Source organism: Adhaeribacter terrigena (genome assembly GCF_016623615.1).
GTDB classification, from domain to species: domain Bacteria; phylum Bacteroidota; class Bacteroidia; order Cytophagales; family Hymenobacteraceae; genus Adhaeribacter_A; species Adhaeribacter_A terrigena.
On sequence record NZ_JAEHFX010000004.1, the window covers coordinates 115,343 to 171,567 of the forward strand.

Genomic DNA, 56,225 nt, shown 5'->3' on the forward strand with positions numbered 1-56,225 from the left:
AAATAGTTAAACTCAGGCTGTTCTCCATTCTTGTATTCCTTTTTTACATATTCTTTCCAACTTTCTTCCATTCCTGGAATACTTTTGACCAGAATTTCAAAAGCCTTTCTACTATCAATTGGAGTCATATCCTAATTCAATTCATAATTTCAATTACTCCCAACTACTGTATATCCGTAATAACTCCGTTTATCCCACCACCGTCAGGTGGATAAACGGAACTGGATTAACGAATATACTATATTTAATTAGGTTAATATATAAATTCTTCTTGTAATAACAATTTCCTGAAAGGAAGTATTAAAGTTGCAAACGTTATCCGTTCCGGCTAAAAACTAACGGAAATGATCGTGTTCTTCTGCTTTGGAAGCAGCGCAGTTGGCAATTCCGGAAAGGGAGGGTTTGAGTAGTGAAAATGCAATTCCCAGTTCCGTGCACTGAGTAGTTTTACTTCAGGATGTTGAATTTGAAGCGCAATTCTTTCTTTTCGAGCAACAAACGCCAGTCGGCAAAGAGCAGGAAGGCTACCAGCAGTAAACCCAGCACGGTATAGAAAATAAATTGCGGGCTGAACAGGCTTTGGAGGGCGGCTTTCGGGTCCTGGGCTACGTAATCGCTGGCTTCCAGAATGAGCCAGTCGCTGATGAGTTTGCCGGCAAAAAAGGCAGGCAGCGCTTTGGCGGCACTTACGCGGGCCATGCCAATGGCGGTAAACAAAGCTGTGGTAGAAAGCGGCGTGAGTGTGTAAAGGAAAATAAATAAGCGCGATTTCCAGCCGTGGGCTTCCAGTTTGTGGCCGATAAAAGCGAGGTCCTGCGTTTTTTCTTCTTCCAGAAAACGCCCTGAAACCCGGAAAATAAATCGGCTCATGAGGTAGCGGCCCAGCGTGGAAGCAATTACGCCCAGCACCAAAACCGGCCAGATCTGCAACTTAAAAACCACCAGGCAGAAAACCATCACCGTCCAGGCGGGCGGACCGGCAAACGGAATAAGATCTACCAGAAAGGCAAGCAGAAAAACTAAAAAATAACCCCAGGAATCCATGCGCAGGCGAAAGCACAAATTTAACGCTTTACCCGTTAGTTGTACCTGAAATCTGCGGGCGCCGGAATGAAGGCCGGACTGATTGATAGTTTTTGCAGCTGAAACCCTACCGTTTTTTAAGTGTCAACCGGAAAAGGTCAGGCCGGAAGTTACATCAGGAATTGCTGGTATTCCGGGTGCACCTGCAGAAACTTCGCTACCACGTCGCAGCCGGGAATTACTTTTAAGTTGTTTTTCTGCGCGTAGGCAAAGCCGGCTTTTATCAGTTTTTCGGCCAGCCCCTGGTTGCGGTGATTTTCCGGTACAAAGGTGTGGGTAAAAGAAATTACGTCTTCGGCAGGTTTGGAATAAGCCAGTTCGGCTTCGTCGCCGTCGGGTAAAGCGATCGTGAATTGCTGGTATTTTTCGTCGTGGGTAATCTGCATCCGGAGGAAGTTTGGTGGCTTTCTGGTACGCAATTACGCAGCGCTGGTTTTCCGGGCAATAAAGATCAGGTGGGTGGAAGTTGTGCCGTCGGCTTTTGGTAGTTTTTTGCGGAAAAACCGTACCGTTTCGAAATTGTTTTGTTGCAGTTGCGCTTCCAAAAAACTTTCCTGGTAATAATAAACGTACATTTTATGGCCGGCGCTGTTGGCTTCGTAACCCGATTGCTCGTAGTTTCCTTCTATCACGCTGCCGTAAAAAATGCCCCCGGCAGGCAGTAAAGCGGCGCAATCTTTTACCAGTTTCGCGCAGTCGGGTTGGGAAAGGTAGGGCATGGCAAAACCGCACACCACCCCGTCGAACGTTCCGGAAATGGTATCGATTTCCCGGCAATCCAGCTGCTTGAAAATCGCGGCCGGGTTGTTGGTTCGGGCCAGTTCCAGCATGTTCGGGGCTACGTCAATGGCTTCGATCCGGAAATCGGGTCTTTGGGCTAACAGGTATTTCGTAATATTTCCCGGTCCGCAGCCAATTTCGAAAATGCGGGCCCTGGGCTGTTGGATGAGTTCGCAGAAAGCATCGTAGGTATCGTTGTACAGATCAAGCTCCATGAACTTTTCCTGGTAAGCCAACGCTACTTTGTTCCAGGTTTCGAAAGTGGTTTGGTAGGGGTTCATGAAACGTATTTATAGATAGCTTCTGATCAGATCTCCGTTTCTGTTTGAATTACTTCAGAAACAGAAGCGGTTTCTAAGTTGAGTTTATGAGTTAACGCTGTTAGCAGGGTTTCTTCCAGCGGAATTAAACCTTTCATTATATATTCCTGCAGCACCTGGTTCCCTTTGGCGATGAATTCCTGGCCTTTTTTGGCATTAGTAGTAATAAAAAGCTCGTAAGCAGCTTTTACGCGGTATCCACTAACGGAATGGTCGGTTTCAAGCCTTGAGCTAATCTTAGAATACAATTCCTGCGCTTTTTCCGGGTTGGTCTGTAAAAAGCAATAAGCAAATAAAACTTCGGCCTGTATCTCTTTTAACTGGGCTTTAGGAAAAGAATCGAGATATTTTTCCGCTTCCTGAATACTGGACAGCGCTTTCGGGAAATCCTTGATATCGAGGTAATGAAAATAATCATAGACCAGAAAATGCACTTTGGTAGCCGGGTCGGAGGTTTGGTTATGCAGTTCCAGATGCGTTTTCGGAAGCTCAGCCGGACGCACGCCACTCATAAGGAGTGCATTTACGTAGAATAAATGGAGGTTATCCTGGTGGGCAGCATTGTTTTTAAGTGCATTAAAGCAATGCAATCCATCAGTTTTCAGGTTACCTTTATTAGTAAAAGGCCAGGCATTGGTAATAAAAAAGAATAACCCGAAAAAAGCCGTAGCCGCAATAAATGGTCCGTTCAGAACGCCTCCTAAAATAAGGGCCGTACAAATTAAAAATGAAAGGAAATTAAAGAGCAAACCACCGGCAAAATACAGCATAAAACTGCTTTTAGGCATTTTCTGACGGGTGGGTATCATGATGCATAGCCCCAGGTAGCCGGCATTTTTGAAGAGCTTTAGTTTAAGTTTGTTATTCTCGTTTTGAATGGCTACATAACTTACCCGGAAAGAATACAGCTTAAATTTTGCCAGCAAACCAAAAACCAGATGACCGCTTTCGTGTATGATGATCTGTACGTAAAAAGCCAGCATTAAATACGCTACCACCGCCAAAGGATGAAGGCTTTTTACATCAATAATACCATTCTTGGTTAAAGCGCCAATAGAAACTCCAAGTAAACCTCCAAAAGCCAGCATGGCCAGGAAAAACAAAACTTTTTTCATCCTTTTAACCTGTTGTAATTCAGGTTGCTAATGTTATAAATTTAAGCGAAACGGACAATTAAAACACTATCTATCTTCGCTAAAAACCATTGGATTTTCCAAGCGTTAAAAAAACGCTATCCTTTTCCTCCTGAAAACTATAGATGTTCCTGATTTTCCGGTTCAAGAAGTTCACGGGTTTTCTATAATAAGCTTCCGGTTATTTCTTCAGGATGCCCTTTTCAACGCTCTCGTTAATTAGTTTTTCGGCGTAATTCCAGATGGTAGCAGAACCTTCTTTCATGATGCTTTTCTTGGCGTACACTTTACTGTAATCTACCCCGAATTCGTTCCAGGTGCCGCCGTTGTTGGAGGTGTTTTGCAGCAGCGGTTCCAGGCGGTCCATGGTGCGGGCAAATTTGGCTTCGGAGGTTTCGCCGGCTTCAAATTCTTCCCAGATGGCAATGAGTTCGCGGGCTTGTTCTTCGGGTAATAAACCAAAAATGCGGTTAGCCGCTAAGCGTTCTTCATCGGCGTTGGAATGGCTTTTCTGGGTGTCGTAAATAAAGGTGTCGCCGGCGTCTATTTCTACAATGTCGTGGATCAGCACCATTTTCACAACCTTCAGAATATCGATCGGTTCGTTGGCGTGTTCGGCTAGCACGATGGCCATCATGGCCAGGTGCCAGCTATGTTCGGCATCGTTTTCGTGCCGGTCGCTGTTCAATAACCGGGTTTTCCGCTGAATGTATTTGAGCTTGTCTATTTCTTTGATGAAGGCAATTTGTTGGAGGAGGCTTTCCGGAAGCATGATTGAATATTGAGATTTGATTATAACGGATTTGGCTAGGGCACGTTTTAATGTGCTATAGGTGTTGTTGTACGCAGTCTTTTATTGTAATTTCTTCGTAATGAATGTTTTTGACTTTAAATATATTCAATATTGATTTAAGGTCATCGTTCACGACAATCCATGGCCTAGCATACCTAATTACTCTATTCCCAACATTAGCCTTGTTAGAAAGCCCTGTACATTCCCAAGTTTTATAAATTGCGGAATTGGGCAAATTTGTAAAGTCTTTAGTGTCATAGTGTAAATCTAAAGGTATTATTGTTGTTGGTACTCTAAGCTCTAAATTTCCTATAATTGCATCGTTGAAGTAACCATTTCGTAGGCAAGCTGAGCATTGGCGTTCTAGGGTAAATCCAGTTGAACATTCATTAGCTTTAGGAAGAGTAAAGGCGGAGTAAAAATGGTAAAAATCTAGTGGCTTGTTCTTTTTATCGACTACTTGGGATAAATTAAAATCTATTATATCTTTTCTAATTCGGTTATAAAGGTTTTTGCTTATCAACCAATCACCATCAAGAGTTTCAAAGAACTCTTTTTTTGTTTTTGCAACTCCTTTAACCTTTAAATTATTTAATGGTTCTGCCCCCGTTCCACAAACTTCGCAAGCATTCACAAAACTATACTCGGTTCCACATGATTCTCCACTTTCACCTGGCGTGCCGCCGCTATAGGAGATAATATAGTATTTCATTCTTAATTAAGGTTGTGTACAACTCCTGTATATACCGAATTTATTCGGCTTATCTCTCCACCGTTAGGCGGATAAGCCGATGTTTCTCAAATGTAACAACAATTATCTAAAACCAGAACGCTATCCTTTTCGGCCTGAAAACTAATGGAAATGATCGTGGTCTTCCGGCTCGGGAAGTTCCTGGGCGGCTTTCGGAAGCAGCGCCGTGGGTACTTTGGGATACGTGTGGTGCAAATGGTGAAACGCGAAGGAAGAAAGGATGGGCGTCCAGAAGCGGGCCGATTTTACGCCCAGCATGCGCGTCGGATTCCGGCTGGCCATTTTGTGCGGAATGTATGAAGCCCAGAGCGGCATTAGCGCACTCAGCACGAACGCCACGGCCCAGTAAACCAAACCAATTACCGAGCCCCAAACGAAGTAAAACGCTATGAAAATGACGAGCAAAAGTGCCGTAGCCGCCGTTTCTGCAAGCTGCATGTTCCGGGTGTTGGGCGCAATGCGCAGCGAAGCAAACCGCAGCGTAAAAATGTGGTAAGGACCATTCAGGAAAACCTGTTTCAGCGTCCATTTGGCCGGTTCGCCTTCGGGGTCGTCGTCGGAAAGGCATTGGCCGTGGTGGCGCAGGTGCGTAACTTTCAGAGCGTGGCCGCTTTTTAGTAAGAGCAAAGCGCTTAAACTCAGCAGCCGGTCGTGGCCTTTTTTGGAAAGCCCCAGCGAATTATGAATGGAATCATGAAGCTGCACAAAAGCGGCCAGGCAGGTGGCAAAAGCTGCCGCAATGGCCAGCCACCAAAGTCCGTAAAATGCAAACGCTATATAAAATGCCAGCAAAACCCAGGGCCGCGTAATTTCTACCATTTGCTGCGCTTTGGTTAAGGTGAAGTTGCCGGGTCTGGTGCTTTTTGCTTTCATGTCTTTCGATAAACCGGTTAAATAAGGGAAAGTTCCGGGTTATTCGCGGTTTTCTTCGCGCAGCGGTTTGGCGTAGGCCGGAATTTCTTCGGGCTTTACATGTTTGAATTCCGCTTTGAAATAACCGTTATAGCCAAAAATATCGCCGAAGGTTTGGTTGCTCACTTTTACGCTGATCCGGAAAAGATCTTCGGCTTCGTCGTAAGCTTCATTCACCTCCGCATTGCCCGAAAACATGTCCGGAAACCTGAACGCCACCGGCCCTTCGTAGAAACGCTGGTTTCCCGATCGGATGGTAACGCTGCCATCCGGGTTTACTTTCATGTCGATGTCTACGGCCAGGTGTTGTTTGTTGCCGAGGTAATCTATAATGCGGTTTTCCTGTTCGCTGAAGATCATGGTTGCATCGAAATGGCGCTTCTTTCTGGCAAAATGAAATTGGCGGATCCAGGTTACGGTTTCCCGGCCGAAACGGTCTTTATACGCGTAATTTTCGATGGTAAACGGAATGTCCTGCCCGGTTTCCGGAAACATGATGTTGCGCCGCGTACCGAAATGCAGGAAAGGCAACACGTGTAACCCGGCGTTCCAGATGCGCTCCATTTTGCCCCGCCCGATCATGGCCAGCCCGTTTTCAGTACTCATGCTGAAACGCTGCTGCATTTTCGGGTGCAGTTGGTCAAAGTCGCTGCCCAGGTATTTTTTATAGATCGACATGGTTGCTTTCAATTGCAATTAATTATTGCGGGTTTCTAATTATTGCGGCATCTCTTTCTGGTCATTCTGAGCTTGTCGAAGAAACTTATGCGTACTCCTATGGAATTTTGAGCGACTGAGCGATAAATTCCTAGCGCTCCCGTTCGCGATATATATTTGCGGGTTCGGTACGCGATAGTTCCCTCCCAAGGTCGGGATGACGCAAAAACGTCAATCAAATAACGTGAAAATCCTCCCCAAACCCCTCCAGAGAGAGACTTTCTTCAATAGTTTAATTCCGATCCGGTTTGCGTTTACAATTGGCGGCGCTGGGCGTAAATTTCAGCAAACTCAGCACAATTACCGATAAGCCAATTACGCCGAAACTGGTAGTGGCCGGGTTGAAAGGCGCCAGGTAAACTTCGTGTTTCGCAACCAGCGCAATGCCACCCAGAATCAGCAAGGAAAAAATATTCAGGTAATGCAAAAGCCGCCACCGGCCAAAAAATAAAAAAGCTATTCCGAAAAAGATTTCGGCAATTCCCGCCGCGTAAACGCCTTCTTTTTCGTAGCCGGTAAACATGCCCGAAGCCGTGAGCATTTCCAGTTCGCCGGTTTCCATATACATGAGTTTAGGCACGATGCCGTGATAAAGCCAGGTTAACGCGATCAGGAAATTGGAAAGGATCAGAACGAAAAGCAGCTTTTTGCTTAAGCGCGGATGCTGCCCGCGTTCGAGCCACATTTTCAGCGCATCGAAGCTCCAGGCCGTAGCCCAGCCAATAAGCGGACGAAACAAAAACTTATCGATGAGGTTGCCGAAAAAGCCGTGGCGGGTCTGGTAATCGTACCAGGTCAGGAATTTAACGCCGTTGTTTTCGGGAATGTATTTCCAGTAGCCGGAGCCGGTTTTGATGAGTGAAATGGGTTCGTCGCTCCAGAATTTAAGGGCCGATGTACTTTCGCCGGTTTCTTTGCTGTGCGTGCCGGTACTTTTCCCTTTCCCCGATACCTTGATGCCAAACCCGATCTGCGTTTCGTAGAGAAAATGCTGCGGCGCGTCTTCGGTTTCCTTCGGTAAATATTCGATCCGGTTAAAGCGCAGGTCCCATTCCTGGTGAATTTCGGGTGTCTGGGTAAACTCCCAAACCCGCTCCAGGCTGGTGTGCATAAAAGTTTCTACGTAGATCGGATCGCGCTTCATAACGGTATCCAAGGTAGGGAAAAAAGTGCTGCGTTACCAATTTGCTGTTACCAGCCGGCGGATATTTTACCACTGAAGCTATCAGGCGCTTCGCAGGATCTTTTCCATTTTTCTGCCTTTCGCCAACTCATCTACCAGTTTATCTAAATATCTCACCTGCTGCGTTAAGGCATTGTCTATTTCTTCTATCCGGTAGCCGCAAATTACCCCGGTTATCAAATGCGCGTTTGGGTTCAGGTTTGCCTGCTGAAAGAAGGTTTCAAAGGTGGCTTTTTCAGCGATCAGTTCTTCCAGTTTTTGATCGTCGAAGCCGGTTAGCCATTCAATTACCTGGTGCAGTTCTGCTTTGGTGCGGTCTTTCTTTTCCACTTTTGCTACGTAATGCGGATAAACCGAAGCAAAGGTCATGCTGGCCATGCGTTCGTTATGTTCGGGGGTTATTTTCATGGGTTTTGTTTCATGTAAATTTCTGGAATTATTTTAGCCGTTCTAATTTAAAATCATAATCCTGTAAAAACAAAAAAGCCCACCGCAAAAACGGTAGGCTTCTGGGTAAAAAAAGTGGATAATTCAAGGTGAATAACTTTGTATTATCCTAAACTGTAAAATTATTCAAGCTTGGCATCAAATCCTCTTATTAAAGCATTTTCCTCTGGTTCGGTTAATTCCCGTGTATAGATATTCTCCCAAAGTTTTGCTGCTTCTTTACTGGAAGAAATTCCTGCTCTATTTACTGCTTGGCCCCACAAGAAAATGGCAAAGTCTTTTTTATTGTATGCTATCCCGTCAAACAGATATAAATTCTTGTTTTCTTTTTCCAATTTTGAATTAAAGTCGAGTCTCCCTCCAATGGTTTCTTTCTTTATGTACTCCATTGGCTCTGATGGACTTTTAGTATTTTGTCCAAATGATACTATTGTCATCAAAATTCCTGCAATAATTAAAATTACAATTTTCATGTCTATTTAAATTAAGATTAGTGTTAAACAGTTTACCAGAATCCGTTGTGGCGTAAATTTCATTTACTGCTGAAACTATAGAATTTTCTGATAGATTGTTAAAGTATGTTGTTTTTTTTAAGTGCCAAAAATTGGTTCACTAACACCAATTAAAATAACCAAAAACAAAAAAGCCCACCGCAAAAACGGTAGGCTTTCCCTATAAAAAACTACTAATAAAACTTATCTTCCTTTTACGCCGAAAAATTTCATTCTGTAATCGGCATCCACATCGCCTTTGGTAATTTTGGTTAAGCGGGCTTTGATCAGGCGTCTTTTCAAGGGGCTTAAATGGTCGGTAAACAGAATGCCTTCCAGGTGATCGTATTCGTGCTGAATTACGCGGGCGGTCATGCCATCGAATTTTTCTTCGTAGGTGTTAAGATCTTCGTCCTGGTAGCGTAGCGTTACAATGGGTTTGCGGTACACATTCTCCCGGATGCCCGGAATACTCAGGCAGCCTTCGTTAAAACCCCATTCCTCGCCTTCTTCGGCAATTATCTGCGGATTAATGAATGCACGTTTCAGGCCCGGTTTTGGGGTGATCTTGTTGCCTTTTTCGTCTTCGTCGTCTTCCATGGGCGCCGAATCGATCACGAACAAACGGATGCCTTTGCCAATCTGCGGCGCCGCCAAACCCACGCCATGCGCGTAATACATGGTGTCGTACATATCGGCTACCAGCTTTTTCAGGTCCGGGTAATCTTTCGGAATTTCGACGGTTTTGGCTTTTAAAATCGGGTCGCCGTAGCCAACAATCGGGTATATCATAATCCTTTGCTTTCTAAATAACTCTGTAAAATAATCGTAGCGCTTACCATATCTACGGTAGCTTTGTTTTGCCGGTCTTTCTTTTTCAGGCCGCCGGCCAGCATGGTCTGAAAGGCAATTTTAGAAGTAAACCGTTCGTCTACCACGTGTATTTGCTGGGCCGGAAATTCGGTTTTCAGTTTGCGCACCAGGCCGGTAACCGCGGCGGTGGTATCGGTGGGCGTATTGTCGAGCCGCTTGGGCATGCCTACCACAATGGCTTCCACGGCTTCTTTCTGAATATAGTTTTTCAGGAAGGTAAGCAGCGTATGCGTGGGCACCGTTTCCAGGCCGTTGGCAATGATCTGCAGCGGATCGGTAACGGCCAGGCCGGTGCGTTTATTGCCGTAATCTATTGCCAGGATGCGCGCCACGTGGTTTTGGGTTAATTGCTTTAAACTGCAAAATTACGGATTTTTCCGGGAGAATGCACGGCAGCAGTTTTTGCCCCGGAAACCATAGCGTTTGCGGCCCGGAAATTCCAGCATAACTTCCCAGGTCTTAGAGATATGTGAAGTTTTGGAACGTGAAAAACGCTATGGTTTCCAGGCAAAAAACTCGAAGCCTTTCATCTGCTATTCCAGGCAGCAACCTTTGGCCTGAAAACCTGCGCAATCCAATGATTTGTAAAATCCGTGATCCCGAAACGCTATGGTTTCAGCCTGAAAAAGTGAATTTTACCGGGTTTTTCAGCACTTTTAAAAGCCGCCGGAGCCAGGGGGAATGAAACCGAAAAAGCCGGAAAGAAGTTAAGGTATAAATGCTGCCGAATCTGGCGTTTTTTGCATAGCTTTGTTAATGTCCGGAAATGCCGGTTTTCTAATAAATAAACAAGCCGCTGCTGTATGGCTGATGAAATAAAAAATTCGAAGTTCCAGGTAAGGTTGCCGTTATTGGTGGCGGCAGCCATGGCATTTGGCATGCTCATCGGGGCGAATTCATTTAAACCTACCGACAGTAAAAATGCAGCTTCCATTTCCAAAGCATACCTCAAGTTCCGCGATATTCTGAGTTACATAGACCGCGATTATGTTGATTCGGTGAACACCGACGACCTTTCTGATTACGCCATCAGCAAAATGCTTGAGAAACTTGATCCGCACACGGCCTACATTCCGGCCGCAGAAATGCAGCTGGCCAATTCTTACCTGGAAGGCGATTTCGACGGTATTGGCGTGGAATTCAACATTTTTCAGGATACCATTTACGTCATTGCCCCGATCAGCGGCGGCCCTTCAGAATCAGCGGGTTTGCAGGCCGGCGACAGGATCCTGAAAGTGAACGGCGAGAACGTGGCCGGCATAAACATTTCTAACCAAGGTGTTTTTGAAAAACTGCGCGGCCCGAAAGGCACCAAAGTTACGCTTACCATTCAGCGCAAAGAAGCCAAAAAACCGCTTACCTATACCATTACCCGCAATAAAATTCCCACTACTTCGGTAGATGTAAGTTACATGATCGATGCGACCACGGGTTACATCAAGATCAACCGTTTTTCTGCTAACACTTTCGATGAATTTAAGTCGGCCTTGGTAGATCTGCGCAAAAAAGGGATGAAACAAATGGTGCTCGATCTGCGCGATAACCCGGGCGGTTACATGGACCGCGCCACCAAAATTGCCGACGAATTCCTGAGCGGAAACAAAAGGATTGTGTATACCGACGGCAAAGGCGATAAATACGATTCGGAAACCTATTCCCAACACCGCGGCGATTTTGAACACGGGGCTTTGGTGGTCATGATCAACGAAGGCAGTGCTTCGGCTTCCGAAATTCTGGCCGGCGCCCTGCAGGATAACGACCGTGCCCTGATCGTGGGGCGGCGTTCGTTTGGCAAAGGGCTGGTGCAAATGCCTATTCCGCTCAACGATGGTTCGGAACTGCGCCTGACCATTTCGCGGTATTTTACGCCGAGTGGCCGCTCCATTCAGAAATCGTATAAAAATGGCCTGGAAGATTACGAATCGGATATTATGAAGCGTGCCCAACACGGTGAAATTTTTAACCCCGACAGCATTCATTTCGACGATTCTTTGAAATACAAAACCCGGCGCGGCCGCATTGTTTACGGCGGCGGTGGCATCATGCCCGACGTTTTTGTAGCCCCTGATACTTCCGAGAATTCTCATTACCTCACCGAGCTTTACAGCAAGAACGTGATCCGCGAATTTGCCCTCAACTACTACCGCGATAACCGCAAAAGCTTTAAGAAAATGCCTTTGGCTGAATTCCAGCGCAGTTTTACGGTAACAGATAAGATGCTGAAAGACTTTGTTAAGGAAGCAGAGCAGGCCAAAATTCCGTACGTAGAGAAAGATTTTAAACGCTCTAAAAACCTGATCGTGAATAATATTAAGGCTTCTATTGCGCGTAGCGTTTACGGGCCGGTTGGTTTCTTCCCGATCTTCCACGAAAAAGACCCGGAATTGCAGGAGGCGCTCAAGCGTTTTCCCGATGCGGAGTTATTGAATAAAGGGCAGGTGCAGGGTTTGGGAGTTAAGCAATAATGCTCTTTTTAAATTTTAGCGAAAATGGTTGCTGGGAGTGGTGGTTTTTAAGGTCTGAAGCATACCGTTTTTATTTTGTCATCCCGACGGCAGGAGGGATATCTTCGGAGTGGCATTGAAGTTTGCTATTGAGTTTTTGGGCTTGAAAGCATAGGGTTTACCTCACCTAAATAGCTAAAAACAGGGGAGGACCTTTCGCTTCTCTTTTTCATAGTGAGCTTTAACTCTGAACTCATAACTTTTAACTTTCAAAAGAGCTTTCTCCCTCAAGCCGGGTGGCTTCGTTTCTGCGTTCGCGTCTTCTATTCAAACTGGCCTTGCGGCCTGCCTAAAGGCACCGTATGAATAGGAGGCCGCGCACGCAGAAACTGGTGTCAGTTTCCTTTGTAGTGGGCTTTCTTTTATTTAGTTTCCCGGATAACGTGATTTTCAGGAAACGCTGCGCTGGCGATATGCGTGGAAACGGATAATGTGAAAGGGCACCCACAAGGGGGGACAAAAATTTGATCCTTTAATCCCCTAATCTGATAAATCCCAATTCAGACAACTTCATGGCCGTCTGCTTTAGCTGACGATACTACTGAAGAAAAAAGCCCCCTTTTCAAGAAGGGGTTGGACGTGGTCTTTTCTTAAAATCCCAATTCAGATAAGCCCCGGTCCTGAACGTGACTTGTTAATTATAAATTCTCTGTCCATGAAACATGACGAATATTTCTGCGTTTTTAACTTTTCGTCATTCCATTTTCCCAAATTTAGCCGTACTTTTAAGGGCAGAAATAGTAGCGTTTTTGGGGGAAGAGTTTTTAACCTGTAAACGCTGCCGTTTTTTACTACTTGCTTAAACCTTTCTGTTATGCCATTTTATCATAAATTAGGAAGCATTCCGCACAAACGGCACACGCAATTCCGGCAGCCGGACGGCACTTTATACGCCGAACAGCTGGTGGGTACGCTGGGCTTCAGCGGGGTTTCTTCGTTGCTTTACCATAAAAATCCGCCAACCAAAATCGAGCGCATCGGCGAGCCGGTACCGTTCAGTTATAAGCTGGCCAAGGAAGCAAAATATGCGCCGAGCCACTTACGTACTTTAGGCGAAAAAACCACCGGGACCGATTACCTGAAAGCGCGCCGCACCATGATGGCGAATAACGACTGCGCGATCAGCATTTGTAATCCGAGCGAAATGGAGATGGCGTATTTCTACAAAAATGCCATTGCCGACGAAGTGGTTTTTGTGCACGAAGGTTCGGGGGAATTGCTTACCCAGATGGGACGGATCGAATTCCGGCCGGGCGATTATCTGGTAATTCCGCGTACCATTATTCATAAATTCCGCTTCAACGAAGGGCAGGTGCGCTTGCTGATAATCGAATCTTTCAGCCCGGTAGAAACACCGCGCCGCTACCGCAACCATTTTGGCCAGTTATTGGAGCATTCGCCGTTTTGCGAGCGCGATATGCGGGCGCCAAGCGAACTGGTGCACGAAGACGAAAAAGGCGAATACCTGGTGCAGATCAAGCGCGAAGGGTTTTTACACCAGTATTACTACGATTTCAGTCCGCTGGATGTGGTTGGCTGGGATGGTTATTTCTTCCCGTATGCCTTCTCTATTCACGATTTTGAACCCATAACCGGCCGCATTCACCAGCCGCCTCCCGTACACCAGACCTTCGAGGCGCATAACTTTGTGATCTGTTCGTTCGTGCCGCGTTTATACGATTATCACCCGCAGTCCATTCCGGCGCCGTATAACCACTCCAACGTAGATTCCGACGAGGTTTTATATTATGTAGCCGGCAATTTTATGAGCCGGAAAGGCATTGATATTGCTTCGTTTACCATACACCCGAGCGGCATTACCCACGGGCCACACCCGGGCACGATAGAGGCCAGTATTGGCAAAGTGGCTACCGAAGAACTGGCCGTGATGATCGATACGTTCAAGCCGCTTTACTTAACGGAAGAGGCAATGCAATACGTAGACGAAAAATACCCGATGAGCTGGCAGGATGGGCATACCGATCCGCCGCGCGCGGCCGATATGATGGATTAAAACAAAACGCGGTAACATTTGTTGAAAAATTTGGAGGCGGAGTTGGATATGTTTATATTTAACTCCGCTTTCTTTATTTTAAACCTTTCATGCTGAATGCCATATGAAAAAGTCGTACTATTTATTATTGATGCTGTTTGTAGCTGTATTTTCGGGCTGTAAGAAAGAAGAAGAAGATCCGGTAGATAAAATTTTCAGCTTCGATATTAAAAATGAGAAGGAATTTGTAGCTACGAAAAATGAAATTAATGCGGCTTATACGGCCTCGTCAAACGGCTTTAATTTTCCGTTGCCGGTAAGCGGTGTGGCCGGCGATACCGAGGCTGATTTCCGCGAAAACAACACCAGTACCAGCCTGGTAACGGATATCCGGGTGCGTGAAGTGTATTTAACCATGCCCGATAACGCAACCGAAGATTTCAGTTTCCTGGAAAAAGTAGATATTTATATTGCCATGGATAAGGATGATCCCAACCCGCTGCTCATGGCTTATAACCGCGCTATTCCAACTAACGTGGGCAAAAAACTGGTGTTTACCCCAACCGATGCCAGCGTAGTGAAATACGTGAAAGCCGGCGAGTATGCCCTGATCCTGAAAGATTATAAAATGCGCCGGCAGGTAACCAGCGATCTGAGTATTACCGCCCGTATTACGTATACCGTTACGGCCAACCCACTCAAATAAATTTGTAAACCCTGCCCGGCAGGTTTTGCGTATGAAAAGTCTTTTCCGGCTCCAGAACTTTCTGGCAGCGGGGAAAGACTTTTTTACGTTAAAACCCTACCATTTTTATGAAAACCATTCTTGTATACCTGGCTCTGCTGCTGGGAATCAGCCTTGCCGCCTGCGATAAAGTAGATAAACTGCTTACTTTTTACATAGAAGATGAACAAACCATCGAAATTCCTTCGCAGTTCAGCAACGGTTTTCCGTTGGGCACGCTTATTCCGCTTTCGCCGGTGGCGGTAAATACCAATTCTGAGAGCGAATTTTCGAATAACGATACCCGCGCCGACCTGGTAAAAGACGTAACCCTGGATAAGCTGAAACTAACCTTAACCGACCCGAACCAGAATTTCGATTTCCTGAAAGATATTGATATCTATATCTCCAACGATGCCAACGAAGAGCTGCGCATTGCTTATTACAACGATATTCCGCTGGGGCAAAACGCCATTGATCTGACTTCTACCGATGCCAAACTGGATAAATACATCAAGGCTTCGAGTTATAAGATCATTACCAAAGCGCGCCTGCGCAAAGCCATTGCCGACGACATTGCCATTAAAGCCAGCATGCGTTTTAAAGTTACCGCCGATCCGTTATAAGTAGCGGGTTTGCCAAAAAGAACGCTATGCTTTTCGGGTTAAAAACTCACGTAGAGCAGAATAAGGGTAATCAGACCGAAAAAGCCTGCAATAATGCCGGCGTTCATACGGGCCTGCCATCTTATCTTTTTATTCAGGCCGACGACTGATGCGGCTATCTGCAAAAGTACTAGGATAAAGAAATTGTGATATACCGAGTCTTTGTTAATACGCTGTTTCTGCCCGTAGTAAGTCAGGTGGGTAAACTGCCGGAAGAAGGGCGTGCGCCAGAGGTCTATGGTTTCGGCAGTAGCTGGGCGTATTTCATCAAAATCGCGGTAATTGATGCGGAAAGTGCGGTATTGGGTGGTAACGTAAACCGGCGATTCGCTGCGCGTATTAAAATGCGGAAACGCTATCTGGGTTATGGTTTCGTTGGCTAAGCGGTGCGCCAGGAATTTGTCGGCTAAAATAAGACAGCTGAGCACGAGCACGATCTGGCATATGCGCCGCAAAATAGGTTCGTATTCCTGATAACTCGGGCGGGTGTAATTCTGGTAATGCTGCCGGAAATGCGGCGGCGGCTGCGGCGGCCGGTATGTTGCCTGCGGCCTTCTTGTCTGGGTTTGCGTCGAGCGGTTGAATGGTTGCGGACCAGTGGTTGTGGCTTTGGGCTGATTTTTATAATTGACCCAGCGGTAATGGTAGATTTCACGTTTCTGCTTATCGCCCAGAATTTCGTAGGCCTCGTTTATTTCCAGGAATTTGTGATGGTGCGCTGCGTTGGGGCTTAGATCAGGATGATATTGTTTGGCTAGTTTGTAATACGCCTTGCGGATATCGGCTTGCGTGGCGTTGCCGGGAACGGCTAAAATCTGGTAATAATCTTTCAAATCAACAGGAAATTAGATCAAACGGTGGCTTTCGCGGCTTGCCAGGGATTGGTTTTGGTAACGGCGCTGCGCCAGGTAACCACCCAGGAGGCCGGCAGCGAATTTGGCCAGCAACACAAGTCCATCGTTCAGATCGAAGTCGGCTTTGGGAGTAGCAAAAATAGCCAGATCTAAAATTACAACTAATATACCGGTCAGCAGGCCGTGCAGCCAGCGCCTGTTTTCGGGTTTCCGGGCTGCCCAGAAAGCCATGCCCAGCGTGGCCAGCGTGCCGGCAACCGGACCAATATAAGCGGCGGCCTGGGTAGCAAAGGTTTCGTAAACGCTTTTGTCGAGGCCCGGCATGAGATAACCGTAAATGGTAATGGCAGCTACCAGCACAATAAGCGGAATAAGTTCGGCAATAAGGGCCGCAATAGCTACGCGCAGCAACCGGATCGGGGATTTTTTTTCTACCATATTGAAAATGCTAAAGCAAAGGCCGTTTTGTCTTTAACGGGTTTTTGAAGCTAAAAAGGTACGGTTTTTTCGTGGTTTTCAGGGAATTGGTTTTCAGAAAAGTGACAAACAGAGCTTAACCTGCGAGTGAATGCCTTGAAATTTAAGGGAATTGCAGAATTGACTTTTAAGCCTTGAAAGGATAGCGTTTTCATAGTCTGCTTTCTACTTTCAACCTATAACTTTTTACTTTCATAGGTAACTTTTCCCCTCCAGCCGGGTGGCTTCGTTTCTGCGTTCGCGGCTGCAAGCCTTCCTGCCCTTGCGGGCTGCCTCGTTCCTCGGCACCGGAAGTCTTGGAGGCCGCTCTCACAGAAACTGGTGTCAGTTTCCCTTCGTAGCTCGCTTCTTTTTAGTTTACTCTCTCAGATAGCGTGATTTTCAGGATACGCTGCGCTGGCGATAGGCGGAAGATCACTTATGCTTAAAAGCTCCCCTCCTTTTTAAGTCGCAGATCCCGGAGAATTTCGGGATAGGGGTTAGGGGCAATGCCGTCAACATAAGAGAATCATAAGAGAATCCATAGAAAATTATTGGGTCATTCTGAGCCTGTCGAAGAAACTTACGCGGAATTACAAGGGAATTCGAGCGAAGCAATGAATTCCTTGCAGGTTCGGTACGAGTTAGTTCCCTCGGCTGCTACGCAGGGTCCTTTCGACTCTCGTCTCAGGAATGCTCGGGATGACCCAATAAATCCTTAAGTTGACGACATTGGAGGTTGGGGTGGTTGTATTACATTCTGAAAATCCCGCAAATTCAGAAAATTCTGATTCAGACACAATCCTTAAATTCTTTAATCCTACAAATCCCAATTGGCTTCGCCGAACTACGTTTCAGACAAAAATCCTGTCCATCCCAGGAATCCTTGAAATCGTGTTCAGACAACCATCCTGTAAATTCTTTAATTAGTTGCACCGGACTTCGTTTCTGAAAATCCGGATCCTGCCCGTTTACAAACAAAAAAAGTCAGCCTTGCGGAATGGCAGAGCTGACTTTTCAGGCCGGAAATGATACCGTTTTTAGCCGTTTATCTTTTTCAGATACTGGGCAAATTCCTTGGCGAAATAGGTGAGAATAATGTCGGCGCCGGCGCGTTTGAAACTTAACAGCACTTCGGCCATGGCTTTTTCGCCGTCTATCCAGCCGTTCTGGGCAGCCGCTTTTACCATGGCAAATTCGCCGCTGATGTTGTAGGCTGCAATGGGTAAATGGGAATTATCGCGCAAAGATTTGATGATGTCCAGATAGGGCAGACCGGGTTTTACCATGAGGTAATCGGCGCCTTCCAGGGTATCGAGTTCGGCTTCCAGCAGGGCTTCGCGGGCGTTGGCCGGGTTCATCTGGTAGGTTTTCTTGTCGCCGAATTTAGGAGCGGAATCTAAAGCTTCGCGGAAGGGACCGTAGAAGGCGCTGGCGTATTTGGCGGTATAGCTCATTAAAGCCACATTCTGGAAACCGTTCTTGTCTAAATATTCGCGGATAAAACCGATGCGGCCGTCCATCATGTCGGATGGGCCGATGATGTCGGCGCCGGCGCGGGCTTGTTCCAGGGCCATTTTTGCCAGAATTTCCAGCGTGGCATCGTTCAGAATTTCGCCATTATCTACAATGCCGTCGTGGCCGTCGGAAGAATAGGGGTCCATGGCTACGTCGGTCATTAAAACCACGTCGGGGAAGTTCTTTTTTACTTCGGCAATGAAGGTAGGGAAAAGGCCTTCTTTGTTAAAGCTTTCGGTAGCGAAACGGTCTTTTTTATCTTCGGAAATTACCGGGAACGGGGCAAAAGCTTTTACGCCCAGGTCTACACAGCTGGCAATTTCGTCGAGCATGCGGTCGGTGCTGAAACGCGAAATGCCCGGCATGGAGGTAATGGGAATAGCCTGATTCTGGCCTTCTACAACAAATATGGGAAAGATAAGGTCGTTTACAGTTACAAAGTTTTCCTGAACCAGATTCCGGATCACTTCGGATTTGCGGTTGCGGCGGGGCCGGCGGATTAAATTCATAAGACTTGGTGTTTAAAATGAATTACTTCCGCAAAGGTACGGCTAATGGGCGGGGAATGAAAATGGATAGCCGGCAGTTTTTGGGCGGAAAACCATAGCATTTTTGTTCCGGGGACTACTGATAGCGCTGGATTTTCTGCCTGATGTACTGCATGGCTTTGTCGTACGTTTCAATGCCGTGGCCAACATTTTCATAAACAACTACATCCTTTAAATTGCTGATTCTGGACTTCGCATTTTTAACCGATTTCTGATAGGGAAATAAAAGGTCCTGGTCGCCTACGAGCAAATACGTGTCTGTTTTTACCTGCCGCAGTTCTTCGCCCATGTCGTATGGTTTCTGGGTTTTATCCTGGTAGCGGGTTATGGCAAACAATTCGTAATCGATGATCAGTTTTTCGGCGGCTTCGGAAAGCTGGTGGTTTGGTTTGCAGAAAACAGCCTGGTCCAGAAATTTGCTGACGTTCTTTTTGCCAGGTGCCAGAATGGGCAGCAGGTTGTAATACAGGTTTTTAAACGATAAAGAAAAGGGCTGTAAACACCCCGGATTGAGCAGAAAAACGGCTTTTATTCTTTCCGGGCTGACAAGTGCCAGTTTCATGCAGATCAGGCCACCGAAGGAAGCGCCGGCCACAAACGGCTTTTCAAGCTTTAGTTGATCCAGCATTTCGGTTGCCCAAACGCCGTAGCCTGAGGATCTAATGTCGGGCGTTTTGCCATCGCTTGGGTTGGGCAGGCCGTTGGTTTCTATTAGAAAGATGCGCAGTTTCTGGCCCAGGTTATCGAGGTTTCTGTCGAAATCCCAGAAAAGCGGCGTGGTGCGGGCGCCCGGGAAAATGACCAGCGTTTCCAGCGTTTCGTCTTCGGTGTGCAAGCCCCAAACGTGCGTTTTACCCAGCGACGTTTGCAAGCTGAACCGTTGGTATTGCCGGTTATTGGCGGTCTGAAGTTGCTGCACCCAGTCTTCAAACCATTGCAAATCCTGCACAGGATCTTTAAAAGCAGATGTTCTCTTTATTTCCACGGCGATGGGGCTTTTAAATTTTCCTGAAATTACGGATTTGCAGGCATGAAGCGGCAATATACGGGGAAGGCTTTTTTCAATAGGGGAAATGCATGCTTAATACGGGAAAAAAAATGATAACAGGAGTTTGGAGTTTTCGTAATGGAAAGTATATTTGTCATTATGGAAAGCAAGGTTGTCAGAAAGAAGCCGGGAAAGCTTGATGAGCAATTTAACCTGATTGGTTACCGGTTCAAGAAAATTGGTTTCATGCTGGTCATTTTATTGATAGTTGGCCTGGTTATATTTCAGGTTTTTCCGGTAGCCATAAAGCCGGAACACGAAGCAGTGGTAAAGCCGGCGTATTTGCGGCTGTTCATTTTAGGGTTGTTGCTGATTGCCTGGTCCAGGGAGAAAGAGGAAGATGAGCGTACGTATCTTCGGAAAGTTAAAAGCCTGGCGCGTTCTTTTATCTGGATCGTGATCATTGTTTTGTTCCGGCCGCTGGGATTTGTTTTGGGGCAGGAAACTTGCACGCCCATGGCCGAAGAAGTGGTGATCATTGGGATGCTGGTTTTTCAGATCGGGATGTTCTATTTTGAAAAGTATAATGAAAATGAAAAAGAGAGATCCGCAGTTTAATCTTATTCCTCACCGGTTTAAGTTTATTGGTTTGGCGCTGGTAATGCTAACGATTCTGTTCGCGGTTGGCGTGAAAGCAAACTGGTTTGAATTTTCGCTGGAACATAAAGAAAGCGTTAAAACCTATATTCTTAATGCTTTAATTCTGGGCTGTTTGTTTATTACTTTGGCAAGAGAAAAGGTTGAGGATGAAATGACGATCATGCAGAAAACCAAAGCCTTTGCATTCGGATTTGTGGGAGCGGTAATTATGGCGATTATCTGGCCGCTAATGAACCTGATATATACCGAACCGCTGCAGGAACTTACCGGTCAGGGATTGGCCTTAATCATGCTTTTTACGCACATTTTTACCTATTACTTGCAAAAATTTACCGGCGAAACAGCATGAAGAATTTGCTGAAAGTAGAGCGGGCCAAACTCAATTTAACGCAGCAGCAACTGGCCGATAAAGTAGGTGTTTCGCGGCAAACTATTAATTCTATAGAAGCCGAGCGTTACGTGCCTTCTACGGTGCTTTCACTTAAAATTTCGGACGTTTTTAATACTACCGTAAACGCTATTTTTACGCTGGAAGCGGATGATTGAGTTTTTGGGCGGAAAAGGATAGCGTTTTAAGCCTGCTTTTTAGCAATGCAATACGTGCTCACGCCAATAGGCAGGTTTATGTATTTCAGGAGTTTGTTTTCGGAATTGATCAGGTTGTAGAATAAGCTGTTGAACTTCATTTCATCTTCAAGGTCGCCGGTCTTGCTTTTTTTGGATGGCAGCAGGCGGCTTAACAAACGCACGGCGTAAATGGGCAGGAATAAAAAGAAATTCCAGTAGCTGGCCTTGCTGATCTTAAAGCCGTTTTGTTTTAGCTTGGTTTCGAGCTCGGTTTTGGTGTACCTTCTGAAGTGCATGTTTTCTACGTCGTGCTCGCTCCAAAGGGCCATTAAGGCCGGTACAAAAACCAACAACGTGCCTTCCGGTTGCAGCAGGCTGTGCCAGTTTTTAAGGGCTTTTTCGTCGTCTTTTAAGTGTTCAAGGCAATCGGAGGCAATCACTACGTCGAATTTCTGCTCCAGGGTAATGTTTTGGGCATCCATTACAAAGGCGTTCTGAATGCCGTTTTCCTTGCAATTCCGGATCGCATTCGCGCTGATGTCTACGCCGTATAAATTGCTCCGGTCGAAACCCATTGCGGCCAGTTCATTCAGTAAAATGCCGGAAGAACTGCCGATGTCCAGAATGCGGCTGTCCTTCGGGAAATCTTTTAAATACTGCAGAATATATTGTCTTCTTGCCTTGAACCAGAAATGCCGGGTTTCGATCTCGTGGTACTTTTTTTCGAAAGATTCTTTCATTTGTAATGCTGCCAGCCGCTGGTGCAGGGTGCGAGGATGTTTTTAGGAGCTACCGCTATAAAAGTAGTTTGAAATAAACACTGCGTGTAACTTCTGCAAAGGTAAGAAATTTTAGATTGGCTGGTGTTTTTTAAGCGGCAGCTCTTGGGTTTAACGCCCCAGTAAAGCTACCATCGAAAAAATAAAACCCGTCAGAAACAAGCCGCCGCCTACCCAGGCTACAATTCCTGCTCCCGAGACTCCGGCAATTACCAAACCCAGCGCAACCAGCAATAAAATGGTGCCCGCCGCCAGAAAAACACCCGAAAGCGCCCGGCTCCGTACTTTCTCAGGTTCGTCGTATCGCTTTTCGGAAACCATTTTTTCAGGCTTTCCCGAAACTTGCAACCTGGCTGAAAATTGGTTTTGCTCACTTGTACTGGAAGCTGCAGAAAAAGCAACCGGTTGGGTGGTATTGGCTGCGTAAAGCACTTTTTCTTCCGGAATTGCTACCGTTTTTGGTTTCAGTTCAGGAGTAGGAGTGGATGTAGCCGGGCTCTTTTCGGAAGTTAATGTGCGGGTTTGCGGTGGGTAGTTCCCGGCGGTTTCAGCGAAAAGGTAAGCCGGTTTACTGGTTTGGCAGCCAGTAAAAAGCAGACCCAGGAAAGTAAAATAGTAAGCGTATTTCAGGAAAGGTAATTTCATGCACAGAGTTTGTTCAAAAATAGAAAAAGCCGGCAACTTCTGGTCAATAATGGCTGAATTTAAAAGGATTTCGGCTTACAGTTTGAAAATGATGGCGGCAGTTTATTCGCAGGAATCGTACTTTTTTAGTTCGTTTCCCTACCGTTTTGAGCGAATGGATGGGTTGGTAAAAGCTATCAGGCTGAAAGTTTTTTGCTGAATGCCGCGAGTTGCCGGGCCATGATTTGGGCAGCGGAAGCGTATTCCTGTTCGTATTTTTGCATGAGTGCTTCGCGGCTGGTTTTTTTACCTTTGGCCTGGCCTTCCCATAAAACCGAAAGCGTGGCGTAGGGCGGCAGCAGCAAACCGATGGCGTTGAAAAAATTGCTGAGGTTGGCAATGATACTTTGCGCCCCGTCGGAATCACCGGTGATCACGATGCCGCCTACTTTGCCTTCTAGTCTGGATCTTTTGCCAGCCATGATCTCATCGTGCAGTTCGTCGAGTCGCTCAATTACCCGCTGCATTTCTGAGGATTGGTTGTTCCACCAGATGGGTGTAGCAAAAATAAGGATGTCGGCGGCTAAAAGTTGCTCCAGAATGTCCGGCCAGGCATCGCCTTTGCCCATGTTGCTGTAAGTGCCCGCCAGAATGTTGTGCTCTACCAGTTTAATAATGGTGCTTTCGATCTGCTGCTCCCGGAGGTGTTTTTCCAGAAATTCGCAGAGGGTTTGGGTGTTGGAAATGCCTTCTTTTTTTAGGGTGGCGAGCAGGATTATGGCTTTCATTTCGGGCTTGTTGAGTTGCTAAGCCTTATAGTTGAAAAGCCGAGGTTTTGTTTTGGAGTGGCTAACGGTCTCATGTAAAAGACGTGCAAGGGCGTCGGTCGTAACATGCCTTTACGCTTTGTTATAGGCTGCTTTTTCTTTCTAATTCAATTACTAAATCTTCTAAATTCTCTTTAAGTTGGCTTCTGCTTTTCAATATCAATAGAGGGATTATAGTCAAGAAGAACAATGAGGAGAATAAAGGTATCAGAATCGCTAATCCATTGGTGCTGATTAGAAGTCCCAATAAGGCAAGAAGTGCGAAAAAGAAGATGATGAAGTAAGTCCCGTAAATGTTACTTTTATAGTACGGGATGATTTCAGCTTGTAATCTTGTTCCTGCTCTGTTCAGTCCGCTGATTAGTTCTATTCTTATTTTTCCGTTTCCTCCGAATGGTTTGAGTGTAGATGGTCGGACATTTATTTCTATTGTGTCTGTGTCAGTAAAATTCACTTCGCTGAAGTCGATGGGAACGCTTGTGAGTTTATCGAGGAAGTTCCTCTTTTTCCCTTTCTGCTGTGAAATATAGCCAACAATTAGGTTTTTCGGCGTATCAAGGTCGAACGTGTAGTGCCTGTGGTATTTTGAGAAAAGCCTCTTCATATTTTAAAGTTACCGCTAACGTTCTTGGCTATGCGGCTGCATTGCTGCCGTATAGGTGTGGTTAGGTATATTTTTTATCTTACCATGAAATTATGAATCTCCTTATATTGGTCGAAATGCTTCCTTATATACCACTCAATATCCCACTTAATTTCCTTTTTTAATTTATCTTCTTCAGTATTAGAGTCCAGTTCATACCATTGTGGCCCCTTATTTCTTATTTGGTCAATTCTTTTCCGAAATTGGTGTAAGCAATGAACAGGCTGGGGAAATTTAGGTAAATCTTTATCTGGGAAAATTTTTAAATATAAATCAGGAAAGAAGATTCCGCACTCAATCGTAAAAGAAACTTTTTCAGAAGTATTCCATTGACTTGATTGTACAACCATCGTCTTCTGGAACCCATCTTCATGTCTTAAAAAGTTGTTTCCACTCTTTACAAATTCTAAAGATTTCATTTGTGGGCTTATTACCTCCTTTATGATTTCTTTGAACAAATTCTGCATTTATGGTTTTGTTTAAATTATACCTAACTACTGGGCTAAAACGTAACTGCCTTTATCCTACCAATATAAGCAGATAACCGTAGTTTTAAGCACAGTTAAACAAAAAAGCAAGCGCTCCGGCTTTACCCGAAACGCTTGCTTCTAAATTGTTTCATCTGGAAATGCTTAGTCCAGTTCTTCCGGAGCTTCTATGGGGCTGGAGAATTGCAGCATGGTTTGCTCAATAATGTCGCAGCACTCGTGCAATTGTTCTTCGGTAATTACCAGTGGCGGCGCAAAACGGATGATGTCGCCGTGGGTAGGTTTGGCTAATAAACCGTTTTCTTTCATGGCTACGCAAACGTCCCAGGCGGTACGGCCGTCGGCGGTTGGTTTAATAATTACGGCGTTCAACAGGCCTTTGCCGCGCACCAGGGTAATTAATTCCGGGTGTATTTTCTGGATGCGGCGCATGCGTTCGCGGAAAATTTCGCCCATGATGCGGGCGTTTTCGGTCAGGTTTTCGTCTTCAATTACCTGCAAAGCAGCCATGGCTACCACGCAGGCCAGCGGGTTACCGCCAAACGTAGAGCCGTGCTCGCCCGGCTTAATGCAAAGCATGATCTCGTCGTTGCAAAGCGCAGCTGAAACCGGCAATACGCCACCCGATAAGGCTTTGCCTAAGATCAGGATATCGGCTTTTACGCCTTCGTAGCAGGTAGCCAGCAGTTGTCCGGTGCGGGCAATGCCGGTCTGAATTTCATCGGCAATAAATAAAACGTTGTGTTTTTCGCAGAGGGCTTTGGCTTTGCTTAAATAGCCTTCGGAAGGTACGTAAACGCCGGCTTCGCCCTGGATCGGTTCCACTAAAAAAGCGCACACGTGCGGGTTTTGCAGGGCTTCTTCCAGGCTTTCCAAATCGTCGTAAGGAATTACTTTGTAGCCGGGCATAAACGGACCAAAACCGCTGGTAGAATCTTTGTCGGTGGAGAAAGAAATAATGCCGGTGGTGCGGCCGTGGAAATTCGATTCTACTACAATGATTTCGGCTTCGTTGGGGGCAATGCCTTTTTGTTTGTAGCCCCATTTGCGCGCCAGCTTAATGGCGGTTTCCACGGCTTCGGCCCCGGAATTCATCATTAAAACCTTGTCGTAACCAAAATATTCGGCAATGTATTTTTCGGCTATGCCCAGCTTGTCGTTGTAAAAAGCGCGGGACGTTAAGGTTAGTTGCTGGGCTTGTTCTACGAGTGCACCGATGATCTTCGGGTGGCAATGGCCCTGGTTTACTGCGCTGTAAGCCGAAAGAAAATCGTAGTAGCGTTTGCCTTCCACGTCCCAGAGGTGCACGCCTTCGCCGCGGGTTAAAACTACGGGCAGCGGGTGGTAGTTGTGGGCGCCGTATTGATCTTCGAGTTCCATGGCCTGCTGGCTGGAGGTAATGGTAGCGGTATGCATCGTTCTATTTTGTTTTGATTCGGTTGGGAATGATTTCGGTTTCAGACTTTTCAGTACGGAAATGATAGCGTTTTTGCTGTGGTTTACGCAAATTGCTTTGGGGTAAAGTTAAGGAATTTGCCTGAAGTCGGGAATTTATTGGTGGGAAGAATGATTTTTGATCGCGGATTTCATGTGGTTTTAGATTTTGTGGAGTTTTTGGGGATGAAAGGATAGCGTTTTGTTTGCGTCAGCCCGACTCTTTTGGTCATCCCGACGATAGGAGGGATCTCGTCGGCAGCAAGCAGTTTTTGAGCTTGAAAGGATACTGTTTTCATAGCAAGTTTTTAACTTTCAACTCATAACATATGACTTTCAATGAAGCTTTTTCCCTCAAGCCGGGTGGCTTCGTTTCTGCGTTCGCGGCTGCAACCCTTCCTGCCCTTGCGGGCTGCCTCCTGCCTCGGCACCGGAAGTCTTGGAGGCCGCTCTCACAGAAACTGGTGTCATGCTTCTTCGTAGTGAGCTTCTTTTTAGTTTAGTTTTGCGCCTAACGTGATTTCAGGATACGCTGCGCTGGCGATAGGCGTGAAAGGAACTAGGAGGAGAAATTCTGATTCAGACAATAATCCTTAAATCCTCTAATCAATAAATCCCAATTCAGACAAATAATCCTGTCCATTCCAGAAATCCCTAAAATTGTGTTCAGACTTCCTTCCCCGTCTGCTTTAGCTGACGGTACGCAGGCAATTATTCGCTTATTTTAAAACACAACAATTCACGCAATAAAAAACAGCATTTCTGCTTAATTCAGAAATGCTGTTTTGGGGTTTGTTGGTTTTGTGGGTACTATGCTATGCCGGGTTTGCTTTTATGTACTTTGTTGAAAATGCTGGCAAATTCAGCGGCGTTGTATTGGGCATAGGTGTCGAGCATAATGCCCAGTACGTGGTCCTGGGTTTCAAGGCCAAAGATTTCGTGGGTATTGGCGGCGTCCGCTTCCGGCCCGTCTATATGGTGCTGTTCTACAATGGTCAGGTCTTCGGGAGCTACTTCTTTCGAGAGTTCGGGGCAATAAATGCCATTGTCCTGAATGGTAAAGGTGTGAATAAAGCCGCGGTTCCGGAGGTCCTGCACAACTTTAAATATTGGATCGTTTGTGTTCATAGCGCATAAAAGTTTGTGGTAAAAATTTAATTAGGTCTTCCTTTTTACGACTTCCGGGTTTTGTAGTTTGCTATATTTCAGTAAGTTAATATGTTTGGTGTTGTTGTTTTCCCAAAAAGAAATAAAAAAATATAAGCTCCCGGAATTAGACTGAAAAACGGCATTAGGTTTGGTTTGGGGCGGAAAACCGGGGCCTCAAAATTCAGATTAAAGAATTGGTTTTAAATAAATTGCAAAGGAGTACCTAAATGCAAGGTTAATTTGCTACTTTTGCAGCCTGAAAGCATTGCAAAGTTTACTGTTTTGAATAAACCGTTGCCACCTTTAGAACCCGGAGATTATTATTTTAATGAACAGGGTTTAATGGTTTTTACGGCTAAGTACCACCTCAAGCGCGGCTATTGTTGCAAGAGTGGCTGTAAACATTGCCCTTATGGTTTCAGGAAAAACCAGGAAAGTAAGCCAAAGCCTTGAAGTAAAAAATGGGGTAGAATGGCTTTAAACAGTGAAACTCAAATAATTTTAGATTTGGGTTTGACTTTTTGTTTCTTTCTTCCGATATTTGCAACCCTTTAGAATAAACTGATAAAACGAAATGGCACGAGTTTGTGATTTAACCGGCAAAAGACCTCAGGTAGGAAATAACGTTTCCCACGCCAACAATAAAACCAAGCGTAAGTTCTACCCGAACTTGCAGAAAAAGCGTTTCTATATCCCGGAAGAGGATGCCTGGATCACGCTGAAAGTTTCTACTACTGCTTTGCGCGCCATCAACAAGAATGGTATTGCTGCGGTATTGAAAAAAGCACACCGCGAAGGTTTTATCAGCTACTAAATAAAGGCGCAAAGCCCGGTTTCCTGTTGCGAAAACAGTAGCGCCGGCGGGCTGAAAAGTAAAAATGGTAAGGTAAGCAATTGCTTACCGGAAACCGGTTTTAATTTTTAAGCGCTTTAGTTGTTATTCCGAAAGGTGAATAGTAAATTTGCAAAGATTTTTAAAAGATAGTTGAGATGGCTAAAAAAGGTAACCGCGTACAAGTAATTATGGAGTGCACCGAGCAAAAGAACTCTGGTGTTCCAGGTACTTCCCGCTACATCACTACCAAGAACAGAAAAAATACTCCTGAGCGTTTAGAAATGAAGAAATTCAACTCTAACCTGAGAAAAGTAACAGTACACAAAGAAATTAAATAACGATGGCTAAGAAAGTAGTTGCAACCCTCAAAACTTCTACCGGTAAAGACTGGGCAAAAGTAATTAAGGCTGTAAAATCCGAAAAAACCGGTGCTTACACCTTCAGAGAAGAAATGGTGCCTGTAGATAAAGTACAGGAGTTTTTAGCCGCTAAATAATTGCGCTGATCTCATTCAGTTAAAAAAGTCCCTCACGCACGTGTCGGGACTTTTTTAGTTTATTCTTTTTCCGGTATTTTTAACCGATTTTTATTTCCACTTACAGCTTCCGCCCCTATGGGATTATTTGACTTCTTCAAAAAAGAACAGAAAGAATCGCTCGACAAAGGACTTGAGAAAACCAAAACCAATTTTTTCGATCAGCTTAGCAAAGCCGTAGTCGGGAAATCGAAGGTTGATGAAGAAGTACTCGACGACCTCGAAGAAATGCTGGTGCATTCTGACGTAGGCGTTGGCACCACCATCAAGATCATTAAACGTATTGAAGACCGCGTAGCCCGCGATAAATACGTGAGTACCAATGAGCTTGATAAGATTTTGCGGGAAGAAGTTGCCGCTTTGCTGGAAGAAAACAATTCCGGGAAGGGCACCGAGATAACAGTTCCGGCCGGTATTAAGCCTTACGTAATTATGGTAGTGGGCGTGAACGGGGTAGGTAAAACGACTACCATTGGCAAGCTGGCAGCACAGTTTCATAAAGCCGGTAAGAAAGTAGTGCTGGGCGCCGCCGATACATTCCGGGCCGCCGCCGTAGATCAGCTCATTATCTGGGGACAGCGGGTAGGCGTGCCGGTAATTTCGCACGGCATGAATACCGACCCGGCTTCGGTAGCGTTTGATGCGGTTAAAAAGGGCGTGGAAATGGATGCCGACGTGGTAATTATTGATACGGCCGGCCGTCTGCACAACAAAGTGGGCCTGATGAACGAGCTTACCAAGATAAAACGCGTAATGCAGAAATTCATTGAAGAAGCGCCGCACGAAGTTTTATTGGTGCTGGATGGTTCTACGGGGCAGAATGCCGTTTTACAGGCCACTGAATTTACCAAAGCTACCGATGTAACGGCGCTGGCCATTACCAAGCTGGATGGCACAGCCAAAGGCGGAGTAGTAATTGGTATTTCCGATGAATTTAAAATCCCGGTAAAATATATTGGCGTGGGTGAAAAGATCGAAGACCTGCAGATCTTTAATAAATACGAATTTGTAGATTCGCTTTTCAGCAGAAAGAAATAAAATAAAGCAGTTTTTCTGCCCTGAACCGTAGCGTTTTCATTCAGTTTTTGATTGGAAAATGCTACGGTTTTTTTATGCCGCCGCTAAGGGTTTTAACCTTTGTAATTGTCTTTCAAATAGTTGCAGGTGTTGAGTTGCTGTAGTGCTTAGAGGTATGTAGCGTTTTTTTCTACAACTTGGCCGCTTTTTTCTGCAAGGTTCAAGCAACGGATCAGCCGAATTTGCCGTCATCTGTAAAGTAAAAAATTGCTATCTTGTACCAGAAATTTGCAATTGATTCGTTGAGGTTTCTGGTGGCATTTTGCCTGTTTCTATGAAAAAACTTTATCTTTTACTTTTAGCCAGCGTTTTAAGTTTTAGTCCGGAACAATTACAGGCGCAAACGGCTCCTCCGAAAACGTTTTCGGTAGCTTATCAGAATGCACCTTTAAAGCAGGCGCTTACGGAACTGGAACAAAAATTTGGGGTGAAAATATTTTACCGCGAAGAATGGCTGACCGGCAAAACTGTAACCCTGAATCTGAAGAATGCCACGTTGCCGGAAGCCTTGCAGGCTACGCTTGCTGGATCCGAATACGTTTTTATGCAATACGACGCGGCTAACGTTGTAGTGATGCCGGCATTGTTGGAAAAAACTTCAGAAGGAAATATTGCAGCGGTTCGCATTAGAAAGGATGATATTGCTCCAAAGGTAGAAATAATCGGTGGCCCTAGAATTGCACCCCGTAACCAGAAACTTACTTTAAAGGGCGTAGTAAAAGATGGCAAGCATAACGAGCCGGCAATTGGTGCTACTGTGCAGGTCGAGAAATTAGGTATTGGCACAGTAACGGATATAAACGGTAATTACGAATTAAAGCTGGTGCCTGGTAAGCATGAGGTATCCATTAGCGCAGTTGGTTTGGAAACGCAAAAAAGGACGATCCAATTAAATGGGAGTGGTACATTGAACGCAGAGTTGTTAGATATAGCGTTTAACCTGAGTGAAGTTCAGATAGAAGCAGAGCGAAAAAACAACAATGTAGCCGGCGTGCAGATGGGAGTTAATAGACTTTCCATAAAAGAAATAAAAAAAATGCCGGCTTTATTGGGCGAAGTGGACGTGGTGAAAACGCTGCAATTGCTGCCAGGGGTGACTTCGGTTGGAGAAGCAGCGGTCGGTTATAATGTCCGCGGCGGTAATGCCGATCAAAACCTGATTTTGCTGGATCAGGTGCCGGTTTTTAACCCCATGCATTTATTCGGCTTCTTTTCGGTGTTTAACCCAGATGTGGTACAGGATTTAACTTTTTACCGGGGCGCTATTCCGGCACAATTCGGCGGCCGGCTTTCTTCTATTCTGGATGTAAAACAAAAAGAAGGAAGTTATGAAAAAGTGCAGGGAAGCGGCGGAATTGGTATTGTATCGGGCAGATTAGCCGTAGAAGGACCGGTGCTTCATAAAAAAGGCTCCTTCTTGCTGGCCGGGCGAAGTAGTTATTCTGATTGGATTTTTAAAAAGCTCCCCAAAGCATCTTTACGAGACGATCAGGCCTCTTTTTACGATGGTACGATCAAATTCAGCGCCTTGCTTTCTGAGCAAACCAAAGTAATGGCTTCGGGTTACCGCAGCCATGATAGTTTCGGGTTCTCTGCAGATACCATTTATTCCAGTTCTACCACCAACGGTAGCGTAAGTATTAATCATATTTTCTCGGATAAGTTTATTCTGAATGCAACGGCATTTACGGGCGATTATGCTATGAATATTGATTTTAATGCTCCCGGTAACGAAGCTCAATATGCGAGTGGCATTAAGCAACAGGGATTCAAAACGGATCTGCTGGTGCGGCAAGGGCGGCAAAAAATAAATGTTGGGGGAGCGGCCACGTATTATAATTTCGAACAGGGCTCTTTAGTGCCACTCAGCGAAGCTTCTAACATTAACGCTGACGTATTGCCACTGGAACGGGCTCTGGAATCTGCTTTATACCTGAACGACGAGATAGAGCTAAATTCAGTTTTTTCTTTTACGGTTGGGTTGCGCTACTCTTTTTACCAGAATTATGGAAATGGCGCTGTGCTTAATTATCAGAGCGGAAAGCCCAAAAATGAATTAACCGTGGTAGATACGGCCTATTACGGTAAAAACGAAGTAGTACAGCGCTACCGGGGTGCTGAACCCCGGTTTGCGTTGAAGTATGCGTTAAATGAAAAAAGTTCTGTTAAAGCCGGTTATTCGCGCACGCGCCAATACATGCACGTAATTTCTAATACGCTTACTATTTCGCCGGTAGATATCTGGAAAACGAGCAACAGCCATATAAAACCTCAGATCGGCGACCAGGTTTCCTTGGGTTATTTCCGGAATCTGAAGCAAAACACCATCGAAACTTCGGCAGAAATTTATTACAAACAGATCAAGGACCAACTCGATTTTAAAGAAGGTGCTGACTTATTCCTGAACCACCAACTCGAAACAGCGCTGATTGCTGCAAACGGCGAAGCATATGGCCTGGAACTGATGGTAAATAAAAAAGGCGGCTTGCTTACCGGCTGGGCGAGTTACGCTTACTCACGGTCGTGGCTGAAAACGAACAGCAGCTTTGCGGAAGAGCAGATTAATGAAGGCCGGAAATATCCAACCAGTTACGACAAGCCGCATAACCTGAATCTGGTGCTGAATTATCAGCTGACCCGCCGCTTAAGTGCTTCGGCAAACTTTACTTATAGCACTGGCCGGCCTTTTACCGCTTCCACAGCTTTTTATGTAATAGAAGGCAATGTGGTGCCGTATTACGCCGATCGGAACCAGTATCGCATTCCCGATTATCACCGGCTGGATCTATCCTTAACCTTTCTGACAAATTTGCGAAAAAATAAGAAGTGGGAAGGAAACTGGAATTTGGCGGTTTATAACGTTTATGCTCGCAATAACGCATATTCAGTATTTTACCGGCATAAGTATGGTTCGCAGCCCCGCGTTTTTCAGTTAGCGGTTATAGGTACAGCTATTCCATCCATCAGTTATAACTTTAAATTCTAAGCCATGCGTTTTAAATACAAGAATCTGTTTTTGGTGTTGGCTTTGAGCTGGCTGAGCAGCTGCATTAAACCTTATGATCTGGAAGTAGAGGAGCAGGAGAAGTTGTTGGTGGTAAACGGCATGATAACCGATGAGCCCGGGCCTTATACGGTAAACCTGACCACTACTTTCAAATACGGCAGCTATTTCAGCGATATTTCTCCAAGCGTGCAGCAAGCTACCGTAACCATTACAGATGAAACCGGGTTTTCAGTAAAACTGGCAGAGAAATACCCGGGCGTTTACCAAACCGATTCGAGCGCGATACGAGGCCGGGTGGGCGGTAGATATACGTTGCGGGTTAATTTGCGCGATGGCAAACAATACGTTTCTGAAACCGAAGAATTGCGGTCCGCACCACCTATAGGCCGCTTATATGCGCGCCTGAAACCGGTTGTGATGGTAAATGAAAGGAATGATCAGGTAACCGTAAATTATGTATCGATCTTGGTAGATACCAAAGATCCTGGCAATGAGCGCAATTTTTACCGATGGACCATGAATAATACGTACGAAGTAACTACGCAGCCCGGAAATTTTATGGGGGTAGACCGCAACGGCCGGCCGGTTCCTGCTCCAAAAGATTGTTGCCACCAGTGTTGGATAAGCGAAAAAAATACGGTCGGCAATGTTCTGAGTGACCTGCAGTTTAACGGAAACGCTTTAATTGCTCGTGAGATCACGAATATTCCGTTTAAGCCGCAGTATTTTCAGAACAAGCATTTTGTAGAAGTTCGGCAGCTGGCTATTTCTGAGGGTGCATACAATTTCTGGAAAACCCTGGATGATCAGATTGCCGGAACCGGCTCAGTGCAGGAACCGGCGCCGGCCAATGCAGTAAGCAATATTAAAAATGAAGCCAATGAGCAGGAGCAGGTTTTAGGTTATTTCAGTGCGGCAGGTGCAAGCAAGAAATCCTTCTTTATTCAACCCTTCGATTTTGGGGTTTATGCCGGTTCATTTGTTTTTCCTGACGATTGCCGGTTAATAAACGGAGCCACCACTAAACGCCCAAGTTTCTGGTAATAATGATGCATAAAAGAATGTTAAGATCCGGAATGGTGCGGGGCATGTTTATAACCTGTGCCTTTTTATTGAGTGCCCTTTTAGCAAATGCTCAATTAACCGGCAGCGGTAACTGGTCTGATAAACTGGTAAGCGATGTAAAGCAATTTACGCAAACCTTTGTTCCGCAGAAAGTGCATTTGCACACCGCCGGCAGTTTTTATGCCCCATCAGATACCGTTTGGTTTAAGGCGTATCTGGTAGATGCAGCCTCTTTTTTTCCTATAAAAGGTTACGAAGTAATAACAATACGCTTAATTTCTGAAGGTAAAGCGCTCGTATTGACCCAACAGGTTTCCGCCTTCAATGGTCTGGCGGCCGGGCAACTGGTATTGCCGGATTCACTTTTGCCAGGCAATTATACGCTGGTGGCTTATACGAACTGGATGCGCAATTTCAGTCCGGAGTTCTTTTTTAGGCAACCCCTTACAATTCTCAAACCGACTGCCGATAAAGGTACTGGTTCAAAAAAACATACGTTGGCGGCTTTGCGTTTTTTTCCGGAAAGCGGAAACCTGGTCTCCGGTTTAAAAAGCAAAGTAGGTTTTAAAGCGCTTGATTCGCAGGGCTTGGGTTTGCCGGTAGAAGGTCAGATTTTAGATGAAGCCGGTAAAGTGCTTGTGAACTTCAAAAGTTTGCAGGCCGGCATGGGAAATTTTACGTTTACCCCGGCTGCCGGTAAAAAATATAGCGCTAGGGTCACGTTCGGGAATAAACAATCGCAGACTTTTGCCTTGCCGCAGGTTCAGAGCAGTGGTTTGGTTTTAACGGTAGCAGAAAACCCGGATAATTCCTCGCTGATAAGTCTGGCAGTTTCACCAGACCGGGCCCGGGAAACCTTTTACGTAGCGGTGCAAAGTCGCGGCTTTATTTTGTTCCTGGAAGAAATGAAGGGCAGAAATGCCGCAAAAAGCCGCCTGAAAATAGACAAAAACGAAATGCGGGATGGTATTGCACAGGTAACGGTATTTAATGAAGCCGGGACGCCCGAAGCCGAACGTTTGTTTTTTGTAAATAATCAGCGCCGCTTCCAGGTGCAGCTTACGCCCGAAAAAGCGGTTTATAACCGCCGCGAACAAGTAAAAGTACACGTAAAAGTAACCGGCGAAAATGGCGAACCGCTGCAAACGGAACTTTCCCTGGCGGTTTCGGATCTGAACCAGACCGGTCCCCTTCATTTGCAGCAAAGTATCTTTTCCAGCTTATTGCTGACTTCAGACTTGGCGGGAAATATCGAAACCCCGGGATCTTATTTTGAAAACAACCAGCCGGAAACCCGCGAAGCGCTCGATAATTTAATGCTGACGCAAGGCTGGCGGCGTTTTACCTGGAACCAGATCGCCGATGCCGGAAAAACCAGGCCGGCCTTTAAGCGGGAACCGGAAATGGTTTTACACGGCACCGTAGAAAATAATAAGTACCCGGTTGCGCAGGCTGTAATTTACCTGCTCGATCATAAAACCGGAGAATCGGAAGTGATCGTGACCGACGCGGACGGTAAATTCAGCATGCATTCCGGAGGAAACAGAGCAACCCAGCAATACGCTTACCAAGTGTGGCAGAATGGCAATTTTTTACGAAACGCAGAAATAAGAACTGCTCCGGAAACCGAAATTGCCTGGCCCGATCTTTTTGCCGCAAATACGGCAGATACATTGTTGCTGCAACGGAATATGATGCGCAGTCAGATAGAAAAAGCGTATGGTTTAAAGCTGAAAAAGTCTGAAGCAACAACCGCACCGGTTAAAAATAAAAATTGGCTGGTAACGCCTCCTGATAAAACCTACGCCCTGGAGAAGTATGAAGCCCTGAAAGATTTTGAGGAAGTTTTGAAAGAAATTGTGCCCGATGTACGGGTTTTAATCGCTACAGCAGAGCCGGAAACGCGCATGGTAAGTAAAGATAAGCGCGACTTTAATCAGCATCCACCCATGTATTTTATAGATGGCCAACCAACCTGGAACGATGAACTGATTCTGCGCCTGAACACTGATCTGATTAAAGAAGTGAGTGTCTATAACTCTTCCAGAACTCTGAAGCAATTCGGTTCTATTGGCAGCCAGGGCGTAATTGCTATTCAAACCAAAGCCGGCAATTTCCATTCGCCGGAACTGGAGGCTAAAAACCGGATCACCGTGCCGGGCGTGATGCCGGCCCGCGAATTTTACGTGCCACCGGTAAATACCCAGGTACGAATGCCCGATCTGCGGCCGGTTCTGTACTGGAACCCAAGCCTGAGAACCGATGCTGAGGGAAACGCGGTAATCAGTTTTCCATCGTCTGATGCGGCTAGTAATTTCCGGATTTATGCAGAAGGAATAACAGGTTCTGGAGCAATTGGAAATGGCAGCGTATATTTTAAAAGTATCGTGGCAACTCAGTAAAACGCTAGGCTTTCCGCTTCCAAAACCCGGAAAAGAAAACCGATCCGGGTTTTCTTTTCCAGCCATTTTTAAAGCCCGAAACCTTACCGTTTTTCATTCCAAGCGCCGCGAAATCCTGAACTCTGTAAAATCCGCGATTAAAAACGCTATGCTTTCCGGCGGAAAAACTGCTTTCCTTTCTTTTTAGCCGAATTATTTTGCCTCCGGGTTTGTTGCAACCCGAAGCGGAGTTGCCATGTGCCTGTAAATTGCGGGTTTATGCGTACCTTTGCAGGATTTTCCGGCAGTAAATAAAAGTAAGAAGTGAAAGTAAGAAGCTTAAAGAAAGACAAATACAACGTAATTACCCTCGGTTGCTCTAAAAACCTGGTAGATTCGGAAGTGTTGATGGGGCAGTTGCGCGGCAACGATTTTGATGTGGCGCACGAATCGGAGAAAGACGATGCCAACATTATTATTGTGAACACCTGCGGGTTTATCGATAATGCCAAGCAGGAATCGATCGATACTATTCTGCAGTACGCCGATGCCAAAGAAGCCGGTCAGATCGATAAATTGTACGTAACAGGTTGCCTTTCACAGCGCTACAAAGATTCTCTGGAAATCGAAATTCCGCAGGTAGATGCCTATTTCGGAACATTGGAATTGCCGCAATTGCTGAAAACCTTAGACGCTGATTACAAACATGAGCTGATTGGCGAACGCCTTTTAACCACGCCAAAACACTACGCTTATTTTAAAATTGCTGAAGGCTGTAACCGCCCTTGTTCGTTCTGCGCCATCCCGCTCATGCGCGGAAAGCACGTGGATCGCAGCATTGAAGACCTGGTAACGGAAGCGAAAAAGCTGGTAGCAACCGGCACTAAAGAACTCGTTTTAATTGCCCAGGATTTAACGTACTACGGCCTGGAAAAATACGGCGAACGCAAGCTGGCTGACCTCGTTAGAAATCTTTCGGACGTGCCGGGAGTGGAATGGATCCGGATGCAATACGCTTACCCAAGCCAGTTCCCGATGGAAGTGCTGGATGTGATGGCTGAGCGGGAGAACGTTTGCAAATATTTAGACATGCCGCTGCAGCACATTTCCGACAATATGCTCAAAACCATGCGCCGCGGCATTTCCAAAAGAAGAACCATCGAGCTGGTAGATCAGATCCGTCAGCGCGTGCCGGAAATTGCTTTGCGCACCACCCTTATCGCCGGTCACCCGGGCGAAACGCAGCAGGATTTTGAAGAACTTTATAAGTTCGTGGAAGAAACAAAATTCGAGCGTCTGGGCATTTTCACCTATTCGCACGAAGACAATACGCACGCTTACACCTTAGAAGACAACGTGCCGGCCGAAGTGAAACAACAACGCGCCGACGATATTATGGAGCTGCAGCAGGGCATTTCCATGGATCTGAACGAAGCGAAAGTGGGCCAGACCTACAAAGTTTTATTCGACCGCAAGGAAAGCGGCTATTTTGTGGGCCGTACGCAATTCGATTCGCCGGAAGTAGACAACGAAGTGCTGGTGCCGGCCACCGATACATACGTGCGCATCGGCGATTTTGCCAACGTAAAAATTACCGACAATACCGATTTTGACCTTTACGGCGAAGTGGTGAAATAATACTTTTTCTGCCCGAAAACCTACCGTTTTGAACCTTGCAGCCAGACACGCGCTGCAAGGTTTTTTTATGCCCGAAATTGGCGTTACTTTGTAAGAAGGAATTTCTGAATGCTGGAATCAGTGAATGATTGAATAAGACAAACTTCAGGCTTCTGTATATATCCCATTCTTACTTTTTGCGCATGAAAATAACTACGCTTCCATATTCTGCTACCAATTCCTTCTCTAAACTCGTTACCGACTACCTGGCTGAAGAATCGCATTTAAAGCCTTTTCTGAACCGTTTTCCAACGCTGGAAAACTTCGGGGAGCAAATTAAAGAACGCGCGAATTTCCCCAAAGAGCAACGGCAAATACTGGTAAAGGCGCTGGAAAAACAATATGAAAATGTGGCGAAAAACCCGGCGGTAGAACTGAATATAGCCTCGTTGCAGCAGGACAAAACGTTTACCGTTACCACCGGCCATCAGCTGAATATTTTTACCGGGCCGCTTTATTTCGTTTACAAAATTGTGAGCGCCATAAAAACCTGCCGGGAACTGAAAAAAGCGTATCCGGAAAACGAGTTTGTGCCAGTTTACTGGATGGCTACCGAAGACCACGATTTTGCCGAGATCAACCATTTTAATTTATTCGGGAAAACATATGAATGGCAAACCGAACAGAGAGGCGCTGTAGGAAGAATGCGTCCGGATGGCCTGGAAAAAGTGCTGGAAGAATTGCCCGAAAAATTCCCGGTTTTTGAAAAAGCGTATCGCGAAAGCCAAACCCTGGCCGAAGCGACCCGCAAAATTGTAAACGAACTTTTCGGCGAATACGGTTTGGTGGTTTTGGATGGCGATGAACCCGAACTTAAAAAAACACTCATTCCCGTTTTGCTCAACGAGTTTTCCGATAATACTTCCTACCGTTTGGTAAACCAGACCAACGAAACGCTGGCCGCTTTTTATAAACCGCAGGTTCTGGCGCGGGAAATAAACCTTTTTTACCTCGAAAAGGATCTGCGCGAACGCATTGTAGAGGAAGGCGATAAATTCAGTGTGCTGAATACCGATCTGGCGTTCAGTAAAGAAGAAATAAAGAAGCTGGCCCAGGTTTATCCCGAAAAGTTCAGCCCAAACGTGATCCTGCGGCCGCTTTACCAGGAAATGCTGCTGCCGGACCTGGCCTATATTGGCGGCGGTGCAGAAGTGGCTTACTGGCTACAGCTGAAAGCGGTTTTTGAGCATTACAGCATACCGTTCCCCATTATCATGCTGCGGAATTCGGCTATGTATGTGAACAAAGCCAACGGTGCCCGAATGCAGAAATTAGGACTGAAAGCGGATGATCTGTTTGAAGATCTGCAGGCCTTAAAAAAACAGGTGAGCGACAAGCTGGAGTTGCCGGTTATTAGTTTGGAAGCCCAAAAGCACAGCGTTTCCGAAGCATTTGCCGAAGTTGAAAACCTGGCCAGAACCATTGAGCCCACGTTAGAAAAAGCGGTAGCCGCCGAAGCCCAGAAAGTGCAGAACGTATTGCAGATGCTGGAAAAGAAAATTGCCAAAGCCCAGGAAACAAAGCACGAAACGGTTTTTAAACAACTCACAGCGCTTAAAGAAAAACTGTTTCCCGGCGATGGTTTGCAGGAACGCAGCGATAATTTCCTTTCGTTCCAGGCAAATAACCCTGGTTTTATTACTGATCTGCTGCAGGCTTTTGAGCCGCTCAATAACCGGTTCGTGATTCTGGAGGAGGAAGTTTAATGGATAAAAAAGCCCTCCGGAAGCTGATGCTGGCCGAACGCTGCCAGTTTGAGGTAGAGGAAGTAGATAACTTAAGCGTTAAGATCTGCGAGCAGTATTTTGCCGGGTTTGCGCCCCAAAAGCAGCCGCAGGTCATTCATGTTTTCCTGCCCATCCGCAAGAACCGCGAGATCAATACCTGGCTTATTATTGAAAAACTCTGGCGCGATTTTCCGGATAGCAAAGTGGTGGTGCCCGTTACTAATTTTCAGGCCCAGGAACTGGAGCATTACCAGATCCTGCCCGGAACGGAAATTATAGAAAACCACTGGGGAATTCCGGAGCCGGTAAACGCGCAGCGGGTTTCTGAAGCGGAGATCGATACCGTTTTAATGCCGCTTTTAGCTTTCGATGCGCATGGTAACCGTATTGGTTACGGCAAAGGCTTCTACGATCAGTTCCTGCAGCATTGCAAACGTTCGGTGCTGAAAATCGGCTTATCGCTGCTGCCGCCGGTGCCGCACCAGATTCCGGCCGATGCCTGGGATGTGCCTTTAGATCATTGCCTGACGCCGGAAAAACGCTATGATTTCGGGCTGAAAAAGTAAGGCCGGCTTCTTCTTGTACCCATAATGCAGTTTGTTTTTTTAAAATTTGAGCATAAAAAAAGCCCCCGAAATGTTTCGGGGGCTTTTGGTTTTAACCGGGTAGGTTAATTATTGTTTCACAATACGGTTGGTTACTGTGAAGTCTTCAGAAGATACCGTGTACAGGTAAACGCCGTTTGCGAAGTTGCTCATGTCAACAGAAACAGTGTTTTTGCCGGTAACTAATTTGCCAGCTTCTACAGTTGCAACTTCCTGACCCATGATGTTGGTAACGCGAACTTTTACGTTAGCAGACTTTTTCAGGTCAACGTTGATCGCAATTTTACCTGAAGTTGGGTTCGGATAAGCTTTGATCTCGTTTACGAAAGCAGTCATGTCTTTCTTCTTCGTGCCTAACAGTTTTTCAACTTCAAAAGCCATGTACATGATGCTGTTTTCTTTTTCCGGATCTAAGTCACGGCCTAAAGTCATACCAGGCTTATCGTCAGACATCCAGGTAGTGTGCAGCAAACCATCTGTACCTACAAAGTGGTGTACTGATGGGAATACGTTCTCCTCCAGCTGCTCAGCAGTACTGGTAGAGTCGCCAAATGGGTTCAGTTTACGGGCAATGTTGGTTACTTTATCCGTTGCAATCCAGGAATTAGAAGATGCTGTGAATTTAGTCAGGTACAGGTCACGGAAAGGCTGACCGGTTGAGTCGGAAGTATGAGAAGTTCCAACCATTACACCTGCGTATACTAAGTAAACGTCACCGGCAGCGTTTACGGCTGCATTTGGCATAGAAAGTAAGCCTACCTGGCCATAAGGGGCAATACCGCCGCCGTTTTTACCAGTTGGGAATACCCATGATACTGGCTTGCGTGGTTCTTCCAGTTCAGCAATAAGCGTAGGGGTTGTAGGTGCGCCTTGTTTGTCAGTCCAGTGCAGGATGCCTGCGCCTGAATTCGGGAACCAGGTGCCGTTGCTTACTGGTCTCAGAGATCCTAAAGTATCTCTAACTGCCACACGGATCTCACCGGCGAAAGCATGCACGTTATTGTTGTTATCAATTACTAATGCATGGCCATTATCGTTGGTGAATGCAGTGTAGAAAGTATCTAATGAACCGGCGTTGTTTGGTGAAATAATAGTGTTACCAACGGTATCGGCTGGTACTACACTAAGCATTACCTTACGGGTGAAGGTATCGCCATTGTTAGTCGATTTCCAAAGTGTCCATGGGTCACCTGCGCTACCAGTAACGATAGCTACGGTTGAACCTTTTACGGCAATTGCATAAGCGTCGCCGCCAATACGGTCATAACCGTTTGCGTAAGTAAGGCCCGGAAGCTGGATGTTTTGTTTATCCCAGGTAACACCACCGTCAGTAGAGCGGCTGTATACTACAAGACCAGATACACCATTAATAACCGGAAGCGGGGTATTGTTGATGGTGTAGATCATGTGGATGTTATTGCCATCTGCTACAACTCTTGGCCAGGTACCGTTGTTACCGGTTACGCCACCAATGTTTTTTGTGAAAGCAAGATCAGTAGTTTGTGACCAGGTAGTGATACCGGTAGCGCCTTTTGCAGGGCGTTGGGTAACGCTGATTCCTTCGGCGTGGGTGAATACCATTTCATTGCCATTAATGGAAATGATCTCTGGCCAGCCTACGCGTTTAGAAGCAATACCGAAATTAGATTGTGAAGCCGGGTAGCCGCAAGTACCCTGGAATTCACCTGCTCTAGTAGTAGGGCCTTCTTTCCAGGTTGTGCCATCGAAGTAGTTATAACCTACACCACGGTTAGGATATGTATCGCCGGTAGGCCCATTACAGGTTTCAGTCCAAACAGCAGAAACAGTACCATCGCTGTGGCGTAACGTACGGTTAGGCACAGAAGAGTTAGAAGGCAGGTCGTACCAGGTTTTACCGATCTTTGTGCCAATGTTTCCTTTAACGTTTGTTTTCTGGTTAGAAGCCGGTCTTTCTTTGGCAACGCTGTTGCCTGAAGTGCCGGTGTTGCCATTACGGTCTGCTTTAATCAAAGCCGCAGGGCCTGCTTTGTCAACAATCTGACGAGCTTTTTGAGCGCTGCTCACCCCTACCGAAGCAGAGAAGGCAAGACCCAGAAAAAGTAATTTTTTCATCATGTATTAATTTGGTTTTGAAGAATGTTTTGTCAATTTCAAATCTATGTAAATAAATTATAAATTACAATAGGATATTAAAAAACTTATCAAACACATTTTGGGTGAACACCCTTGTTTAATTAGTTTTGGTGGCGCGGGTCATTTCGCGTTTGCCGGGCGGGCCGGGCAGTGCTTCTACTTTCAGGCCGGCGGCTTTCAGGCTTCTTTTAAAACTTCCCTTGGCGCAGTAGCTTACCAGAAATCCCCCTGGCTTTAAAGCAGAAGCCATTTTCCGGAAAATTTCATCGGTCCATAAGTGCGGTTGTTTCTCCGGGGCAAAAGCATCGAAATAGATCAGGTGGTAGTGATTTTCCGGTAAGGTTTGCGTTTCCAGATCGGTGTGTGTTTTATGCAGGTTGAAATTGCCGGTTATCGCTACGGTTTCGTTCCAGGGCGCGGCGTGGAGTTTATAAAAGTAGTCCAGCAATTCAGGGTTCAGCATAAAGTTTTCGAAGTGCAGTTCTTTTATCAGGTCTTCCGGCAGCGGATATTTTTCCAGGGTATCGTAGAAAACGCTATGGTTCTGGGTTAAAAAAGTCTGCAGCGTTAAAATAGCGTTCAGGCCCGTGCCGAAACCAATTTCCAGCAACCGGATCGGTTCAGTGGCTTGTTCCAGGGTTGGTTGCAGGCCATGCTTTATAAATACGTGCAGCGCCTCCTGCAGCGCCCCGTGAACTGAATGATAATGTTCGTTCAGTTCGGGCACAAAAAGCGTATTGGAGCCGTCGTTGGTTTGTTTTACTTCCACTTTCATATCCTGCGAAGATACCGTTATTTCATTGACAAGCGAAATGCGCCAAACGTTGCATGGTTAATTGTAGAATAGTTAAATTGTTTAATGGTCGATTGAAAAATAAGCTGGAAATTCGGAGCTAAGTTTTTATGCAGCCTCGAGCTTTCAAACTCGAGCTTTCAAATAATATATAAAAGGCGGAAATCTGTTCGTTTTAGACAATCAGCAACCAACAATTTAACAATTCAACCATTCAACCATTTAACAATATAAATGAGAGTCCAGCTTTCGCTTCCAGAAACCTTTTCATTCCAGACCCGGATTCCGGTGCGCATCACCGATATTAATTATGGCAACCACCTGGGCAACGATGCCATTCTAAGCATGATGCACGAAGCCCGCGTACAATTTTTGCAAAGCCTCGGCTATTCAGAACTGGATCTGGAAGGCGCCGGACTGATCATGAGCGACACGGCTATTATATATAAAGGTGAAGGTTTTTACGGCGATGTGCTTACAGTTAAAGTTACGACCGCCGATCTGAACAAATACGGCTTCGATTTAATGTACTTGTTTGTAAACCAGCAGGGAAAAGAAATTGCGCACGCCAAAACCGGGATGCTCTGCTTTAATTATGCCACCCGCAAACTCATGGCCTTGCCGGAAAAAGCCGCCGCAAAACTCCGGTAAAATGTTCCGTCAGCTAAAGCAGCCGGCAATGAATTTTGTCTGAGCACGATTTTCAGGATTTCAGAGATTTACAGGATTTCCGGGTTCAAAACAAACAAAACGGTATGCTTTAAAGCAGAAAAACTCGAAAGAAAAAGGTTTCATTACCGCTGATTTAGCTGACGGAACATCCGGAAGCCGCTTTCGAAACTAAAGCGCAGTAAATTTTGTATCTTTGCGGTATGGAATTGATTGCTGACATTGAGATCTTAAATAAAAAGGACATCCGGAAACTGAAACTGGATGAACTGAAAGCCTGGATGACTGAGAACGGCGAAAAACCGTTCCGCGCCAAACAGGTGTACGAGTGGCTTTGGAAGAATTCTGCGCAAACGTTTGCGGAGATGAACAACATTGCCCTGCCGCTCCGCGAAAAACTCGATGCGCACTTTTCCATCAATGCCGTGCAGGTTGCCACCAAACAACTCAGCAACGACGGTACCATTAAATCAGCTTTCAAACTCTACGACAGCAATATTGTAGAAGGCGTTTTAATTCCGCACGAACAGCGCATGACGGCCTGCGTTTCTTCTCAGGTTGGTTGCTCGCTTACGTGTAAATTCTGCGCCACCGGCACCATGGACCGCATCCGGAATTTAGATGCTGCCGAAATTTACGACCAGGTAGTTAGAATTAACGAACAATGCCAGGCGCAGTACGGCACGCCGCTTACCAATATTGTGTACATGGGCATGGGCGAACCGATGCTGAACTACGCTAACGTAATGAAATCCATCGAAATGATCACCTCTACTGATGGTTTGAACATGGCCGCGCGCCGCATTACGGTGAGCACTGCCGGTATTGCCAAAATGATCAAGAAAATGGCCGACGATGGCATTAAAGCCAATTTAGCTTTATCGCTCCACGCCGCCAACGATGTAAAGCGCAACGAAATTATGCCGATCAACGAAACCAATTCGCTTTCGGCCATAAAAGAAGCGCTTGCTTATTACCACGAACTTACCGGCCGCAAAGTAACCTACGAATACATTTTACTCAACGGCTTTAACGATACTATTGAAGACGCGAAAGAATTGCTGGCCTTCTCGAAACTGATTCCCTGCAAAGTCAACATTCTGGAATATAACCCGATCGAAAGCGCCAGTTTTGAAAGAGCCGAAGACGAAACGCTGGAGCCTTTCCTGCGCTATTTAGCCGATAGAGGCGTGCAGGTAAACGTGCGCCGCAGCCGCGGAAAAGATATTGATGCCGCTTGCGGACAGTTGGCGATTAAAGAGAAATAAGCACTTTTAAGCTGAAATTATACTGTTCAGAGCTTGAAAAACGCTTAAAATCGGTATAGGTCGCAAACATTTTTTTATTCCGAAACGCTACCGTTTTTACCACAAAAACTCGAAAGCCGTTCTGAAACTACTTCAGAACGGCTTTCGAGTTTTCAACTTAAAAAGCATACCGTTTTTCAATCCTGTTTCCGGAAGCTTCCTTCCGACTTTGGCCGGCCGGCTTTTTTATCAGCAATATTGTTCGGAATTTCCTGAATGGTGTAGCTTACCGCGTAACTTTTGGGCCGGATCTCTTCGCCAAAGCGTTTGGCGTATTCCTGGGTAAATTCGGCACCGTAAAAAACAATGAGCGAAGAATAATAGATCCAGACCAGGATAATGATGATGGAACCCGCCACGCCGTAGGCCGAACCCACATCCGAAACGCTCAGGTACCAGCCGATCAGGAATTTGCCGATCACAAACAACAGGGCTGTGATGGCGCCGCCTGCCCACACGTCTTTCCAGCGGATGATGGCGTCGGGCAGGAATTTATAGATCAGCGCAAAAAGCAGGGTAATTACGCCTACCGAAACTACAAAATCGACTAGCTTGAGCAGGTAAACGGCAATGTCGGGGAAAATCTGTTTCAGGTAATCGGTAAAAATACTGAGCGCTGCACTGATCACAAACGAAACCAGCATAAGTAAGGCAATGCTCAGGATCATGCCGAAGGATAGGAACCGCGCTTTGGCCATTTGGGCAATGCCGTTTTTAGGTTTGGGTTTGATGTTCCAGATGGCGTTGAGGCTTTCCTGCAGGGTTACAAAAAAAGTGGTGGCGGCAAAGAAAAGCGTGGCAAACCCGATCCATTTGGCAATGCCGTGAGTTTCCTGTTTATTCAGGTTCGTGATCATGGTCTGGATCTGGCGGGCCGCATCTTCGCCCAGGGCAGTTCTGCTTTGGTTATACAATTCGCCCGACATGGCGGCTTCGCCGAAAAACGCGCCGGCGGCCATTAATATAATGAACAAAAGTGGCGGCAGCGAAAAAATGGTGTTGTAAGCCAGGGCGGCGGCCAGGCGCAACGAATTATTTTTCATAAATTCGGAGGCGGAGTTTTTAGCCAGGTACCAGACGGCGTTCGGGGTTATGGTGCTCATAGTTTTAAAAAGGGGCGTGGCGTTAAGGAATGCGTTTCAGATACGGCTTTCAGGAAAAATAAGTTAATGCGGGAATTGCACCGGTTTTCGGAAAAATGAAAAAAATGCGTTTTCTTTAAGTTTCGAAGCATACTTTGGGCCGTTTTTTACGACCTGTTAATAAGAAAGAAATTTTACCCCCATACGCTAGCATTAAAAAACCTATGATCCACTCCCAATTGCGCCGGAAACCGGTGCGCATGCTGCAACTTTTAAGCATTTTTAGTTTCCTGTTTTTGGCTGGCTGCAACGGCGGCGGTTCCAAAGAAGTGTATCCGGCGCAACCGGGTTTTAACGAAGAAGGCTCCGATAAAAAAGCCCTTGAAATTGCCGATAAAATGATGGAAGCTTTAGGTGGTTACGACGCCTGGCAAAATACCCGCTACATCGCCTGGACCTTTTTCGGGCAATATAATATCTGGGATAAAAAAGAAAGCCTTTTCCGCCACGAAAAAGGCAACGTAGTTTCTGTTCTGGCCATGAGCAAAGGCGGCGGCCGCGTTTTTGATAAAGGCGTGGAAGAAACCGATACCGTGCAGCTTTACAACAAACTCAGTACCGCCTATACGCACTTCGTTTCAAATACGTATTTCCTGTTCATGCCTTATAAAATGAAAGACCAGGGCGTAACGCTCAAGTACAGGTTCGAAGCAAAAGGCCCGAATGGTAAACCTGCCGACGTGCTGCGCTTAACCTTCGACAGAGTGGGAATAAGCCCGGATAATATGCATGATGTATGGATCGATAAAGAAACGCACTTGCCGGTACTTTGGGCATTTTATGGCTCGAAAGAAGATAAAGAACCGGCCTTTATTCGTAAATGGGCAGATTACAAAGATTTTAACGGCATGAAACTGGCCGTGAACCGCGATTCGCAAATGGATACGTTACGCATCTCGCACCTGAAAGTGGTTAAATCAGTTCCCAAAGCCCTGTTCCTGAGCCCAACCCCGATCGATAAAAGCCAGATCAAATAATTGATCCCGTAGGGACAGGTCGCGACCTGTCCGCACATTATTCCAATAATTTTCTGAACACGATTTTCAGGATTAAAAGATTGACAGGATTTTTTTAACCCGTACATGCCTCCTGAAAAGTTGCTGCACACAAAAAAAAGCCTGCTTCCGGTTTTCAGAAGCAGGCTTTTAGTTTTTTAGCCCCAAAGCATAGCGTTTTACAGCTTGTCGATGTCTACCATAATGTTGCCTTTGGCATTTACTACGGCTTTAATGGCAGTTGGCGTCAGGTAAATATTATCGGGTACCAGATCGGTTACTTTGCCTTTCAGCATCACGCTTTCGTGTACGCGGCCTTGTTCGTTCAGCGCTTTCTGGATCTGCTTTTTGGTGTCTTCCAGCTGGTTTTTGAGCGGGAAACTGATCTGATCCTGGATCATGCTGCGGAACTTGTTTTTAGCCAGCCAGCTCGCCGAAGAAAGCAGTTTGTCGCGGGTTTCGAGGTTGTAATCTACGTCGCGCACTTTAATGGCCCCAGATTCAGCATCGTAATATGGAATGGCCTGTAAAAATACTTTGCCTTTGATTTTCTTGGTGATGAAACCGGCTTTGGTTTTTCCGTCCACGTCCAGCATCAGCATCAGTTTGTCGCCGCTTGGGCTGATAGCCGCATCTTTAATGGTTACTTCGTCCGAGCCTTCGAACTTGAACGTCTGGCCGGCCAGTTGTTCTTTCAGCAGTTTGGTAGCGTAATCGTACGAGATTTCGCCGCTTAAACCAATCTGTACATCGTCCGGAATGCGGCTGTCGGTAATAAGTTTGGGCAGGGTAGGGTTGGTTTTAAAAGCGGGTTTGCCGTTGGTAAACGTTTCGATGTAAGAATTCATGCCAATGCGCATGCTGATCTCGCCGTTGCGGGCTACGAGCGGCGAAACGCGGATGGCGGTTGGCGTAATTTTGAGCCAGGCGTTGTAGGTTTCGTCTATTTTAATGGGTTGCTGCACCTGGTTCCAGGCTTGCTGAATGTATTGCTTGATGTTTACGCGGGCCTGGATTTCCTGGTCCAGCATTTTGGTAAGTTCGCTCATCTGGCTGCGCAAAGCCGGTTCTACAAAACGCGCCAAGCCAATTTTCATGGGGCCAAGTTCCAGTACGGGTTTGGTATCGCCCCAGGCAAAATCGCCCACGGTAGAGGTTTTAACTTTATAATCTTCGGTAAAGGCTAAGGCGCTTTCGCTTTTGGCCACAAAGTCGAACTCGGTAGCTTCCGATTTTTCGAGCGTTGGGCAAACGTCACAGGCTTTCCATTTGTACTGGCCTTTTACCCAGATGCGCAGCGGAATGGTGAAATAAATTTTGTTGTTTTCGGCTTTTACGCCTACATCGCCTTTTTTCCACACTTTCACGGCTACGTTGTCGTCGTTCAGGTTTTCGTCGTTGTAAAGCAGGCCTTTAAATTCCTGGTTCAGCTTGTTTTGCAACGTGGTTACTTTAAAAGAAACCGGAACGTTAATGGTAGAAAGTTTGCGCTCGAATTTTGGCGCCGGGGCGGCTTCGGAAACGGGCGTGGCGGTGTTGAGCGAAGTGGTGCTTTTGCAGGCCGGTAAAACAGAAAATGCGCTGCAAAACAGCGCAACAGAGGCAAGGTGGGTAAATCGTTTCACGTAGGTTATCAGGTTTTTGAAAAACGGCGCAAGTTACGATTTTTTCCGGCCGGTTGTGTTTGCCCGCAAAGGTTTACTGCAATTCGGTCAGCAGCTCTTCCAGTTCTTTTTCGTCGGAAATAAGTTTGCAGGTAGCCAGCACGCTGTTTTTATAAGTGGCAAAGAAGGGCGTACCGGTTAAATGTACTTCCTGGCTCGAAACCGGGTTTTCCGAAGCTTCCATGCGCAGAAAAACAACATCGTTATAGCGCGCCTGGTTCGAAAGCTTTAAATAAGTTCTACCCATACGTTCGCAAACCGGGCAATCCGTTTTGGTAAACTTTACAATTACTTTAGGGTTTTCGAAAATGAGGTTGCGCAGTTCTTGGTCGGTGGCTTCTTTTATGGGCATAATACTGGAATAAATACTACAAAGCCTAAACAAACGAATACCGGAGAAGGTTTGTTCGCCCGTAGTCGCCAAAACCTGCCTGGTGTTCGGGAAGCGCAAAAAAAAGTCCCGGCAGATTAACCGCCGGGACTTTTAGAGCCTGAAATGCCAGCGTTTTCTAGAACACAAAACCTACCCGGATGCCGTTACGCACGTTCGGGCCAAAGCTGAAAGCGCTGTTGCCGTCGGTTTTATTGGTAATTACTGTGCCGTCGGCTAACGTAGTAATGGTTTCAATTTCGGAGAAAGAGCGGTTGGAGAGTTCCATGCTTAATTCATACCCTACAAAAAGGTGACGGGCAATGTAAAAATCGCAACCACCTACTGCGCCTAAGCCTACCAGGAAATAGCCCCGGCTGTTATTGTCGCCGTTGCCGAAAGCGCCTTTAACTTCTATTTCAGAGTTACCCGGGCCATCCATTTCGGCGTGAGCCGAACGCAACCCGATCAGTAATTCTGCGGCTACATACGGCGAAAGGCGGTTGGTACCGGCAAAGTGTTTTTCAATTCCCGGCGCAATGCTGAATTCGATGGCGCGGGTTTTGGTGTCCGGATCAGGGGTGGTGGTATTAAAGCTCAAGTGGGTGCCTAAACGCAAGGCCATATCATTGCTCAGGAAATAACGGCCACGGATCTGGTTCAGGGAGTTGCTTAAGCTCACGCCGCCGCTTAAAATATTTACATTGGCTTCCAGGGCTATATCGCCGCCGGTTGCTTTAATATCGCCGTTGGTGTTTTGCGCGCGCTGGAAAAAGCCGCCCGAACTACTGGTGCTGGTTTGCTCGGTGCCGCCGGCATTGTTTTCCTGGGTGGTTGTGGTAGTAGAAGTACCCGTGGTTGTGCCGGTAGTGGTTTTGGTTTTGGTGGTAGTTTTACCATTCTGGGCAGAAGCGTTCCAGAAAAAGCCGCCCACCAGAGCTGCCGTTAAAAGGATCTTTTTCATAGTGTTTATGAAGAATGAAAGTTAAAGAATTAACAACCTAGTGGTTGCCTGAAATTGCGGCCGCAAAAGTACGGTTTATTATTAAAATATACTTATGAAAACCAGGTGTGATTAGGGAATTAGCTGGTTTTCTGTAGGTAATCATTTAAAAATGCTTTTTTATATGCGCCTGGCTTTACGTGCAGACAATAAAAAAACCTTGCACCCTAAGGCCGCAAGGTTTTTTTTGAAAACGGTAGGGTTCTGACCCGAAAAACTAGGCCGGAATTTCCTGCATTTTTTTCAGGTTCTCCAGCATGTCTTTGGTCATTTCATCCAGGCTATATTGCGGTTTCCAGTTCCAGTCTTCGCGGGCGGCGCTGTCGTCTATGCTCATAGGCCATGAGTCGGCAATCTGCTGGCGTGAATCGGGTTTATAAGAAATGCTGAAATCCGGAATATGCTTCTGGATGGATTCGGTGATCTCTTTCGGCGAGAAACTCATGGCGCTCAGGTTGTATGAGGAACGCACTTTTACCTGTTCGGCCGGCGCATGCATCAGGTCTAAAGTTGCCTTTAAAGCATCCGGCATGTACATCATGGGCAGATACGTGTTTTCCGAAAGGAAGCATTCGTAGGTTTGCTGCGCCAGCGCTTGGTGATAAATGTCTACCGCGTAATCGGTGGTGCCGCCGCCCGGCAATGCTTTGTAACCAATTAAACCCGGGTAGCGCAGGCTTCTTACGTCCAGGCCGTATTTCTCGAAGTAATATTCGCACCAGCGTTCGCCGGCTTGTTTGCTGATGCCATAAACCGTATTCGGGTCCATGATAGTATGCTGCGGCGTGTTTTCGCGGGGCGTGTTCGGGCCGAAAACGGCAATGGAGCTTGGCCAGTAAACTTTCTCCACTTTGTGTTCCAGCGCCGCATCCAACACGTGAAACAAGCCGTCCATGTTCAGTTTCCAGGCGAATTTCGGGTTTTTCTCGCCGGTAGCGGAAAGCACGGCCGCTAAATGATAAACCTGTTTGAATTTGTATTTGCCGTAAAGCTCGCCGAGGCGGTTTTTGTCCAGCACGTCCAGCGTTTCGAAAGGACCAGATTCGCGCAGTTCTTCGCTTTTCGGGGTTTGAATATCGGAAGCTACCACGTTGGCATCGCCATACATTTTGCGGAGTTCCATGGTAAGTTCGGAGCCCAGCTGACCGCCGGCGCCTACTACTAAAATCGTATCGGATGTATTCGTCATTTCAGATTCGGAAATTTGTGCAATTTAACCATTTATGCGCGAAAGCTAAAAATTAAACGCCAAAGAAACGCCGCTTTTAATATCTTTGTACAAGCGCATTGCCGTCCTTTTTGCCTATGACCTTCGAGGAATACCTGACCAAACGCCGCGTAAACGTAGCCGCTTTTGCCGCCGCAGAGCCCCAGCGCTTTGCCGAATGGCAGCTTTGGTACAGCCAGATGCACCCCGAAAGTTTTTACGTAATGGTTAAAATGGTGCTCAACGATGTGCGGCGGAATTTCTGGCTTGCCGAAGTACCCAAACCGGTTGTCGCGCCCGCTTCAGAAGCTGCCGCTGCCGGCGCTCCAGCCCGACCAGCCGGCCGAAGAGCTGCCATTCCAGGGCCCGCCGCTACCGCAACTCCTGAAACGGCCCAACCGGAAATTCCGATTGAAATAACTGCAAAGTCTGGAGCTGAAATTCCCGAAACCAAACCGGCAGAAACAAAATCTACGGACAGCGAAACCTCGCAGGAAGCCGCTGTTGCCAAGCCAGTCCGGCCGGTTTTTAAGCCCAGAGCCGTAATAAGGAAACCAACTACAACTTCTTCCGAAGAAATTTCTTCTGAAACCCCGGAAACAGTAAAAGCTCTGGAAACTGCCGGAGAAAGTAAGCCGAAAGCAATAAACTCAGAAGACATTAAACCGGAAACAGAAAATTTAACTTCTGAAAACCCGGAAACTGCTCTGCCAAAACCAGCCCGTCCGCGGGCAGTAATCAAACGCCCGGCGGCTTTAACCAAACCGGAAGAAACGCCGGGAAAAACGTCAGGAAATTCCGTTGAAAAAGCAGAGGAACCGGCTTCGGAAAATCACGAAACGGTAGGGGATTTAGTTCAAAAAGTGGCGGATCAGAATACTTCGGAAACACCAAAGCCAGCCAGGCCAAGACCGGTTTTCAAGCGTCCTTCGGCAACAGCTTCCACGGAAACCAGCGCTGCGGAACCTGAAAAAACGGTAGGCAATTCGGCCGGAAAAGTCGAAGAAGTAAACCCTGAAACAGCAACCGAAAATCCGGTGGCCATTCCGGGGCAGGAAGGCGCCTCGGAAACCAAAGCGGTGGCAGATGAAATTCACGATAACCCGGAAGCAGCCAAAGCTGCCGAGGAAGTTGCCGCCGCGGCCGGCCATGTGCCAAAACCCGCGCGGCCACGGCCGGTTTTCAAACGGCCGGCTGCTATAACCAATGCTCCGGAAAATAATGCCGAACCCGGGAAAACGCTATCGGAAACGGAGCCAAAACCCGAAGCCAAGTCAGCAGAAATGATTCCTGAAAAGCCCGCCGAAACAGCTGAAGATTCGGAAAGAAAACCAGAAAGTAAAACGGTAGGGGAAACCGAAGAAAAAGTCGAGGAACCGGCGCCGAAACCACCAAGGCCCAGACCAGTTTTCAAACGCCCGGCCAAACCGGAAAGCGATAAAGAAGATCCGCAACATTTGTAGCGTAGGGTTTAAACCCCACGCTACAAATGATTAATAGAAAAACAAGTAACCATTTAGCCATTAAGCAATTTAACAATTAAAAATATGTACGATACCTTAAAACCCGTTTTAGAAAAAGAGCTGGCCGACATCAATGAAGCCGGTTTATTCAAAAAGGAACGCATCATCATTACCCCGCAGGGCGCCGATATTAAAACCGACGAAGCCGGCGAAGTGATTAACTTCTGCGCCAACAACTACTTAGGTTTAGCTTCTGATGCAAGAGTAATTGAAGCCGCCAAAAAGACGCTGGATACGCACGGCTACGGTATGAGCTCGGTTCGTTTTATTTGCGGCACCCAGGATATTCACAAAGAGCTGGAGCAGAAAATTGCGACTTTTTTAGGCACCGAAGATACCATTCTTTACGCGGCAGCTTTCGATGCGAACGGCGGCGTTTTCGAACCGCTTTTAGGCGAAGATTCGGGTATTATTTCCGATGCGCTGAACCATGCTTCCATTATCGATGGCGTGCGTTTGTGCAAAGCCCAGCGTTACCGCTATGAGCACAACAATATGGCCGATCTGGAAGCGAAACTACAGGAAAGCCAGCACCTGAAACACCGCATCATCGTTACCGACGGTTCTTTTTCCATGGATGGCACCATTGCGCAATTAGATAAGATCTGCGATCTGGCCGACAAATACAACGCGCTGGTAATGGTAGACGAATCGCATTCTTCGGGCTTTATTGGCAAAACCGGCCGCGGCACGCACGAGCATTGCAACGTAATGGGCCGCGTAGATATCATTACCGGAACCCTGGGCAAAGCTTTGGGCGGCGCCATGGGTGGTTTTACTTCGGGCCGGAAAGAGATCATTGAAATGCTGCGCCAGCGTTCGCGTCCGTACCTGTTCTCCAACTCTTTGATGCCAGCCATTGTAGGCGCTTCCATTGCCGTGCTGGATTTCTTAAGCGATACCACCGAACTGCGCGACCGCCTGGAGAAAAATACCATGTACTTCCGCGAAAAAATGACTGCCGCTGGTTTCGATATCAAGCCGGGCGTGCACCCAATTGTGCCTATCATGCTTTATGATGCCAAACTGAGCCAGGATTTTGCCGCGAAGCTTTTGGAAAAAGGCATTTACGTAATTGGTTTCTACTATCCGGTAGTAGCCAAAGGCCAGGCCCGTATCCGCGTACAGCTTTCCGCTGCCCACACCCAGACCCATTTAGATAAAGCCATTGCTGCTTTTACCGAAGTAGGTAAGGAGCTTAAGGTGTTGAAATAATTTTTCCGGTCATCCCGAGCTTGTCGAGGGAACTAACGGGTACCGAACCCACACGAAAGCTAAATTAGGAAAGAAATTTATTGCTTCCGTCAAATTCCATAGAAGTACCAGTTAGTTCCTTCGGCAGGCTCAGGATGACACAATAAAGATTGTTGAATGAAGTTTATTATTCTCTCGTTCAATCATTCTCTCATTCAATAACAAATAATGAAACGCATACTTTTTTACTTTTTACCCATCCTGTTTTTAGCGGCCTGCAATAAAGGCACCGAAAAAGCAAAACTAACGCCGCGCGAAACGGCCGTGCAAAGGATCGATAGCCTGGAAAACCAGATCAAAGCTTCTATTCAGAAGGAAGAAAATCCGGATATAACGCTTTCTATGCACGCCATAAAAAACTACCAGTTCTTTGCCAACGATTTTCCGAAAGATACCCTGAGCCCGATCTATTTATTCAAGGCCGGCCAGTTATACGAAGGCGTGCTCCGCGATTTCCCGAAGGCAGCTGAAATGTACGCGCAGGCTTATGAAGATTATCCGGAATTTAAGAACCGGCCGATGATGCTTTTCCACGAAGGCAACGCCTACGCCGAAGCCCAGGATACGGCCCGCGCTTCTTTAAAACTGAAGGAATTTATCCGTACTTATCAGGACCATCCGTTTAACGACGATGCCCAGGGTTTGCTCAAACTCATGCACATGAACGAAGCCCAGATGGCCGAATTCCTGAAAGGAAAAACCTCCGAACCGCAGGATCTTTCAGCGGAAAAACGGTAGGCTTTTGTTGCTGAAAAGTATCTGAATGTTAAACGGCGCAGCCTGAACGGGTTGCGCCGTTTGCAATTTATTGTGCTTGGATGCCAAAAACTTTTGTCGCAATTTTGGGTTAGATACTGGCAACGAAACGGTTCGTTGCTTTAAAATACAGACAGCAATGGCTTTACAACTAGGCGATATTGCCCCGGATTTTACTGCCGAAACGACTGAAGGCACCATCGAATTTCATAAATGGCTTGGCGATAGCTGGGGCGTATTATTTTCGCACCCTGCCGATTTTACTCCCGTTTGTACCACCGAACTTGGCGCAGTTGCCAAACTGAAAAGCGAGTTCGATAAGCGCAATACCAAGGTGCTGGCCGTAAGCGTAGACAGCGTGGAATCGCACAATAAATGGGTTTCCGACATCAACGAAACGCAGCGCACCACCATGAATTTTCCGATCATCGGCGATGAAAATAAGCAAGTAGCCAACCTCTACGGCATGATCCACCCGAACGCGAATGATACCTTAACGGTGCGTTCCGTTTTCATTATCGGTCCGGATAAAAAGATCAAGTTAACGCTTACGTATCCGGCTTCTACGGGCCGTAATTTCCAGGAAATTCTGCGCGTGTTAGATTCCTTGCAATTAAGCGCCAACTACAGCGTAGCTACGCCTGCCGACTGGAAAGATGGCGACGACGTAGTGATTTCCAACGCGATTCCGGATGCAGATGTGCCGGCAAAGTTTCCGAAAGGAAGCCGTACGATCAAGCCATATTTAAGAATGACGCCGCAGCCGAACAAGTAAATCTGAAGATTTAGAAATTCGAAGATTTGAAAATGGTTTTCTGAAATTTCCGGCTTTTTTAAACGAAAAACGCTATACTTTCTGAACGGAAAAGTATAGCGTTTTTTTATTTCCAGAATTCATTTTTATTTCCAGAATTCGGCCATAAGGTCGTCATTATTTACGTAGAGCAGCTGTATTTTTTGGTTTCCGGCTTTGGCGCAATTCTGCTGCACCGTCTCAATAAATCGTTTACTTTGACGTTCCATCATCCGGTTCCAAAAAACCACAATGGTAAAATCGGATGAATTTTCCGGGGAAAGTTGTGCAATAGAAATTGGTTTAAGGTAGCGGCTTAGCGTTTGTAAATTTACCAGCGAATCTATTGGCGCTTGTAAACTTGGTGGAAAGGAATTGAAGTTGCCGTCTTTATCCCAGGTTAAGTTTGGAAAGCCGCCCGCATAGCAATTAATGTAGAAAATTTTTAAGTCGCCGTTTTTGTCGAAATATAAAGCTTGCAGCGGCTGGCTATGGTTATAAATTTGCTGATAGTAACGTTTCTGATCGAAGCTTTTCAGAAATTCGGAATATGGTGCGTTATCAAGTTCAAAAGAATTTTCAGCGGGAATATTGTATTTTCTGGCTTGTGAAGCAATTTGGTTTTGGTCTAACTTCTCCGGGTTTTTAATACCATAAGCACTCATATATACAGACGAGCAACTGCTGCAAATCAGCGAAAGCAAAACTAAAAGCAAAGAAGTTATCCGAAGCATAAGAAGAAATTTTTAACAAAGTAAAACTTCTTTTTGAGAACACAAAGCCTGGTGGGTTTTTACGCTGCAAAGGATAGCGTTTTATAA

General features: G+C 46.2%; 59 protein-coding genes (1 of these 59 cut by a window edge). 25 read left to right on the forward strand and 34 right to left on the reverse strand.

Features of this window, described 5'->3' with window-relative positions; all coding sequences use genetic code 11:
- The 14 genes from I5M27_RS09610 to ruvX all read right to left on the reverse strand — a co-directional run.
- A protein-coding gene (locus I5M27_RS09610; protein ID WP_200505995.1) for a DUF7674 family protein crosses the window boundary here: on the reverse strand, window positions 1–128 show its 5' end (the start). The gene continues 274 nt to the left of window position 1, outside the view; the window shows 128 of its 402 coding nt (coding positions 1–128); its start codon is at window positions 126–128; the stop codon falls past the left edge of the window.
- A 319-nt stretch (window positions 129–447) separates the two neighbouring features.
- The gene (locus tag I5M27_RS09615; protein WP_200505996.1) at window positions 448–1,062 is read right to left on the reverse strand and encodes a hypothetical protein; all 615 of its coding nucleotides are present in this window, start codon (window positions 1,060–1,062) and stop codon (window positions 448–450) included.
- Window positions 1,063–1,193: 131 nt separating this feature from the next.
- Entirely contained in the window at window positions 1,194–1,502 is a 309-nt protein-coding gene (locus tag I5M27_RS09620) for a GNAT family N-acetyltransferase (RefSeq protein ID WP_234462473.1), read from the reverse strand.
- Window positions 1,503–2,144, reverse strand: a complete 642-nt coding sequence (locus I5M27_RS09625; RefSeq protein WP_200505997.1) for a class I SAM-dependent methyltransferase — start codon at window positions 2,142–2,144, stop codon at window positions 1,503–1,505.
- Between the two features lie 26 nt (window positions 2,145–2,170).
- Entirely contained in the window at window positions 2,171–3,298 is a 1,128-nt protein-coding gene (locus I5M27_RS09630; protein ID WP_200505998.1) for a site-2 protease family protein, read from the reverse strand.
- Window positions 3,299–3,497: 199 nt separating this feature from the next.
- Window positions 3,498–4,088 carry an HD domain-containing protein gene (locus I5M27_RS09635; RefSeq protein WP_200505999.1) on the reverse strand — a complete coding sequence of 197 codons (591 nt, stop codon included), beginning with the start codon at window positions 4,086–4,088 and terminating at the stop codon, window positions 3,498–3,500.
- A gap of 55 nt (window positions 4,089–4,143) precedes the next feature.
- The gene (locus I5M27_RS09640; RefSeq protein WP_200506000.1) at window positions 4,144–4,821 is read right to left on the reverse strand and encodes a hypothetical protein; all 678 of its coding nucleotides are present in this window, start codon (window positions 4,819–4,821) and stop codon (window positions 4,144–4,146) included.
- A 141-nt stretch (window positions 4,822–4,962) separates the two neighbouring features.
- Window positions 4,963–5,733, reverse strand: coding sequence for a fatty acid desaturase (locus I5M27_RS09645; protein ID WP_200506001.1), 771 nt, complete (start codon window positions 5,731–5,733; stop codon window positions 4,963–4,965).
- Between the two features lie 39 nt (window positions 5,734–5,772).
- Window positions 5,773–6,450: a DUF4166 domain-containing protein gene (locus I5M27_RS09650; protein ID WP_200506002.1), complete on the reverse strand. Its 678-nt coding sequence runs from the start codon at window positions 6,448–6,450 to the stop codon at window positions 5,773–5,775.
- Between the two features lie 271 nt (window positions 6,451–6,721).
- Entirely contained in the window at window positions 6,722–7,633 is a 912-nt protein-coding gene (locus I5M27_RS09655) for a DoxX-like family protein (protein ID WP_200506003.1), read from the reverse strand.
- An 81-nt stretch (window positions 7,634–7,714) separates the two neighbouring features.
- Window positions 7,715–8,080 (reverse strand): DUF2200 domain-containing protein, encoded by a 366-nt coding sequence (locus tag I5M27_RS09660; RefSeq protein ID WP_200506004.1) that lies wholly within the window; start codon window positions 8,078–8,080, stop codon window positions 7,715–7,717.
- Window positions 8,081–8,241: 161 nt separating this feature from the next.
- Window positions 8,242–8,592 carry a hypothetical protein gene (locus tag I5M27_RS09665; RefSeq protein WP_200506005.1) on the reverse strand — a complete coding sequence of 117 codons (351 nt, stop codon included), beginning with the start codon at window positions 8,590–8,592 and terminating at the stop codon, window positions 8,242–8,244.
- A 222-nt stretch (window positions 8,593–8,814) separates the two neighbouring features.
- Window positions 8,815–9,402, reverse strand: coding sequence for a peptide deformylase (def, locus tag I5M27_RS09670; protein ID WP_200506006.1), 588 nt, complete (start codon window positions 9,400–9,402; stop codon window positions 8,815–8,817).
- Window positions 9,399–9,815: a Holliday junction resolvase RuvX gene (gene ruvX, locus I5M27_RS09675; RefSeq protein WP_200506007.1), complete on the reverse strand. Its 417-nt coding sequence runs from the start codon at window positions 9,813–9,815 to the stop codon at window positions 9,399–9,401. The genes def and ruvX overlap by 4 nt, the downstream gene beginning before the upstream one ends.
- A gap of 471 nt (window positions 9,816–10,286) precedes the next feature.
- Between ruvX and I5M27_RS09680 the strand changes: the two genes are divergently transcribed.
- The 4 genes from I5M27_RS09680 to I5M27_RS09695 all read left to right on the forward strand — a co-directional run bounded on the left by I5M27_RS09680 (window position 10,287) and on the right by I5M27_RS09695 (window position 15,330).
- A complete protein-coding gene (locus I5M27_RS09680) occupies window positions 10,287–11,948 on the forward strand; it encodes a S41 family peptidase (protein WP_200506008.1) in 1,662 nt (553 codons plus the stop codon).
- Window positions 11,949–12,801: 853 nt separating this feature from the next.
- On the forward strand, window positions 12,802–14,001 hold the full coding sequence (locus tag I5M27_RS09685) for a homogentisate 1,2-dioxygenase (RefSeq protein WP_200506009.1): 1,200 nt from the start codon (window positions 12,802–12,804) through the stop codon (window positions 13,999–14,001).
- Window positions 14,002–14,104: 103 nt separating this feature from the next.
- Complete coding sequence (locus I5M27_RS09690) at window positions 14,105–14,686, forward strand: hypothetical protein (RefSeq protein WP_200506010.1); 582 nt, start codon at window positions 14,105–14,107, stop codon at window positions 14,684–14,686.
- A 107-nt stretch (window positions 14,687–14,793) separates the two neighbouring features.
- The gene (locus I5M27_RS09695; protein WP_200506011.1) at window positions 14,794–15,330 is read left to right on the forward strand and encodes a hypothetical protein; all 537 of its coding nucleotides are present in this window, start codon (window positions 14,794–14,796) and stop codon (window positions 15,328–15,330) included.
- Between the two features lie 38 nt (window positions 15,331–15,368).
- Here I5M27_RS09695 and I5M27_RS09700 read toward each other — a convergent pair whose 3' ends face one another.
- The 4 genes from I5M27_RS09700 to I5M27_RS09715 form a co-directional block, all read right to left on the reverse strand.
- Complete coding sequence (locus I5M27_RS09700; protein WP_200506012.1) at window positions 15,369–16,202, reverse strand: J domain-containing protein; 834 nt, start codon at window positions 16,200–16,202, stop codon at window positions 15,369–15,371.
- Window positions 16,203–16,214: 12 nt separating this feature from the next.
- Window positions 16,215–16,661, reverse strand: a complete 447-nt coding sequence (locus tag I5M27_RS09705) for a TIGR04086 family membrane protein (RefSeq protein ID WP_200506013.1) — start codon at window positions 16,659–16,661, stop codon at window positions 16,215–16,217.
- Between the two features lie 1,058 nt (window positions 16,662–17,719).
- A complete protein-coding gene (hemB, locus tag I5M27_RS09710) occupies window positions 17,720–18,706 on the reverse strand; it encodes a porphobilinogen synthase (RefSeq protein WP_200506014.1) in 987 nt (328 codons plus the stop codon).
- Window positions 18,707–18,821: 115 nt separating this feature from the next.
- Complete coding sequence (locus tag I5M27_RS09715; RefSeq protein ID WP_200506015.1) at window positions 18,822–19,730, reverse strand: alpha/beta fold hydrolase; 909 nt, start codon at window positions 19,728–19,730, stop codon at window positions 18,822–18,824.
- Window positions 19,731–19,892: 162 nt separating this feature from the next.
- Between I5M27_RS09715 and I5M27_RS09720 the strand changes: the two genes are divergently transcribed.
- The 3 genes from I5M27_RS09720 to I5M27_RS09730 are packed head-to-tail and all read left to right on the forward strand — an operon-like array spanning window position 19,893 to window position 20,939.
- Entirely contained in the window at window positions 19,893–20,351 is a 459-nt protein-coding gene (locus tag I5M27_RS09720) for a hypothetical protein (protein WP_200506016.1), read from the forward strand.
- Window positions 20,326–20,742: a hypothetical protein gene (locus I5M27_RS09725; RefSeq protein ID WP_200506017.1), complete on the forward strand. Its 417-nt coding sequence runs from the start codon at window positions 20,326–20,328 to the stop codon at window positions 20,740–20,742. The genes I5M27_RS09720 and I5M27_RS09725 overlap by 26 nt, the downstream gene beginning before the upstream one ends.
- Window positions 20,739–20,939 (forward strand): helix-turn-helix transcriptional regulator, encoded by a 201-nt coding sequence (locus tag I5M27_RS09730; protein WP_200506018.1) that lies wholly within the window; start codon window positions 20,739–20,741, stop codon window positions 20,937–20,939. Before I5M27_RS09725 ends, I5M27_RS09730 begins: the two co-directional genes overlap by 4 nt.
- Before the next feature lie 26 nt (window positions 20,940–20,965).
- Here the strand turns inward: I5M27_RS09730 and I5M27_RS09735 are convergent, their stop codons facing one another.
- The 8 genes from I5M27_RS09735 to I5M27_RS09770 form a co-directional block, all read right to left on the reverse strand.
- Entirely contained in the window at window positions 20,966–21,700 is a 735-nt protein-coding gene (locus tag I5M27_RS09735; protein ID WP_200506019.1) for a class I SAM-dependent methyltransferase, read from the reverse strand.
- A gap of 150 nt (window positions 21,701–21,850) precedes the next feature.
- A complete protein-coding gene (locus I5M27_RS09740) occupies window positions 21,851–22,384 on the reverse strand; it encodes a hypothetical protein (protein WP_200506020.1) in 534 nt (177 codons plus the stop codon).
- A gap of 176 nt (window positions 22,385–22,560) precedes the next feature.
- Window positions 22,561–23,151: a flavodoxin family protein gene (locus I5M27_RS09745; protein ID WP_200506021.1), complete on the reverse strand. Its 591-nt coding sequence runs from the start codon at window positions 23,149–23,151 to the stop codon at window positions 22,561–22,563.
- A 121-nt stretch (window positions 23,152–23,272) separates the two neighbouring features.
- A complete protein-coding gene (locus tag I5M27_RS09750) occupies window positions 23,273–23,794 on the reverse strand; it encodes a hypothetical protein (RefSeq protein ID WP_200506022.1) in 522 nt (173 codons plus the stop codon).
- Window positions 23,795–23,868: 74 nt separating this feature from the next.
- Window positions 23,869–24,252 (reverse strand): DUF4304 domain-containing protein, encoded by a 384-nt coding sequence (locus tag I5M27_RS09755; RefSeq protein ID WP_200506023.1) that lies wholly within the window; start codon window positions 24,250–24,252, stop codon window positions 23,869–23,871.
- Between the two features lie 213 nt (window positions 24,253–24,465).
- A complete protein-coding gene (gene rocD / locus I5M27_RS09760; protein ID WP_200506024.1) occupies window positions 24,466–25,737 on the reverse strand; it encodes an ornithine--oxo-acid transaminase in 1,272 nt (423 codons plus the stop codon).
- A 170-nt stretch (window positions 25,738–25,907) separates the two neighbouring features.
- The gene (locus I5M27_RS09765) at window positions 25,908–26,054 is read right to left on the reverse strand and encodes a hypothetical protein (protein ID WP_200506025.1); all 147 of its coding nucleotides are present in this window, start codon (window positions 26,052–26,054) and stop codon (window positions 25,908–25,910) included.
- Between the two features lie 511 nt (window positions 26,055–26,565).
- The gene (locus I5M27_RS09770) at window positions 26,566–26,883 is read right to left on the reverse strand and encodes a hypothetical protein (protein WP_200506026.1); all 318 of its coding nucleotides are present in this window, start codon (window positions 26,881–26,883) and stop codon (window positions 26,566–26,568) included.
- Between the two features lie 315 nt (window positions 26,884–27,198).
- Between I5M27_RS09770 and I5M27_RS09775 the strand changes: the two genes are divergently transcribed.
- The 11 genes from I5M27_RS09775 to I5M27_RS09825 all read left to right on the forward strand — a co-directional run bounded on the left by I5M27_RS09775 (window position 27,199) and on the right by I5M27_RS09825 (window position 39,774).
- The gene (locus I5M27_RS09775; protein ID WP_317193583.1) at window positions 27,199–27,357 is read left to right on the forward strand and encodes a DUF5522 domain-containing protein; all 159 of its coding nucleotides are present in this window, start codon (window positions 27,199–27,201) and stop codon (window positions 27,355–27,357) included.
- 121 nt (window positions 27,358–27,478) lie between these two features.
- Window positions 27,479–27,718: a 50S ribosomal protein L28 gene (gene rpmB, locus I5M27_RS09780; RefSeq protein ID WP_200506028.1), complete on the forward strand. Its 240-nt coding sequence runs from the start codon at window positions 27,479–27,481 to the stop codon at window positions 27,716–27,718.
- A 176-nt stretch (window positions 27,719–27,894) separates the two neighbouring features.
- Entirely contained in the window at window positions 27,895–28,077 is a 183-nt protein-coding gene (rpmG, locus tag I5M27_RS09785; protein ID WP_200506029.1) for a 50S ribosomal protein L33, read from the forward strand.
- Window positions 28,078–28,079: 2 nt separating this feature from the next.
- A complete protein-coding gene (locus I5M27_RS09790; RefSeq protein ID WP_200506030.1) occupies window positions 28,080–28,235 on the forward strand; it encodes a DUF4295 domain-containing protein in 156 nt (51 codons plus the stop codon).
- Window positions 28,236–28,352: 117 nt separating this feature from the next.
- Window positions 28,353–29,312, forward strand: coding sequence for a signal recognition particle-docking protein FtsY (ftsY, locus tag I5M27_RS09795; protein ID WP_200506031.1), 960 nt, complete (start codon window positions 28,353–28,355; stop codon window positions 29,310–29,312).
- A 313-nt stretch (window positions 29,313–29,625) separates the two neighbouring features.
- The gene (locus I5M27_RS09800) at window positions 29,626–32,337 is read left to right on the forward strand and encodes a TonB-dependent receptor domain-containing protein (RefSeq protein ID WP_200506032.1); all 2,712 of its coding nucleotides are present in this window, start codon (window positions 29,626–29,628) and stop codon (window positions 32,335–32,337) included.
- A gap of 3 nt (window positions 32,338–32,340) precedes the next feature.
- Window positions 32,341–33,402, forward strand: coding sequence for a DUF4249 domain-containing protein (locus I5M27_RS09805; protein ID WP_200506033.1), 1,062 nt, complete (start codon window positions 32,341–32,343; stop codon window positions 33,400–33,402).
- A gap of 17 nt (window positions 33,403–33,419) precedes the next feature.
- Window positions 33,420–35,825, forward strand: a complete 2,406-nt coding sequence (locus tag I5M27_RS09810; RefSeq protein WP_200506034.1) for a hypothetical protein — start codon at window positions 33,420–33,422, stop codon at window positions 35,823–35,825.
- Between the two features lie 303 nt (window positions 35,826–36,128).
- The gene (rimO, locus tag I5M27_RS09815) at window positions 36,129–37,442 is read left to right on the forward strand and encodes a 30S ribosomal protein S12 methylthiotransferase RimO (protein ID WP_200506035.1); all 1,314 of its coding nucleotides are present in this window, start codon (window positions 36,129–36,131) and stop codon (window positions 37,440–37,442) included.
- A gap of 182 nt (window positions 37,443–37,624) precedes the next feature.
- A complete protein-coding gene (gene bshC / locus I5M27_RS09820; RefSeq protein ID WP_200506036.1) occupies window positions 37,625–39,187 on the forward strand; it encodes a bacillithiol biosynthesis cysteine-adding enzyme BshC in 1,563 nt (520 codons plus the stop codon).
- A complete protein-coding gene (locus I5M27_RS09825) occupies window positions 39,187–39,774 on the forward strand; it encodes a 5-formyltetrahydrofolate cyclo-ligase (RefSeq protein ID WP_200506037.1) in 588 nt (195 codons plus the stop codon). Before bshC ends, I5M27_RS09825 begins: the two co-directional genes overlap by 1 nt.
- Window positions 39,775–39,882: 108 nt before the next feature.
- On the opposite strand, the gene I5M27_RS09830 is transcribed toward I5M27_RS09825, so the two are convergent.
- Both I5M27_RS09830 and mnmD read right to left on the reverse strand, forming a co-directional pair.
- Complete coding sequence (locus tag I5M27_RS09830; RefSeq protein ID WP_200506038.1) at window positions 39,883–41,907, reverse strand: T9SS type A sorting domain-containing protein; 2,025 nt, start codon at window positions 41,905–41,907, stop codon at window positions 39,883–39,885.
- A gap of 118 nt (window positions 41,908–42,025) precedes the next feature.
- Entirely contained in the window at window positions 42,026–42,703 is a 678-nt protein-coding gene (gene mnmD / locus I5M27_RS09835) for a tRNA (5-methylaminomethyl-2-thiouridine)(34)-methyltransferase MnmD (protein ID WP_200506039.1), read from the reverse strand.
- A 252-nt stretch (window positions 42,704–42,955) separates the two neighbouring features.
- On the opposite strand from mnmD, the gene I5M27_RS09840 reads away from it, so the two are divergent.
- Window positions 42,956–43,372, forward strand: a complete 417-nt coding sequence (locus I5M27_RS09840) for an acyl-CoA thioesterase (RefSeq protein WP_200506040.1) — start codon at window positions 42,956–42,958, stop codon at window positions 43,370–43,372.
- A gap of 221 nt (window positions 43,373–43,593) precedes the next feature.
- A complete protein-coding gene (gene rlmN, locus I5M27_RS09845) occupies window positions 43,594–44,658 on the forward strand; it encodes a 23S rRNA (adenine(2503)-C(2))-methyltransferase RlmN (protein ID WP_200506041.1) in 1,065 nt (354 codons plus the stop codon).
- A gap of 176 nt (window positions 44,659–44,834) precedes the next feature.
- Here rlmN and I5M27_RS09850 read toward each other — a convergent pair whose 3' ends face one another.
- Window positions 44,835–45,800 carry a YihY/virulence factor BrkB family protein gene (locus I5M27_RS09850; RefSeq protein ID WP_200506042.1) on the reverse strand — a complete coding sequence of 322 codons (966 nt, stop codon included), beginning with the start codon at window positions 45,798–45,800 and terminating at the stop codon, window positions 44,835–44,837.
- Between the two features lie 203 nt (window positions 45,801–46,003).
- Here I5M27_RS09850 and I5M27_RS09855 point away from each other — a divergent pair, with 203 nt between their 5' ends.
- Window positions 46,004–46,816, forward strand: a complete 813-nt coding sequence (locus tag I5M27_RS09855; protein ID WP_200506043.1) for a hypothetical protein — start codon at window positions 46,004–46,006, stop codon at window positions 46,814–46,816.
- A gap of 197 nt (window positions 46,817–47,013) precedes the next feature.
- Here I5M27_RS09855 and I5M27_RS09860 read toward each other — a convergent pair whose 3' ends face one another.
- The 4 genes from I5M27_RS09860 to I5M27_RS09875 all read right to left on the reverse strand — a co-directional run bounded on the left by I5M27_RS09860 (window position 47,014) and on the right by I5M27_RS09875 (window position 51,060).
- Window positions 47,014–48,459 carry a DUF4403 family protein gene (locus tag I5M27_RS09860; protein ID WP_317193578.1) on the reverse strand — a complete coding sequence of 482 codons (1,446 nt, stop codon included), beginning with the start codon at window positions 48,457–48,459 and terminating at the stop codon, window positions 47,014–47,016.
- Window positions 48,460–48,532: 73 nt separating this feature from the next.
- Window positions 48,533–48,850, reverse strand: coding sequence for a thioredoxin family protein (locus I5M27_RS09865; protein WP_200506044.1), 318 nt, complete (start codon window positions 48,848–48,850; stop codon window positions 48,533–48,535).
- Window positions 48,851–49,007: 157 nt separating this feature from the next.
- A complete protein-coding gene (locus tag I5M27_RS09870) occupies window positions 49,008–49,832 on the reverse strand; it encodes a hypothetical protein (RefSeq protein WP_200506045.1) in 825 nt (274 codons plus the stop codon).
- Between the two features lie 256 nt (window positions 49,833–50,088).
- Window positions 50,089–51,060: an NAD-dependent epimerase/dehydratase family protein gene (locus I5M27_RS09875; protein ID WP_200506046.1), complete on the reverse strand. Its 972-nt coding sequence runs from the start codon at window positions 51,058–51,060 to the stop codon at window positions 50,089–50,091.
- Between the two features lie 116 nt (window positions 51,061–51,176).
- On the opposite strand from I5M27_RS09875, the gene I5M27_RS09880 reads away from it, so the two are divergent.
- The 4 genes from I5M27_RS09880 to I5M27_RS09895 all read left to right on the forward strand — a co-directional run bounded on the left by I5M27_RS09880 (window position 51,177) and on the right by I5M27_RS09895 (window position 55,386).
- Complete coding sequence (locus I5M27_RS09880) at window positions 51,177–52,541, forward strand: hypothetical protein (protein ID WP_200506047.1); 1,365 nt, start codon at window positions 51,177–51,179, stop codon at window positions 52,539–52,541.
- An 84-nt stretch (window positions 52,542–52,625) separates the two neighbouring features.
- Complete coding sequence (kbl, locus tag I5M27_RS09885) at window positions 52,626–53,816, forward strand: glycine C-acetyltransferase (RefSeq protein WP_200506048.1); 1,191 nt, start codon at window positions 52,626–52,628, stop codon at window positions 53,814–53,816.
- A 207-nt stretch (window positions 53,817–54,023) separates the two neighbouring features.
- The gene (locus tag I5M27_RS09890; protein ID WP_200506049.1) at window positions 54,024–54,593 is read left to right on the forward strand and encodes a tetratricopeptide repeat protein; all 570 of its coding nucleotides are present in this window, start codon (window positions 54,024–54,026) and stop codon (window positions 54,591–54,593) included.
- A gap of 157 nt (window positions 54,594–54,750) precedes the next feature.
- Window positions 54,751–55,386 (forward strand): peroxiredoxin, encoded by a 636-nt coding sequence (locus I5M27_RS09895; protein ID WP_200506050.1) that lies wholly within the window; start codon window positions 54,751–54,753, stop codon window positions 55,384–55,386.
- Window positions 55,387–55,511: 125 nt separating this feature from the next.
- On the opposite strand, the gene I5M27_RS09900 is transcribed toward I5M27_RS09895, so the two are convergent.
- On the reverse strand, window positions 55,512–56,138 hold the full coding sequence (locus tag I5M27_RS09900) for a hypothetical protein (protein WP_200506051.1): 627 nt from the start codon (window positions 56,136–56,138) through the stop codon (window positions 55,512–55,514).
- Window positions 56,139–56,225: the final 87 nt, after the last annotated feature.

Excerpts from the sequence above, each read along its gene's own strand:
- I5M27_RS09625 (WP_200505997.1), bottom strand. The coding sequence starts at position 2,144 with ATGAACCCCTACCAAACCACTTTCGAAACCTGGAACAAAGTAGCGTTG.
- I5M27_RS09630 (WP_200505998.1), bottom strand. The coding sequence starts at position 3,298 with ATGAAAAAAGTTTTGTTTTTCCTGGCCATGCTGGCTTTTGGAGGTTTA.
- I5M27_RS09635 (WP_200505999.1), bottom strand. The coding sequence starts at position 4,088 with ATGCTTCCGGAAAGCCTCCTCCAACAAATTGCCTTCATCAAAGAAATA.
- I5M27_RS09640 (WP_200506000.1), bottom strand. The coding sequence starts at position 4,821 with ATGAAATACTATATTATCTCCTATAGCGGCGGCACGCCAGGTGAAAGT.
- I5M27_RS09645 (WP_200506001.1), bottom strand. The coding sequence starts at position 5,733 with ATGAAAGCAAAAAGCACCAGACCCGGCAACTTCACCTTAACCAAAGCG.
- I5M27_RS09650 (WP_200506002.1), bottom strand. The coding sequence starts at position 6,450 with ATGTCGATCTATAAAAAATACCTGGGCAGCGACTTTGACCAACTGCAC.
- I5M27_RS09655 (WP_200506003.1), bottom strand. The coding sequence starts at position 7,633 with ATGAAGCGCGATCCGATCTACGTAGAAACTTTTATGCACACCAGCCTG.
- I5M27_RS09660 (WP_200506004.1), bottom strand. The coding sequence starts at position 8,080 with ATGAAAATAACCCCCGAACATAACGAACGCATGGCCAGCATGACCTTT.
- I5M27_RS09665 (WP_200506005.1), bottom strand. The coding sequence starts at position 8,592 with ATGAAAATTGTAATTTTAATTATTGCAGGAATTTTGATGACAATAGTA.
- def (WP_200506006.1), bottom strand. The coding sequence starts at position 9,402 with ATGATATACCCGATTGTTGGCTACGGCGACCCGATTTTAAAAGCCAAA.
- I5M27_RS09680 (WP_200506008.1), top strand. The coding sequence starts at position 10,287 with ATGGCTGATGAAATAAAAAATTCGAAGTTCCAGGTAAGGTTGCCGTTA.
- I5M27_RS09685 (WP_200506009.1), top strand. The coding sequence starts at position 12,802 with ATGCCATTTTATCATAAATTAGGAAGCATTCCGCACAAACGGCACACG.
- I5M27_RS09690 (WP_200506010.1), top strand. The coding sequence starts at position 14,105 with ATGAAAAAGTCGTACTATTTATTATTGATGCTGTTTGTAGCTGTATTT.
- I5M27_RS09695 (WP_200506011.1), top strand. The coding sequence starts at position 14,794 with ATGAAAACCATTCTTGTATACCTGGCTCTGCTGCTGGGAATCAGCCTT.
- I5M27_RS09705 (WP_200506013.1), bottom strand. The coding sequence starts at position 16,661 with ATGGTAGAAAAAAAATCCCCGATCCGGTTGCTGCGCGTAGCTATTGCG.
- hemB (WP_200506014.1), bottom strand. The coding sequence starts at position 18,706 with ATGAATTTAATCCGCCGGCCCCGCCGCAACCGCAAATCCGAAGTGATC.
- I5M27_RS09720 (WP_200506016.1), top strand. The coding sequence starts at position 19,893 with ATGGAAAGCAAGGTTGTCAGAAAGAAGCCGGGAAAGCTTGATGAGCAA.
- I5M27_RS09725 (WP_200506017.1), top strand. The coding sequence starts at position 20,326 with ATGAAAAAGAGAGATCCGCAGTTTAATCTTATTCCTCACCGGTTTAAG.
- I5M27_RS09730 (WP_200506018.1), top strand. The coding sequence starts at position 20,739 with ATGAAGAATTTGCTGAAAGTAGAGCGGGCCAAACTCAATTTAACGCAG.
- I5M27_RS09735 (WP_200506019.1), bottom strand. The coding sequence starts at position 21,700 with ATGAAAGAATCTTTCGAAAAAAAGTACCACGAGATCGAAACCCGGCAT.
- I5M27_RS09740 (WP_200506020.1), bottom strand. The coding sequence starts at position 22,384 with ATGAAATTACCTTTCCTGAAATACGCTTACTATTTTACTTTCCTGGGT.
- I5M27_RS09745 (WP_200506021.1), bottom strand. The coding sequence starts at position 23,151 with ATGAAAGCCATAATCCTGCTCGCCACCCTAAAAAAAGAAGGCATTTCC.
- I5M27_RS09750 (WP_200506022.1), bottom strand. The coding sequence starts at position 23,794 with ATGAAGAGGCTTTTCTCAAAATACCACAGGCACTACACGTTCGACCTT.
- I5M27_RS09755 (WP_200506023.1), bottom strand. The coding sequence starts at position 24,252 with ATGAAATCTTTAGAATTTGTAAAGAGTGGAAACAACTTTTTAAGACAT.
- rocD (WP_200506024.1), bottom strand. The coding sequence starts at position 25,737 with ATGCATACCGCTACCATTACCTCCAGCCAGCAGGCCATGGAACTCGAA.
- I5M27_RS09765 (WP_200506025.1), bottom strand. The coding sequence starts at position 26,054 with ATGAAAACAGTATCCTTTCAAGCTCAAAAACTGCTTGCTGCCGACGAG.
- I5M27_RS09770 (WP_200506026.1), bottom strand. The coding sequence starts at position 26,883 with ATGAACACAAACGATCCAATATTTAAAGTTGTGCAGGACCTCCGGAAC.
- rpmB (WP_200506028.1), top strand. The coding sequence starts at position 27,479 with ATGGCACGAGTTTGTGATTTAACCGGCAAAAGACCTCAGGTAGGAAAT.
- rpmG (WP_200506029.1), top strand. The coding sequence starts at position 27,895 with ATGGCTAAAAAAGGTAACCGCGTACAAGTAATTATGGAGTGCACCGAG.
- I5M27_RS09790 (WP_200506030.1), top strand. The coding sequence starts at position 28,080 with ATGGCTAAGAAAGTAGTTGCAACCCTCAAAACTTCTACCGGTAAAGAC.
- ftsY (WP_200506031.1), top strand. The coding sequence starts at position 28,353 with ATGGGATTATTTGACTTCTTCAAAAAAGAACAGAAAGAATCGCTCGAC.
- I5M27_RS09800 (WP_200506032.1), top strand. The coding sequence starts at position 29,626 with ATGAAAAAACTTTATCTTTTACTTTTAGCCAGCGTTTTAAGTTTTAGT.
- I5M27_RS09805 (WP_200506033.1), top strand. The coding sequence starts at position 32,341 with ATGCGTTTTAAATACAAGAATCTGTTTTTGGTGTTGGCTTTGAGCTGG.
- I5M27_RS09810 (WP_200506034.1), top strand. The coding sequence starts at position 33,420 with ATGTTAAGATCCGGAATGGTGCGGGGCATGTTTATAACCTGTGCCTTT.
- bshC (WP_200506036.1), top strand. The coding sequence starts at position 37,625 with ATGAAAATAACTACGCTTCCATATTCTGCTACCAATTCCTTCTCTAAA.
- I5M27_RS09825 (WP_200506037.1), top strand. The coding sequence starts at position 39,187 with ATGGATAAAAAAGCCCTCCGGAAGCTGATGCTGGCCGAACGCTGCCAG.
- I5M27_RS09830 (WP_200506038.1), bottom strand. The coding sequence starts at position 41,907 with ATGAAAAAATTACTTTTTCTGGGTCTTGCCTTCTCTGCTTCGGTAGGG.
- mnmD (WP_200506039.1), bottom strand. The coding sequence starts at position 42,703 with ATGAAAGTGGAAGTAAAACAAACCAACGACGGCTCCAATACGCTTTTT.
- I5M27_RS09840 (WP_200506040.1), top strand. The coding sequence starts at position 42,956 with ATGAGAGTCCAGCTTTCGCTTCCAGAAACCTTTTCATTCCAGACCCGG.
- rlmN (WP_200506041.1), top strand. The coding sequence starts at position 43,594 with ATGGAATTGATTGCTGACATTGAGATCTTAAATAAAAAGGACATCCGG.
- I5M27_RS09850 (WP_200506042.1), bottom strand. The coding sequence starts at position 45,800 with ATGAGCACCATAACCCCGAACGCCGTCTGGTACCTGGCTAAAAACTCC.
- I5M27_RS09855 (WP_200506043.1), top strand. The coding sequence starts at position 46,004 with ATGATCCACTCCCAATTGCGCCGGAAACCGGTGCGCATGCTGCAACTT.
- I5M27_RS09865 (WP_200506044.1), bottom strand. The coding sequence starts at position 48,850 with ATGCCCATAAAAGAAGCCACCGACCAAGAACTGCGCAACCTCATTTTC.
- I5M27_RS09870 (WP_200506045.1), bottom strand. The coding sequence starts at position 49,832 with ATGAAAAAGATCCTTTTAACGGCAGCTCTGGTGGGCGGCTTTTTCTGG.
- I5M27_RS09875 (WP_200506046.1), bottom strand. The coding sequence starts at position 51,060 with ATGACGAATACATCCGATACGATTTTAGTAGTAGGCGCCGGCGGTCAG.
- I5M27_RS09880 (WP_200506047.1), top strand. The coding sequence starts at position 51,177 with ATGACCTTCGAGGAATACCTGACCAAACGCCGCGTAAACGTAGCCGCT.
- kbl (WP_200506048.1), top strand. The coding sequence starts at position 52,626 with ATGTACGATACCTTAAAACCCGTTTTAGAAAAAGAGCTGGCCGACATC.
- I5M27_RS09890 (WP_200506049.1), top strand. The coding sequence starts at position 54,024 with ATGAAACGCATACTTTTTTACTTTTTACCCATCCTGTTTTTAGCGGCC.
- I5M27_RS09895 (WP_200506050.1), top strand. The coding sequence starts at position 54,751 with ATGGCTTTACAACTAGGCGATATTGCCCCGGATTTTACTGCCGAAACG.
- I5M27_RS09900 (WP_200506051.1), bottom strand. The coding sequence starts at position 56,138 with ATGCTTCGGATAACTTCTTTGCTTTTAGTTTTGCTTTCGCTGATTTGC.